The organism is Halopseudomonas sp., from assembly GCF_047631575.1.
In the GTDB taxonomy this organism is placed as follows: domain Bacteria; phylum Pseudomonadota; class Gammaproteobacteria; order Pseudomonadales; family Pseudomonadaceae; genus Halopseudomonas.
Window position 1 is genome coordinate 688,991 of sequence record NZ_JBLIAB010000001.1, and the last position, 57,671, is coordinate 746,661.

Genomic DNA, 57,671 nt, shown 5'->3' on the forward strand with positions numbered 1-57,671 from the left:
TCACCCAGACCGATCGAGTCATGAGTAAACACATACAGCACCCGAACCTTCATCAGCGCCGACATGCGCACTGCATTTCGGGCGTATTCCATAAACATCAGGAAGGTCGCGCCATAAGGGATAAGACCGCCATGCAGCGCAACGCCGTTCATGATCGCGCTCATGCCGAACTCGCGCACACCGTAATACAGGTAATTGCCGGAGGCATCATCCTTCGTCACCCCCTTGCAGCCTTTCCACAAGGTTAGGTTTGAGCCGGCCAGATCAGCCGAGCCACCGAGTAATTCCGGCAACAAAGGACCGAATGCATTAAGTGAGTTCTGACTGGCTTTACGGCTGGCGATCGACTCACCCTTGGTAGCCACGTCGCGAATGAATGCAGAAGCCTTCTCGGAGAAGTCAGCGGGGAGATCACCGGCCATGCGACGCAAGAACTCTGTAGCCAGCTCAGGAAACTCAATCTGATAAGCTGCGAAACGCTGATTCCACTGTTGCTCCATCTGACTACCAGCCTGGCGTGCGTCCCACTCGGCGTAAATATTGTCCGGAATCTCGAAAGGTCCGTGTTTCCAGCCCAGCTGCTCCCGGGTCAGAGCAATTTCGTCAACACCTAACGCAGCACCGTGGGATTCTTCCTTACCTTGCTTGTTCGGCGAGCCAAAACCGATGATGGTCTTGCAGCAAATCAGAGTCGGTTTATCACTGTTGCGGGCTGTATCGATCGCCATCTTGATCTCATCCGCATCGTGGCCGTCGACGTTACGAATGACCAACCAACCGTAGGATTCAAAACGCTTGGGCGTATCGTCAGTAAACCAGCCCTGTACATCACCGTCGATTGAAATGCCGTTGTCATCATAAAAGCCGACCAACTTATTCAGTCCCAAGGTACCGGCCAGCGAGCAGACCTCGTGAGAGATACCTTCCATCAGGCAACCATCGCCCATGAATACATAGGTATGATGATCAACCACATCATGGCCGGGCCGGTTGAACTGTGCTGCCATGATCTTCTCGGCCAGCGCGAAACCGACTGCATTCGCCAGGCCTTGGCCTAGCGGACCGGTCGTGGTCTCCACGCCTGGTGTATAGCCGTATTCAGGGTGGCCTGGTGTCTTGCTGTGCAGTTGGCGAAAATTCTTCAGTTCGTCAATCGACAGGTCGTAGCCGGTCAGATGCAACAGCGAATAGATCAGCATAGAGCCGTGCCCGTTGGATAGTACAAAACGATCACGGTCGGCCCATTGGGTGTTGAGCGGGTTGTGCTTCATATAGTCACGCCACAATACTTCGGCGATATCGGCCATGCCCATTGGCGCACCGGGATGGCCGCTATTGGCTTTCTGCACCGCATCCATGCTGAGGGCACGGATGGCATTGGCTCGGTCACGACGGCTGGGCATGGGTAACTCCTGTGAGACAGACAGTTTGACTGGCCGACGGATAATCTTCGACCAGTTGCAAGGGCGGGCATTTTCGCGCAAACGACGCCAACGGGCAATGAAAACCCCCGTTAGTGATCCACCCGGGTGCCATTCAGTTGCCACCTGCACTCTAGAATCCTATATCAAATTATTTTGATATAGGTATTGCGCGCGCCCTCCTGCCCGCCTACACTGCTGTCATGACACAGAACGCGCAGCTCGCATCCACCTTGCCCAGCCTCACCGACCCATTGGCCGCACTATGCAAGGCCGCTGGCGATTCATTACGCCTGGACATCCTGCGTGCGTTGCGCAACGACTCTTTTGGCGTATTGGAATTGGCGCAAATTTTCGCTATGCGTCAATCAGGCATGAGCCATCATCTGAAGGTGCTGGCTAATGCGGGGCTAGTTCGCACCCGGCGCGAAGGGAATTCAATTTTTTACCGGCGCAGTCTGCCTGATGCTACGAAACGTTGGTCAGGTGTGCATGAGCAGCTGCTCAACGGCCTAGACGAACTGCCACTGGGTACCGATCTGCAACAGGCAATCAATGTTATCCACAGCCAGCGCGCGGACATGTCTCGCCAATTTTTTGCTCGTTTCGCTGATGGTACGTCAGCCCAGCAAGACCTTATTGCGCATTTCGGACTGTATCGAGAGCCATTGCTGGGACTGATTGACGGCTTACGTCTACCCGCTCACCAGCAGGCCATCGAAGTAGGGCCAGGGGAAGGCGGGTTCCTGCCGGACCTGGCTGCACGCTTCGATCGAGTAATAGGACTCGACAACGCAGCCTCTATGCTCGACCGAGCGCGTCAGCAATGCGCAGACGCCGGGCTGGACAACGTCGAGTGCCTGCTTGCTGACGCCCTGGCCGCCCAGCCAACACTGCCGCTGGCTGATTGCGTTGTATCTAATATGGTCCTGCATCACATGCCGGCCCCAGCGGAAGCACTGAAGCGCTTCACTCAGCTACTCAAGCCCGGCGGCAGTCTAATTCTGACCGAACTGTGCAGCCACGATCAAAGCTGGGTGCGCGACACCTGCGGCGACCTCTGGCTGGGTTTCGATCAGGACGACCTGAACCGTTGGGCTATTGACGCAGGTCTGGTACCGGGCGGCAGTCTGTATATCGGACTGCGCAACGGTTTCCAGATACAACTGCAACACTATTTCACACCCGAATTGTCAACAAGAGGTACGGCACCATGAGCGACTACTCGTTATTCACCTCCGAATCGGTCTCCGAAGGCCATCCGGATAAGCTGGCAGATCAGATTTCCGATGCCGTGCTTGACGCTATCATCAGCGAAGACAAGCACGCACGCGTCGCCTGCGAAACCATGGTGAAAACCGGCGTTGCCATTGTCGGCGGCGAAGTCACTACCAGCGCCTGGGTCGATCTGGAAGACCTGGTTCGCAACGTAATCAAGGATGTTGGCTATACCTCTTCTGAGGTGGGCTACGACGGTGATACCTGTGGCGTGATCAACATCATCGGTAAACAGTCGCCCGACATCGCCCAAGGCGTAGACCGCCAGAAACCCGAAGATCAGGGTGCCGGCGACCAGGGATTGATGTTCGGCTATGCCAGCAACGAAACCGATGTATTGATGCCTGCGCCGGTTACCTTTGCCCACCGCCTAGTCGAACGTCAGGCAGAGATCCGCAAAAACGGCACCCTCTCCTGGCTGCGTCCGGACGCGAAGTCCCAGGTTACCTGCCGCTACGACAACGGTAAGGTCGTGGGTATTGATGCGATTGTCCTCTCCACCCAGCACAATCCAGAAATCAGCCTGAGCGACCTGCGCGAAGCGGTGATGGAGAATATCATCCGCCATGTCATTCCGGCCGAACTGCTGCATGCTGACACCCAATACCATATCAACCCGACCGGCAAGTTCGTCATCGGCGGTCCAGTGGGCGATTGCGGCCTGACCGGCCGCAAGATCATTGTCGATACATATGGTGGCATGGCACGGCACGGCGGCGGCGCATTCTCAGGCAAGGACCCGTCCAAGGTTGACCGCAGCGCAGCCTACGCTGGGCGTTACGTGGCCAAGAATATTGTCGCGGCAGGACTCGCCGAGCGATGCGAAATACAGGTGTCCTACGCCATTGGCGTAGCCCAACCGACGTCGATGTCGATCAATACTTTTGGTACCGGTAAGATCAGCGACGACAAGATCATACAACTGGTGCGTGAACACTTCGATCTGCGTCCATATGCCATCACGCGCATGCTCGACCTGCTGCACCCGATGTATCGAGCGACTGCGGCCTATGGTCACTTTGGCCGCACCCCGGAGGAAATCACAGTGAAAGGCGATACTTTCACTACCTTCCCCTGGGAGAAGACTGACCGTGCTGAAGCTTTGAAGGCCGACGCCGGACTGTAAACCTATTCTGACCCCATCCGAGGGGCGCTGCAGCGACCGGGCGTATCTACGCCACAGTGTCGTCAGGCTCGGATGTTGTCACTAAACACCTAACCGCGCCCATTCGCTAACGACGAATGGAGTAATCGCATGAGTGCTGTCATGAAACATAAAGAAGTAGCCGACTACAAAGTAGCGGATATATCACTGGCCGACTGGGGCCGCCGTGAAATCATCATCGCCGAGTCTGAAATGCCGGCATTGATGGCAATGCGCCGTAAATACAATGTCGAGCAGCCTCTCAAGGGCGCGAAGGTTCTCGGCTGCATCCATATGACCATCCAGACCGCAGTGCTGATCGAAACCCTCACCTCCCTGGGAGCTGAAGTACGCTGGTCTTCATGTAATATTTTCTCGACGCAGGACCAAGCCGCCGCAGCCCTTGCTGTTAAGGGTGTTGCGGTATTCGCCTGGAAGGGCGAAACAGATGAAGAGTACGAGTGGTGTATCGAGCAGACTATTCTCAAGGATGGCAAGCCTTGGGATGCAAACATGATTCTGGACGATGGCGGCGATCTGACCCAGATCCTGCATGAGAAATACCCACAGGTGCTTGAGCGCGTCCATGGCGTGACTGAAGAAACCACCACCGGTGTGCATCGTCTGCAGGAAATGCTGAGAGACGGCACGCTGAAAATTCCGGCGATCAACGTCAATGACTCGGTCACCAAGAGCAAGAACGACAACAAATATGGTTGCCGTCACAGTCTCAACGATGCCATTAAGCGCGCCACTGACCATTTGATGTCTGGCAAACAAGCCCTGGTTGTCGGCTACGGCGATGTAGGTAAAGGTTCCGCTGCGTCCCTGCGCCAAGAAGGCATGATCGTCAAGGTGACCGAGTGTGACCCGATCTGCGCGATGCAGGCCTGTATGGACGGTTATGAAGTCGTGTCGCCTTACCTGAATGGCATCAACGACGGCACCGAAGCCAGTGTGGACGCCGCACTGCTGGGCAAGATCGACGTCATCGTAACCACTACCGGCAACGCCAACGTATGCGACGCAGGCATGCTCAAAGCACTTAAGAAACGTGCGATTGTTTGCAACATTGGTCACTTTGACAATGAGATCGACACCGCCTTCATGCGTAAGCACTGGGGCTGGGAAGAGGTCAAGCCGCAGGTACACAAGATCCACCGCACCGGCAAGGATATCGACGTACAGAACGATGATTATTTGATCCTGCTGGCCGAAGGTCGTCTGGTCAATCTGGGCAACGCCACCGGACACCCAAGCCGGATCATGGACGGCTCTTTTGCCAACCAGGTGCTGGCACAGATTCATCTGTATAACGAAAAATTCGCCGATCTGCCTGCTACAGAAAAGGCCAAAAACATTACCTTGATGGTTCTGCCGAAGAAGCTCGACGAAGAAGTTGCACTGGAAATGGTCAAGGGCTTCGGTGGCGTCATCACCCAGCTGACTAAAATCCAAGCCGATTATATCGGCGTTGAAGTCGAAGGCCCCTTCAAGCCCGACAGCTACCGCTACTAAACAACGACAGCCGGTGTGCCCCCGCGGCACGCCGTCTGGCGTTAGTAGCTCCCAAGGAACTGCAATGACCGAACACACTAATCACGTCAGCTTTGAATTCTTCCCGACCAAGACCGACGCAGGGCATGAAAAGCTGATTGCTGCCGCCCACGTGCTGGCAGAGCAAAACCCCGAATTCTTTTCCGTCACTTACGGTGCCGGGGGTTCAACCCGGGATCGTACGCGCAATACCGTGCTGCAACTCGATCAGGAGGTAAAGGTGCCTGCCGCACCTCATCTATCCTGTGTGGGCGACAGCAAGGAAGATCTGCGCAGCCTGCTCGGCGAATACCGCGAAGCGGGCATCAAGCGCATAGTTGCCCTGCGAGGCGACCTGCCCTCAGGCATGGGCCAAGCGTCAGGCGAATTGCGTTATGCCAACGAATTGGTCGAATTTATACGCAAGGAGACCGGCGATCACTTCCATATCGAAGTAGCTGCCTACCCCGAAGCGCATCCCCAGGCCAGACACTTTGACGCCGACCTCGACAACTTCGTGCGCAAAGCCAACGCCGGCGCAGACAGCGCAATCACCCAATACTTTTTCAATGCCGACTGCTATTTCCATTTCGTCGAACGTGCCCGCAAGGCTGGAGTGGAAATACCCATAGTTCCGGGCATCATGCCGATAACCAACTACAGCAAGCTCGCCCGGTTCTCGGATGCCTGTGGCGCAGAAATCCCGCGCTGGATTCGCAAGCAACTCGAATCCTACGGTGATGATAGCGAGAGCATCGCCGCTTTCGGAACCGACGTGATCACTCAGTTATGCCAACGGCTGATTGACGGCGGCGCACCAAGCCTGCATTTTTATACACTGAACCAGGCGGAGCCAAGTCTTGCAGTGTGGCGGAACTTGCACGGCGGCTGAGCTGATTTTTATTTTTGCACACACCGGTTGCCTAAATATGAAGCTAAAAACAGTCTTGCTGCTATCTTCACTATTGCTGGGCAGCTGGGTCAATGCGGAACCTCTGCGCATTGTCAGTGAAGAGTGGCCTCCCTTTATTTACGCTGAAAACGGGCATATCAAAGGCGCCGACAAGGACGTGACCGAATACCTGCTCAGCCAACTTGGCTATCAGGTGGAATGGAGCCTGATGCCCTGGCGTCGAGTGTTACGTGAAGCGGAGGACGGCAGTGCAGACGCGATCTTGGATATCGCGCCTCACCCAATTCACCTGAAAACGTATCTATTTACCGACGAGCCCCTTTCCAGCCACGAAACCATGTTGTTTTACGCTATGGATCGACCGCTTGCTTACAGGAACATCGATGACCTGAGTGGTTTGGTCGTTGGTGTGTCTCCTGGGTACCTTTATAACAACCACCGGTTCGTTACCTCTGATACCTTTCGGCGCGAGCCAGCCCCAACTTTTGAGGCCAACCTGCAAAAGCTGGTGCGCGGCCGAGTGGACTTGGTTGCCTTGAGCCGCCCAGTCGGTGTTTATACCAGCAGGGCACTGGGCATCGACCATCGTGTCAGCTATCACCCCATACCCCTAAGTCACAGCGAGTTCTATCTGGTATTTAACCGTACATCGACCTGGGAAGAACCAGCGCGTGCTTTTTCAAAGGCACTAAAGGCCTTCAAAAAAACTGATGCGTACAGCCATATCCTGCGTCAGTATCATCTGGAAAGCGTCGATGGCAAGCTCACTCTCGCTACCCCTGATTAACCTATCAGGGGTACGGTGAGCGCCGCAGGCGCATGCAGTCGTGCCGACCCGATAAGCCTCACTGGTGTACCTACCTGCGGCGTCAGTGTCGTGGCTACTGGGCTGAATATACTGCCCGGCAGGTTTTAGCTGCGGTTTTGTCGAATTTCTGTTAGGCTATCACTCCTTCATTTTCTACATCATCGGCCGCACGGACATATTTGCTCCGCAAACGGCCATCACAGGGTTATCTGAATGTCCTTTGCTACTCTCGGCTTGTCCGACGTGCTTGTGCGCGCCGTTGCTGCCACTGGTTACACCTCCCCTACCCCCGTCCAGGCCCAGGCCATCCCCGCAGTTCTCGAAGGCCGCGACCTCATGGTTGCAGCCCAGACCGGCACCGGCAAAACCGCAGGGTTTGCGTTACCGATCATTGAAAAGCTGTATCCGGCTGGCAAACCAGACGCCAACCAGCGCCGCGCACCAAAGCAAGTCCGCGTACTGGTCCTGACGCCCACCCGCGAACTCGCGGCCCAGGTACATGAAAGCTTTCGTACTTACGGAGGCGAGCTACCGATCAAGACTGCCTGTGTATTCGGCGGCGTCGGCGCTAATCCACAGATGAAAGCGATTGCACCCGGCCTCGATATTCTTGTAGCTTGCCCGGGCCGACTTCTTGACCTGGTCGGCCAGCGCGCCGTGGACCTGTCAAAAGTTGAAATTCTAGTACTTGACGAAGCAGACCGCATGCTCGACATGGGCTTTGTCCATGACGTGAAAAAAGTCATTGCCAAGCTGCCATCCCAGCGGCAGAGCCTGCTTTTTTCGGCGACATTCTCCAAGGATATTACTGATCTGGCGAACAAGCTGTTGAACAACCCTGCACGCATCCAGGTCACTCCGCCGAACACCACTGTCGAGCGTATCGAACAGACCGTGTACCGCGTGCCGGCTGGCCACAAACGTGCGCTGGTCGCCCACCTGATTACCATGGGCGCATGGGAACAGGTATTGATTTTCACTCGCACCAAGCATGGCGCCAATCGCCTCGCCGAGTATCTCGACAAGAACGGTCTTCCGGCCGCAGCGATTCATGGCAACAAGAGCCAGAGCGCACGGACCAAAGCGCTGGCCGACTTCAAGGCCAACAAACTACGAATTCTGGTTGCTACCGACATCGCAGCCCGGGGTCTGGATATCGACCAATTGCCCCACGTAGTCAACTTTGAGCTCCCCAATGTATCGGAAGACTATGTGCACCGTATTGGTCGTACCGGTCGTGCGGGTCGCAGCGGGGGTGCTGTATCGCTGGTCAGCCCGGATGAAGAGAAGCTGTTGCGTGACATCGAGCGAATGACCAAGCAGAAAATCGACGAGGGTAGTTTGGCTGGATTCGAGCCGCCTGCCCAAGCCGAGATGAACAGCGACCGCCCCGAACGCGCCCGCGGCGCACCGTCCAACGGCCGTGGCCAACGTCCGGCGGCCGCGCCAGGTCGTGGTCAGGCGCGCAGTGAAAAACCCCGTGGCGACAAAGCTCGCAGCGACAAGCCGCGCGGTGAAAAGCCTCGTACGGATCGGCCACGCACTAATCAGCCGCCCCGCGCAGCACGCCCAAACAACGAGCCACAGGACAGCGTGAGCGAAGAGCGTCGTCATCAGGCACACGGCAACCGCATTGTGCCGAGCACCCCGCAATCCGATGCGCCACGCAAGCCGGCCGGCAACCGTCCACAACGCGAAAAACCGGCTCTGTTCGGTCGATGAGAGCGATGTCGCAGTATAAAAAACGGGCCTGAACGGGCCCGTTTTTGTTCCTAATCAAGTAGCAAAACGGTTTTTCGTTGTGACGATACCGTTGGTCAGCGCCCTGTTAAACAGGCGGCTCGGTAAACAACGCCGACTTTACCTGCTTCTTTCGAGCCGCGTAATGCTTCTTCAATTCAGGCATTTCAACCGATAAAAAATGACCCTCATCATCATTGTGTACCGTCAGCACCTGCTGCTTCTGAATCAGCTTCAATAACCGCGGATCCACTCCAAAGCTGCTCGACAAGCTTGCATCGCTCATAATGGGAACGCGCTTGCGACGCTCGAACCCCGCCGCCTGTTTCTTTCGGTATTTCGCCCAGACAATCAGAATGCAGGCAACCAACAGACCCAGGACCAAATATAAAAGCAAGCTGTTCAGCCCTGAGAGAATTTGTGTGTCCGTATCAATTCGTGGACCCTGCCGCTGATCCGCTATCAGCTCAATGATCCCGTTATATAACAGCCAGGCAAATACCACCCAGGCGATCAGGGTAAGGGTGATGTCAAACAGCCGGGGCAGCCAATGCCTTGGGGTACGGATCAGATTCATGCGTCGCTCCTTGCTATGCCACGATCCGGACTGGTCCAGCGTGCACGCTCTTGCCGCGGCTTGAGCATGACTTTAGGAAAACTCGCCAAGGTGGTGGACAACGTGATCGTCCAGAACACCAATGGATACCATATGATCCAGAATAAGGTACGACCCAGCCGCTCCTCGTAACGCCGCTCAATGACCAGACTTAGGCTGAACTGCATAAGACAAACGCACGCCAGTACCAAACCGGTGAACCCAGGGGGAACAATGCGCACCACCTGAAGATTTTCAGGAAGCACGAAAATCAACCCCAATGCCCACAATACAATAGTAATGGCGAAAGTGAACGCCCATAAGGCGGACAGACAAAACTCGATAAGTAACGGCCACATGTAACGAAAACGCCACTTCCAGATACTGGCAATGTTCTTACGCAGGACCTCTGCTCCGCCCCGCGACCATCGCAGACGCTGCTTCCAAAGGCCGCGCAAGGTTTCAGGCATCAAGATCCAGCACAGTGCGCGAGGCTCGTAGAATATCGACCAATGATCCAACTGTAACTTCCAGCTGATATCGATATCCTCAGTGATCATATCCGGACTCCAATACTTAACCCGATCCAGCGCACTACGACGAAAAGCAGCTACCACGCCAGAAACGGTAAATACCCGGCCATATACGCGCTGAGTGCGCTTTATCAAACCGATGATCGAGGAAAACTCGCCCACCTGAATCCGACCTATCAACGTTGAACGTGTGCGGATACGCGGATTACCGGTCACCGCTCCGACGCGAGGATTTTCGATCAGCGGCGCCACCAGGTAGGCTACAGCATCTTCAGCCAATAGCGCGTCACCATCAATGCATACCAGATATTCGCTGCGAGCGGCCAATGCCCCCATGCGCAGAGCCACCGCCTTGCCCTGATTCTTGGCCAGGTGCACCACGCGCAAAAGCGGGTATTGCCGAGCAAGCTCATTGAGGATGTCGCCCGTGTCATCCGTCGAGCCATCATTAATCGCGACCACTTCAATATTGAGATAGCGTTGAGCCAACGCCGCGGTGGCGGTTTCAGCCACTTGGGGGCCTTCGTTGAAGCAGGGGATCAATATGGATACCAGTGGACTGCCCAGCAGCTCCGGGGCTGGTACATCACCCTCACGCGACCAAGGCCACTTGCGTTCCCAGTGCAGCCAGAAATAGACCCCCCCGGCGATCCACAGTGCCGACATCAACAACGGATAGAAAAATACGAAGTTAAGCAGCAAGGTTCCAGTCAGAACTAGGGCCACTCCCAAAGGACCGAGCAACACCAGCACCAAGACCAGGATGGCCAATGTCCGTTCTCTCATCGCTGGGTACTCCATGCATTTGACAACGCCGGACGTACCAGCTCAAGACGCGGGTTATCGGTATGGAAATCATCCGGGTAATAGCCAAAGTGGCGCACACCCTCCCATTGCAAACGACGCATCCAGCTCACCAACAAATCGCTATCTATCGGACCTTCCTGACCTGCCCGCCAGTCACGCGCCTGAAGCTCGAACAGGGTCTTATCAAGCGCCCCGGGATACTGCTTGACCTCGCGCACCAAGCGCGACAACCAGGCTTGCGAATCTGCCTTGCTGACACCCTCCATCAAGGGCATGGCCATGATCGCGGTCCAGTCGTAATGCTTCAGAAAATCATGCATGTTCTGCGCGAACCAGGCCTCGCTTTGCGGCTCAAGGATTGGCATAGCAAAGATATTTCTCGCTGTTTTTACCTGCGGTCCGCGGATGGCTTTTACCTTGTCGGCCAACTCTAGAGTGAAGTCGATGAGATACTGGCTTTTGAAACGTGTCCAGGCGGCCATCTGCTCAGAGTCGGCGCGCAAAGCGGTCAGATCCGGATTCAGACCGGCGGCAGCATATGCCTGACGCGCTGCGCTGCCGGCATCCTCAAAGTCGGAAAGCAATGCGTCATCGTGGAACAGCAGACCCTTAAAGCTGGAATGCCCGGCCAAGTCCTCATAGATCTCGCCGATCTGTTTGCGCACCGTCGGGTCAAAAGGTGAAAGTCGCTGATACTGCACTGGATTCACTGCCGCATCGACATCTCCAGCGGGATCAATCGCTGTCACGCGCGGCAATGCCGGATCTAGGTCGAAACTCAAGACCGGCATCCAGGCATAGATGTTAACGCCGGCACGCGTGCGCAACTGCCAAGCCGCCCGATTGAACAGGTCAGCACGCATAGGCAGATGGCGGTTGGGGAAATACAGTTCCTTGACAGTGCCATCACCTTTGGGATCGGCATAGGCTTGAAGGAAGACAGTATTGATCCGCAGGTCGGCAATGCGCTGGACCAGCAAGCCCAGGTTAGCCTCCATCTGCACCGGGTCGGCATCAAAGACGTAATCCAGATCCACATGCGCAACGCGCATCGCCGGTTCGTCCTGCATTGCGCTAATAGCGGCGGCAAAGCTCTGGGTCGACGGGTCTTCTCCGATCAGGTGGCGCCCGGTATCACGCAAGCTTTGCACTGTCGCCAAGCCACCTTCCAGCGTTAACGCCATCTGATAGCCGTTCTTGTCCAGTACCTCCAGCGCCATGCCGTTGGCCGCACCGTAGGGCCATACCCAGACTCTTGGGCTGCGGCCGGTGACCTCGCGTATTTTCTGGCTGACCCGCTGAACGTCGGTTTCAAGGCGTGCCCGGTAGGCCTCAGCCGTTTCGTATTGAGCCGTCAGCGGGTCATATAGCCGATTGGCCGCCGCTGGCAACTGGTTACCCTGAGAGTTAGCCAGAGTTCCAAAGTGCAGATTGTCAGTATGGGCGCCTATTTCCACTAAGCCCGAAGCGGCAACCTCGCGAATCTGCGCACGGGTAGCGAAACGCTCCCGGGGAACTGGAACACCACCAAAATCAACCATCCGATCGGCTGGAGTGTCCATCCAAACGCCTACCGGCGAGAATACTGCCGGCCATTGATAGGCCCTCAATAACGGCAGAACCCGCTCGCGGAAACTACTGAAGCCATCATCGAAGCTAAGCAATATGGCTTTTTCCGGAAGAACAGCGCCCCCTTCGCGCGCCTGCAGAATCTGATCGATCGAGACGGCCTGATAGCCGCTCTCGCGCAACCAGGCAAGCTGGTCGAGTAGATTGAGCGTACGAACAGAAAGAAACGTATTATCCGGATCAGCGTCCTGCACATCATGGTAAGCCAGGGCAAGCACATGATTTTCCGGCCATGGCGCCTCCCGACCAGTTTCAGGCCGGTCTTGCGGTGGCGTGAACGGCAGCGGCTGTTGTGCGCAGGCTGAGCCGAGCAACAGGGTCAATAACAGGAATATTCGCCTGAGCAATATCATCACAGCCCCTCGAATCGGAAGTTGATATCGAAGACAAGTCTGTATTCTTGCTCGCGCTCCCCATCATAGGGTCTGCTCAAAGCAGACAACAGAAAGCCGCTGTCGAACACGTCATTCATACGTAGCCGCTGCCCATAGCCGATCAGACCCATACCACCGCCACCAAAGTCGCGCTGGTCGTAGTAACCCAACCCGAACTGCAGGTCCTGGCTCCAGACTGACTCGTAGCGGCGATGCAGAACGTGCGACAGATTCAGCGTAGAGAACACGCTGACATCCGATTCCGGATTGAAGTAGGGGCCTTCCCCACCCTGACTGTTGCGGCTAGTCGACAGCTCCAGCCCGGCATCCACCTTCATACGCGGGGCAGTAAACAGTCGCTGATTACCATTAAGCACAAGGCTTAGCCGGTCGTTACCGTCACTGAAGAGCACGGGCAGGATCGACAGGCTGATTTCACGACGCTCGCTTTCTCGCCAGCGGGCGTAAGCGGACAGGCTGTCGGCATCGACATTACTGTTGAGTGCGCGAAGCGGTGTTGAGCCGGAGAGCAGTTCGGCAGACCAGCCGTACTGCCAGATATCGTTGACGTCATGAACGCCGGCCAATCGAGCGCCTGCGCGGCGGCCAAAACCGTACTCATGACTGGAGACTTCTGCCTCCAAGGTATGGTTGCGAATACGACGCTCAAGTCCGGCGCGCAACCAATCATGCCGGGCATCGCCTTCCAGGAACTCACCCCGGCCAGTACCTGCGCCCGCAAAAGCCCGCCAATCCTCCTTGAACGGTGAAGTATATAAGGCCGTTTCCAGGCCAAAGTCACCGCTACCGGACGCGCTGTCGTCAGAACTTCTACCGCGGTAGCCGGCGATGCGTAACTCGGCCATGTGATGTACATCACGCAGCCGATCCACACGTTGCGCGCGGAGATTTTCTGGAAAGCGTTCGACCAGGTCATCCGCCAGCAGGTCAACCTGACGCCACTCCTGCAGTGCCAAGGCATTGGTCGCCTGTGACGCCTCGACTTCTGCCATTCTGGGCGCAGTGCTCTCAGCTATTTTCAACTGCTGTTCAGCGCGCCGTGGCCAACCCCGCGCCGTGTAGACGCTGGCACGACTGGTGCGCAACGACACGTTGCCAGGAGCCGCATCGGACAGCCCCTCGAAAGCCTGCTGAGCTGCCTGCAGGTTGTCACGGTAAAGCGCGTTATTGCCGACCAGGGCCTGGCTGTCGAGCCAGTTATTGTTTGCTCGTCCCTGGGGCAAACCCAAAGGATAGATGCGCGCCGGCAGGGCCTCAGCCAGCTGCTTGCTGAGCTGGTCCGCCTCTTCCAGCTGCTCACTTTCTATCAGTGCATAGTATAGGCTCTGGTGATCACTCACCCAGTCTTGGTCCTTGTCATTTCTGCCAGCAATCACCTGACGGTAAAGCTCCACAGCCGGTTCAGGCTGGCGCAGATAGAGCATCGCGCTGGCAGCCCAGCGCAATGCGTAAGGCGGCAAGGCGACCTGCATATCTTTAAGCGCATAGAACTCATCGACGACGTCTTGCATATACACGCGATCATGCAGCGCACCCATGCGGTCCACGCGCACGCGCAAGAGATCAGCCTTCGCCTCAGGTAACGCTTTCCATTCCAGGATCATCGCGTCGGCCTCGGCCAGCGCCCGATCGGCAATCACAAAGCGCTCGGCTTCAGAGCGGCTGGAGGTATCTGCCAGACGCACGCGCTCGGCCAGGGCATCTGCGCGCATGGTACGCAGCTCCTCTTCACCCAGCAGCTCCGGATGCTGCTCAGCGATGCCCAATGCCAGCACTGGCAGGCCCGCCCGCTGCAGGGCAAACAGATATTCACGTAGCACGTCGCGACGACTTGGAGCCCATTGCCATGCCCGGTCATACTCTGCCAGCGAGGCGTGCTGCTGCCAGTCACGCATCAATGCGTAACCCAGCGCAAGACGCGCTTCCAACTGCCTGGGAGCCTGATCGGTCCAGGCCCGGGCACGTTTGATGGCGGCTGGCGCCTGCCCCATATCAGCCATCGTCATCAGCTGCGCCTGCAGCAGGTCCGACCGCATTGGTGCCAGAGAGCGAGCGAGCAGGAAGCCGTTAAGGGCTTCATCCCATTCACCTCGATTGCGCCGAATGCGCGCCATTGCCGCGACAGCATCAGTATTTTTTTCAAAAACGGCGGGATTGGCTTGATAAAGCCGCAACACGTCTTCATCTTCACCAGCCCAGCTGGCAATCAGTAGAAGATCGATTTGTTGTTTCGGGGTCAACGCAGGTAGCTGACGCAGATAATCGAGCGCAGGCTGGTGTTCGCCAAGGCGTGCTTGCTCAATCAGATCGCTATAGGACTGACCGGCTAATGCAAGGCAGGAAAAGAAATACAAGCCGAAGGAAAACCAGCAAGCAACAATTCTCTTCCCCACTAAGTTACTGAGCAAATCAATTACTCACCTCTCTCGCGCAGATATCATTAAAAACCAGTCACAGGAACAGTGATGGCTTATTGGTATTGTTAAAATCTTACTATGATATTAGAGAGTGTCCAGCCAAAATCGTGGAAAATTGACACGCGACTACAAATGCGGCACATAAAGAGATTTATTTGGCGGCCCATAACAAGCAGGTCACCGCCCAAGGTGACCCATTTGTCTGATCAAGAGACTACTTACGCGCCAGATACAGCGCTGCCTACTCTTCCAGCAACAAAGCCCTGGCCTGACCCAGCACCTCGACAGACTCCGAATGCTTGCCAGCCTCGTGCAGTGCCTGCCCTTCTTCACGCAGGCTGCGCACTTGTTCCAGAACTACAGGGTCGCTCGGCGGATTATTCTCAAGCTGCGCATCAATCTTGGCCATATCAGCCGGACAGTGCATCGCAAACAGCGGTGTGCTGATCACAGCCGCGGCCAAAAACAGGGTTAAACGTCGCATATCCAGTACCTCTTGTGCTATGGGATTGGTGATGGAGCAACAGAAGTATAGACATTCCAACTGGAATGTCCGGTCATTGTCTTGCCTGGTTACACATAGAAGCGGCTTTTATTTGCCATGCACTGTTTAGCGATTGTTGGTTGGATATGGCCGGGCAGTCTATAGTCTGAGTAATGGCTTGCCCCAAGGAGACCGACCTATGAAACGCAGCCGCTGTTTGGCTGTGCTCGCCGCGCTCTCGACCCTCGCCACGGCACAGGCAGAGACACTGTCTCCGAAGCCAGAGCCGGGCTTGTGGCAGCACCAGTCGACCACGCTTATCAATGGTCAGGATGCGCTCCTGGCCATCGCCGGCAGTTGCGCCGGAAGCGAAGGATACGCCGGCGAGATGCAGGGCGAATTGACGATAGTCAGCCGCCGTGAAATGCGCTCCAGCTTCACCGGTACCGGTGCCATGAGAATGGATTCCTGGCAGAGGCCGCCCGCGATACCGGAGCTAGCTAAAAATCAGCCCGTCGCTATCGAATACAATTCGGTATCCACTTGGTTGTCCAAAAACTGCGCGGACCTGGAACCCCTCCCATAAAAATCGGACCGGAACGCAGGGCCACGCTTTACCCTTACAAGGAGCTTTTATCCATGCTGAAACATTGCATTCTAAGCGTTGATTATTCCGACGGCTGGGAAAAGACGCTCGACCATCTGCCGGCCGCCGTCAGACTGCTAGGCCTGAGGCAATTGACCCTGGTGCATGTGATCGAAACGCATCGTCGCCAGCATATCGAGGACAGTGAAGGAGCCATCGAGGGGCGGCTGAAAAAGCTCGCCGAACAATTGGCCTCGGAGTTGAATCTGGAAGTAGATTATCGCTTGCGCCATGGCTTTGCCGCGTCGGAACTGCTGGATGCGGCGCGCAAAGTCAAAGCCGATCTGGTGATAGCGCTCAACCGCAGCCACTCTTCAGGACGCGAACTCTTTCGCGGCAATGTCGCTCTGAATCTGGCACGAATGACCCGTATCCCATTATTGATTCTGCCTATGGACAGCAAGGTGGCCGAACCCGACGGAACCGTCATGCTAGCCACCGACGGTTCCACTTCCTGCCAGAACGCCGAAACATGCTTCCGATCCTTCATGGATAGGGGCGGCCAAGGCCTGGTGGCCTGGGTGGATGAGGGCAAAACTTATCCCACCGATAGGCTCGATGGGCTTGGTGATGAATACAGCAGCGTGTCTGTGCAACGGCTGAAAGGCTCGCCGGGCAAGGAAATCGTGCAGGCCGCACAACAGGAGGAGGTGACGTTGCTCATAATCGGCAAGCGTGGCGCCACACCCATCAGCGAATTGCCGCTGGGCAGCGTTGCCGAATACGTGGCCCGTGAAAGTCACAACCCGGTGATTCTGATTCCCTGATTACCAACCCGTATCGCCGGCGATCTCAAACGCTGAGACCAAGCCAGTCGTACAAGACCTCTGCGGCGTGCTGATCGAGCAGCGGTGGTGCAGAGCGGTAGCGCACCGGCGTGCGGGAAAGCTTTATCGGGTTGGCTACCAGATCGACCTTACCACTAAGCGGGTGATCCATGCTGACCCTCAAGCCTCGGGCGCGTACTTGCGGATCGTCGAACACCTCGGCCAGATTGTTGATCGGCCCACACGGAACGCCGGCCGCGCCGAGATCCGCTACCCATTGCGCCGTAGTACGAAAGACCGTCACCTGACGAATCAATGGTATGAGTACCTCGCGGTGACCAACGCGCTGCACATTGGTCGCAAAACGCGGATCGTCTGACCATTCCGGGTGCCCGGCGACAGCACAAAAACGAGCAAACTGCCCGTCATTACCTATAGTCAGGATAAAGTCACCATCGGCGCTGGGAAAGTCCTGGTAGGGGACAATATTGGGGTGGGAGTTACCCATGCGGCCGGGCGTCTTTCCAGTGGTCAGGTAATTTAAAGCCTGATTAGCCAAGCAAGCCACCTGCACATCCAGAAGCGCCAGATCGATGTGCTGCCCCTTCCCGCTGCGTTCACGCTCCGCTAATGCAGCCAAAACTGCGTTGCTCGCGTACAGACCGGTGAGAATATCGGTTACCGCTACGCCCACCTTGACCGGTCCGCCACCCGCCTCGTCATCAGCCTTGCCGGTTACACTCATAAGCCCGCCAACCGCCTGAATCATGAAGTCGTAACCGGCCCGAGCTGCATAGGGCCCGTCCTGACCAAAACCGGTTATCGAGCAATAAATCAGCCGCGGGTTGATCGCAGCCAGGCTTGCATAGTCCAATCCGTAAACAGCAAGACCGCCCACCTTGAAATTTTCTATCAGTACATCAGCGCCAGCGACCAGTTGCCGGACCGTCTCTTGGCCCTGCGACTGGGTGAAATCCACTGCCAGCGAGCGCTTGTTACGATTTGCCGACAAGTAATAAGCCGCCTCCGACGTATCTTGCCCATTCTGATCCTGCAAATAAGGCGGCCCCCAGGCACGGGTATCGTCACCGCAGCCCGGGCGCTCTATCTTGACTACATCCGCGCCAAGGTCCGCGAGCATCTGCCCAGCCCAGGGACCCGCCAGCACGCGGGAAAGATCCAGTACTTTCAACCCAGCCAATGCGTCGGCCATTTCCGAGACTCCCGATTGAGCTCCCAAACGAAACGGGGCCGGCGGTCAGTTACCTGTCCACCAGCCCCGTCGTCGTTCATGATGCAATATTATTGCTTAGAAGAACGCCTGCAAGCCCGTTTGGGCACGACCCAGAATCAATGCGTGTACATCGTGTGTGCCTTCATAGGTGTTGACGACCTCAAGGTTAACCACGTGACGGATCACACCGTATTCATCGGAGATGCCGTTGCCACCGAGCATGTCACGCGCAACGCGAGCGATATCCAGTGACTTGCCACAAGAGTTACGCTTCATCATCGAGGTAATTTCTACCGCAGCAGTCCCCTCGTCCTTCATGCGACCCAGACGCAAGCAACCCTGCAGAGCCATAGTGATCTCGGTCTGCATATCAGCCAGCTTCTTCTGAATCAACTGAGTCTGCGCCAGCGGACGGCCAAACTGCTTGCGGTCGAGTGTGTACTGGCGGGCGGTGTGCCAGCAGAATTCGGCAGCGCCGAGTGCGCCCCACGAAATACCGTAGCGAGCGGAGTTGAGGCATGTGAACGGGCCTTTCAGACCCGTTACCCCAGGAAGCATATTTTCTTCTGGGACAAATACATCTTCCATGACTATCTGACCAGTGATTGAGGTACGCAGGCCAACCTTACCTTTGATCGCCGGAGCGCTAAGACCCTTCCAACCTTTTTCCAGAATGAAGCCGCGGATAACATCATCCTCGGTCTTGCCCCAGACCACGAACACATCCGCGATAGGACTATTGGTAATCCACATCTTTGCGCCGTTCAGCTTGTAGCCGCCATCGACTTTCTTAGCACGGGTAACCATCGAGCCTGGATCGGATCCGTGGTCGGGCTCGGTCAGACCAAAACAGCCGATGAACTCACCGCTGGCCAACTTGGGCAGATACTTTTGCTTCTGCTCTTCGCTACCAAACTCATTGATCGGCACCATTACCAGTGAGGACTGGACACTCATCATCGACCGGTAGCCGGAATCGACACGCTCTACTTCGCGTGCAATCAGTCCATAACAGACGTAGTTAAGGCCGCTGCCGCCGTATTCCTCGGGAATCGTTGCGCCAAGCAAACCGAGATCGCCCATCTCGCGAAAGATCGCTGCGTCAGTCTGCTCATGGCGGAAAGACTCAAGCACGCGCGGCATCAGCTTTTCGTTGCAGTATGCAGCGGCCGTATCACGCACCATGCGCTCTTCTTCAGTAAGCTGCTGCTCGAGCAGAAGGGGATCGACCCAGTTGAACTGTGCTTTGGATTCGGCCATGTGAACTCCGTGATAATGATAGAACAGGAACGCCAGCGGGCGTATTTAATGGACTAAGATTAGACCTGTGCAGCGCTTACAGCAAACGCGTTTTTCTCAGCCGTGTGTGCTATTTTGGAATTCCGTAAAAAGGAGAGCTTTGCTTTGCGTCGCAAAATACCACCTACACAGGCCTTAGTCTGTTTCGAGTCCTCGGCCCGCCATGAAAGCTTTACTAAAGCAGCCGAAGAACTCTCATTGACCCAAAGCGCAGTATGTCGCCAGATAGCCAATCTGGAAGGGTTCCTGGATGTGCAGTTGTTTCGGCGCACTCGACGCGGTGTCAAACTGACCGAGGCTGGTCTGACGTACAGCCGCCAAATAAGCAGCCGGCTTGATGCGGTGGAACGAGATACGCTCTCAGTCATGGGCAATCAGGGCACGGCTACCTTGGAGTTGGCCGCTGTCCCGACGTTCAGCACCCAATGGCTGCTACCACGTCTCGGCGATTTTTTACGTAAACATCCCCACGTTTCCGTCAACCTGACCAATCGCACACGACCCTTCCTCTTCGCAGACACGGAGTTCGATGCAGCAATCTATTTTGGTGATGGTGACTGGTCGGGCACCGAAGCACACTTTCTGATGAAGGAATCACCAATACCCGTTTGCAGTGCACAATTGATTGCTCCGCAAACGCAATTGACGCCCGAACAGATTGCCCAGTTACCGCTGCTGCAGCAAACAACCCGACCCTATGCCTGGCGGCACTGGTTTGGTTCTCTGGACATGCGCGTAGAGCATGATCTGAATGGAACCCGACTGGAGCTGTTTTCGATGCTTGCCAAGGCGGCAACACATGGCATGGGAGTTGCGCTGATTCCACCCTTTCTAATTCGCGACGAACTGGACAGTGGCAGCCTGATTACCCCGTGCATGCACAGCTTCGACAGCGATCACGCCTACCACTTGGTGATTCCTGAACGAAAAGCCGAGTCTGCCACTCTGCAAGCATTTCGAGACTGGATAGTGGAAGAAGCGGCCCGATACCGATCCGCCTGAACATCATATGAATACAGGCACTGCAAACCCGTCTTACTGGCGAACGCCTTCAACGCTCAGGATCAGCTCCACTTCCTGAGAAGCGGGTCCCAGATCCTTGGTGATGTCAAAGTCCTTCAGTTTTAACGTGGTACTGCCTTCGAACCCGGCACGGTAACCACCCCATGGATCCTGCCCCTCACCAATAAAGCGCGCTGCAAGCACGACAGGGAGTGTCACGCCATTAAGAGTCAAATCGCCTGTAATATCTGCGGTCTCATCACCGGTCATCTGCACTCCGGTCGACTTGAATGTCGCTTGCGGGTGCTTCTCAACACTCAGGAAGTCGTCACTGCGCAAATGCTTGTCCCGCTCGGCATGATTGGAATCAACGCTAGCCGTGTTGATCACAACATTCACTGAACTCGCTTCGGGCTTGTCAGCATCCCAGGTGAAGGAACCATCAAAATCATTGAACCCGCCATACAGCCAACTGTAACCCAGGTGGCTGATCTTGAAGTTGACGAAAGCATGCTGGCCTTCCTTGTCGATTGCATACTCAGCCGCTTGCAATCCACCGCTCAGGGCGACTAGCCCGGTCAGCGCCATACTGGCAATTATTTTTTTCATGCGTCTCTCTCCCCAGTTGTGCGCGACTGCATGCCAAGCATGCGCCGCAAAGTATTATCGTGATCCAGAAAGTGATGTTTAAGGGCACCCTGCGCATGCAAAGCGACCAACCCAAGCAAGCTGACACCCAGCCAATAGTGAACAAAACCGGCACGATCAGCCTGGGAAGGGAGTCCAGTAATTAATGCAGGGACTTCGAACCAGCCAAAAACGCTGACACCCTGCCCTTTAGCAGTGGATATCAGATAGCCGCTGAAGACGATGATGAGCAATAGAATATAGAGTGCGCCATGAACCACGCTGGCTAAAGTACGTTCCCAGCGTTTGTAGTGAGGCAGTGGAGCCGGCCTGGGATTGATCCAGCGCCATAGCAGGCGAAGAGTGATCAGTGCTGCAAGAGTGAAGCCTATGCTCTTGTGCCAGAACGGCGCACTGCGATACCAGCTGCTGTAGTAATCCAGACCGGTCATCCACAGGCCAAGAGTGGCAGTTCCAATGACGCCGAGCGCAATGATCCAATGCAAGCTGATAGCCATCAGCCCGTAGGTCACTTTCGTATTTCTAACACGCATCATGCTAGCCCTGTATTAACATGAAATGATTCTCACATCGAACCAGGCAAACTGAAAGCGTAATGATTAGCTAGAAGTTATCAAAAAAATAGATGCATTCGCCACTGAGGCAGATAGTCAGAAGAATAGCCGCTTCAGCTCGCTGCCCGGATTAGCCGCTCGCATAAACGCTTCACCAACAAGAAAACCGTAAACCTCATGAGCGAGCATAAGCTCGACATCCGCGCGACTGAGAATCCCGCTTTCGGTAATTAGTAAGCGGTCGGCCGGGACTTGCGGCAACAATTCCAGCGTGGTGTCGAGGGTTACCTCGAAGGTATGCAGGTTACGATTGTTGATGCCGATCAGCGGAGTATCCAGCTTGAGTGCTCGCGTCAGCTCTTCGCCGTCATGAACTTCCACCAGCACATCCAGTCGCTGCTCCCGTGCCACCGCAGCGAGATCCGCGAGCTGAGCATCGCCCAGCGCAGAGGCGATCAGCAGAATACAATCAGCACCCATCGCTCGCGCCTCGACCACCTGATAAGGGTCGACCAGAAAATCCTTACGGATAATCGGCAGATTGCAGGCCGCTCTGGCCTGGCGCAAGTAATCGTCACTGCCCTGAAAGAAATCGATATCAGTCAACACGGAAAGGCAGACTGCGCCGCCCTTTTCGAAGCTGGCTGCGATCTCGGCTGGAACGAAATGTTCGCGCAGAACACCCTTGCTCGGAGATGCTTTTTTGATTTCAGCAATCACCGCTGGGCGTCGAGCTGCAGCAGCGCGTTTGATAGCAGCGGCAAAACCACGTGGCGCGTCGGCGCTAGCGGCAATCAGTTGCAACTCCGCCAGCGGGATAAGCGCCTTTCGTTCGGCTACTTCCTCGTGCTTACGGGCAATGATGTTCTGCAGAATCGTCGGTACGCTCATAGCGCTGCTTCCTCGCGAAAAATCTCGGTAAAGGCGATGAGCTCGCTAAGCTTTTCTCGGGCAAGTCCGGAATGCAATGCATCAGACGCCAGCTGAACACCCTCCAGGAAAGTCGCAGCCTGATCACAGGCGTATAAGGCCGCGCCAGCATTAAGGATGATCATGTCGGCTGCTTTTTCGCCGGCTTCGGTCTTGCGCTTGCCCAGCGCATCGTTGATCAACACCAGTGATCCCGCAGCGTCGTCTACGCTCAGACCAATCAGACTGCGGCTGGCGATTCCAAGATCTTCGGGGCTGATATCGTATTCCAGTATCTCGCCGTTCTTGAGTTCTGCGACATGGGTTGGCGCCGCGAGACTCACTTCATCCAAACCATCATGGGCACTCACCACCAGCACATGCTCGCTGCCCAGACGCTTGAGCACTTCGGCCATTGGCCGGCACAACCGTTGCGTAAACACACCTATTACCTGGTGACGCACGCCGGCTGGATTAGTCATGGGCCCAAGCATGTTGAACAGGGTACGCAGACCCAGCTCCTTGCGCGGACCCACCGCATGCTTCATGGCACTGTGATGCGCTGGGGCAAACATAAAGCCAACGCCCACGGCATCGACGCAGCGCCCGACCTGTTCGGGTGTGAGATTCAGATTGACGCCCGCGATCTCCAGCAGATCAGCACTACCGCTCTTGCCCGATACCGCGCGATTCCCATGCTTGGCGACCTTGGCGCCCGCCGCTGCCACTACCAGAGCCGCCGCAGTGGAGACATTGAAAATATTAGCGCCGTCGCCTCCGGTGCCGCAGGTATCGACCACCCGATCACCCGGAACCGATACGCCGGATGCCAGCTCGCGCATGACCATTGCCGCCCCGGTAATTTCATCAATACTCTCGCCCTTCATGCGCAGACCCACCAGGAAAGCACCGATTTGTGCATCGGTGCATGCCCCGGTCATGATATCGCGCATAACATCGCGCATCTCATCAGTGCTCAGGTCAATATGATCAACAACCTGGGCCAATGCTGTTTTGATATCCATACATACTCCCTGATTCGTTCAGCCGCGCTGGCCGCCCTGCTGCTGGAGAAAGTTATCGAGCAGCTCGTGACCCTGTTCGGTCAGTATCGACTCGGGATGAAACTGGACGCCCTCAATTACATAATCGCGATGACGCAATCCCATGATTTCATCGACCGAGCCGTCTTCATGCTGAGTCCAGGCGGTCACTTCAAGACAGTCCGGCAGATGTTCACTTCGCACCACGAGCGAGTGATAACGGGTAACCACCAGCGGATTGGCTAAGCCGGCAAACACCCCTTGAGACGCATGAAATACCGGACTGGTCTTGCCATGCATGACGTGGCGCGCACGTACCACCTCACCACCGAAAGCCTGCCCAATCGCCTGGTGACCCAAGCAGACACCCAGAATAGGCAGTTTGCCGGCAAAATACCTGAGCACTTCAACGGAGACGCCCGCCTCATTAGGCGTACAAGGACCCGGGGAGATAACGATGCGCTCCGGCTCCAGTGCTTCAATCTGCGCGATCGTCATTTCGTCGTTGCGGATTACTTTGACGTCCGCACCGAGCTCCCCAAGATACTGCACTACGTTGTAAGTAAAGGAGTCGTAATTATCGATCATCAGTAACATGTCTTGCTCCTCACTCTACCGACTGTTCGGCCAGTGCCACGGCTCGGAACATGGCGCGACGCTTGTTTATTGTCTCTTCCCATTCCAGCGCCGGCACCGAATCTGCAACAATACCGCCGCCGGCCTGTACATGCAGCTCTCCGTTCTTGATCACTGCAGTGCGAATCGCAATAGCCGTATCCATATTACCGTTCCACGCCCAGTAGCCAACCGCGCCACCGTAGACGCCCCGCTTGACTGGCTCCAGCTCGTCGATGATTTCCATCGCGCGTATTTTCGGCGCGCCAGACAGGGTGCCCGCTGGCAAGATCGCACGTAATGCGTCCATGGCATTCAAGTCATCCAGCAACTGGCCTTTCACATTTGAAACGATGTGCATAACGTTGGAATAACGCTCGATCACCATTTTCTCGGTGACCTTGACCTGCCCTATCTTAGCCACCCGACCCACGTCGTTGCGGCCCAGATCGATCAACATAAGGTGCTCTGCGATCTCCTTGGCGTCAGAGAGCAGATCGCGCTCCAGTGCCAAATCGTCTTCTTCAGTGACGCCTCGTGGGCGAGTTCCGGCAATCGGCCTGACGGTGACTTCACCGTCTTCAACCCGCACCAGGACTTCCGGCGAGCTACCCACCACATGGAAATCGCCAAAATTGAAGAAGTACATGTAGGGCGTCGGATTCTGGCTGCGCAATGCACGGTACAGGTCGATCGGTTCAGCAGTGAAGTCGATGCTCATCCGCTGGGAAGGCACCACCTGCATGCAATCGCCGGCCAGGATGTATTCTTTGACGGTATCGACGGCGCGCTCGTAATCCTCACGGGTGAAGCTGGCGCGGTAGTCCATGTCCCGATCCGGTGGATTCTCCAGGGACAACGGACGGCGTTGCGCCAGCGGCTGACGCAACCTGTCGAGCAGCTCTTCAAGGCGCGCATTGGCCTGTTCGAATGCATTTTCCAGGGCCGGATCAGCCAGCACAATCGCGTGCAGCTTGCCTGCAAGGTTATCGAACACCACAACCTCATCGGACACCATCAACAGAATGTCAGGGTTATTCAGCGGATCGGGATTTGGGCAATGCGCCAGACGTGGCTCTACATAACGCACACAGTCATAGGCGAAGTAGCCTACCAGCCCCCCATTGAAGCGCGGCAGACCGGGAATAGTTGGAACCTTGTAACGGGCCTTGAAGTCTTCGACAAAGGCCAGCGGATCTTCGCACTCGTAGCGCTCAACCTCGATGTCGTCGACCAGCACTCGCGCGCTGTGGCCATATACGCGCAATACGGTACGTGCGGGCAATCCGAGAATAGAATATCGCCCCCATTTTTCGCCGCCCTGAACTGATTCGAGCAAATAGGAATAGGGAGCGTCAGCCAGCTTCAGATAAGTAGAAAGCGGTGTATCCAGGTCGGCCAGCACTTCACGTACTACCGGTACGCGATTGAAGCCCTGGCGGGCCAGGCGTTGGAATTCGTCTTGGGTCATGATCAGCCTCATGGGGCAGGTAATTGTCGCACAAACGGAAAAGGCCCACGCCGAGCGCGGGCAGGCAGAATCAGGTGCGCCAACGCCAGCGGGCGAGCGCCTTGATCACTCTCATCAGTTTGCGATTGCTGACAAACACGGCTGATTCGTCTCGAAAAGGCTTAAGGTCAGGGCGGAAAGACTATAGGAGCGCGTCCAGCGAATCAACCAGCAAATCCGGGTTTTGCGCGGCAATCGGCTCGCCGTGATTGTAGCCGTAACTGACGGCTACCACCTTTATTGCCGCAGCCCGAGCGGCTAGCACATCATTGCGCGAGTCACCGACAAACAAGGTATTGTGAGCCTCTACGCCAGCCCGCTGCATAATCCAGTACAACGCCATCGGATCTGGCTTCTGTGCTGGTAACGTATCGCCACCCACCAGCCAGCTGAAATACTTACTCAGACCTTTCTCCGCCAGTAATGGTGCAACAAAACGCTCCGGCTTGTTGGTCGCCACAGCCATCAGAACACCCTCCTGCTGTAACCAGTCGAGCAGAGGCCTCGCGCCAGGATACACCCGGGTCAGCGGATGCTCACCTGAGTAGGCCTGGAGAAAATACTGATGCGCCTCATCCGCCTCGATATTGTCCACGCCCGAGTGATCCAAACTGCCGGCCAAGGCCCGGCGCACGAGCACCTGCGAGCCATTGCCGACCCAGTCCTTCACACATTCAGCGCCGGCCGCCGCCCTACCGCAATGCACGAGCATAATATCGACCGCAGCCGCCAGATCCGGCACCGAATCAAGCAGCGTGCCATCCAGATCGAAGATCACCAACGCCGGCAATTGCCCTGCATAGAGCGTGCGCAGCAAATTCATTTTAACGCTTTACCTGGGCCAACTCGGCACGCATCTGATCAATCACAACCTTGTAATCTGGCTGGCTGAATATCGCAGAACCAGCAACGAAGGTGTCTGCACCCGCTTCGGCTACCTGACGAATATTCTGTAGATTAACGCCACCATCGACTTCCAACCGAATATCCCGCCCACTTGCTTCGATCAACGCCCGCGCTTCACGCAGCTTGTCCAGCGTGCCGGGGATAAACTTCTGTCCGCCGAAACCCGGATTCACACTCATCAACAGCACCATATCGACCTTGTCCATGACGTACTTGAGGCTGTCCAGCGAGGTGGCGGGATTGAAGACCAGACCGGCTTTGGCACCGCCCTCACGGATCAGTTGCAGCGAGCGGTCAATGTGCTCACTGGCTTCAGGGTGGAAGGTAATAAACGACGCACCGGCATCAATAAAATCACCAATAATACGATCGACCGGCTTGACCATCAGATGCACATCAATTGGCGCTGTAATGCCGTATTTGCGCAGCGCGCTGCATACCATCGGACCGATCGTCAGATTCGGAACATAGTGATTATCCATCACATCGAAATGCACGATATCGGCTCCGGCGGCCAGAACCTGGCCGACCTCTTCACCCAGTCGGGCAAAGTCGGCGGCGAGAATTGAAGGGGCAATCGCATAATCAAACATGACGAACCTCGGCTGTAAACGGATGACCTAGTCTAACCCAGCAAGTGCTTGCCGCGCTGCTATACTGCCCGCCTACTCTCCCAGGTTACCGTCATATGCGCCGCTCTCGACTTTTCTTGTATCTGTGCCTTGGCCTGGCCGCGCAGCTAGCCACCGTGCAAGCCCAGGACTCGCAAGAGCCGACTGAAAACGTCGAAGCAGCCGCCGGAGAAGTAGCTCAAGTAACCAGCCCGACGCGCTCGGAGCGTCAAGAACAAGCCCTGCGCACGCTCACGCCCATAGCCGAGCAGCGTCAGCTGGACGTCGGCGACGATACTTTTCTGGGTCTGTTTCTGGCTGCGGCGCAGCCGCGTCCACGGGGAGGCATTTTACTGATTGCCGATCGCAACGAACATGCAGACTGGCCGGAGCTGGCCGGCCCGGCACGCCGCAAGCTCAGCACGCTAGGCTGGCATACCCTCTCGATCAGCCTGCCAAACGCACCAACCGGAGCTTCTAACCTGGAGGAGTCAGTGCGTATTGAGCTGGCGACCCAGAGAGAGGCACTAGCCACCAGGCGGATCAATGCCGCTGCGCAGGCATTGGCTGCCGAGGGTAGCGAGGTACTGGTGATACTCGGCCGAGGTGAAGGTGCTTTTTGGGCGCTCCATGCAACTTCCAGCACCGCCGAACCGTCCGTCGATGCTGACGCGCTGATCCTGTACCAGACCCGGCCACCCTTAGGAGTCGACAGTAGCGATACCAGAATCGAGGAACTCCTGGCGCAATGGAAAAAGCCTGTGTACGAGATATTTAATGGCCAGCACAAAGCCAATAAAAATCGTGCCCGTAAGCATGAGCTGGATGCTCGCCGACAGGGCAATACACAATATCAACAGCTTATGCTACCCCACCAGGACCAGTCGGCTTTGGGCCAACAAATGCTCGTCAAGCGGTTGCAGGGGTGGCTGAATAAAGCGGTCGCGCAACAGCCTTAACGAAATCCGCGGTAACGACGCAGGCGCTCATAGGCTTCCTGAATCTGATGTATCCGCTCGCCTGCATTGTCCACGGCCTGATGGCCGCTACCGCGAGCAATGAGCTTGTCAGGATGGTGACGACTCAACTGTCTTCGGTACGCCCGTTTGATCTCCTCGGGGCTGGCATCGATATCCACCTCAAGCAGCCGGCCAGCGGCCTTCAAACTGTCGCGGCTGGTGACAGGCGCTTGGCGCGACTGTCGCTCACTGCGTTGGCGCTGATACCGCTGGTGCATTCGCTGCTGCTCGGCACTGCCGAAACCCACCTTGCTAGCCCACTGATCGAGCAACTCCCGTTCGCGCTGGCCCAAGGCGCCATCTGCCAGCGCCATCCGCCAGCAGCAATCAAGCAACTCAGCCGTTCGGGCCGGTTCACGGCGCAGAAGTTTGCGTACCATTGGCGTCAATCGATCACCCGCATCCTTGCCCTGGTTGAACCAGCCCATTGCCTGCAATCGACCCGATTCATCCATTCGGTAATGCTGCATCAGGTCCCTAGCCAGTTGCAGGTGCTCAGGCAACACCCGTCCCTCGCTCTTGGCTAAACGGCCCAGACACAGAAAAAGAATGTGCTCGAAAGTCGCGCGCTCCGAGCCAAAGGTCTGACGCAGGCGCTCAGGCAACTCAGCCCAACGCTTGAGACGCCAGTGACGGTCCAGCGCGTGACCGAGCACCGCACCCAGAATGGCGCCCGGCACATCGCCGATCCAGGCGCCGATAATCGCACCGATGATAGTGACAGGCCACAGCATGCCGGTCAGCCTCGCCCAGCCAGGCGCTCGGCCTCGACCAAGCGTTCCGGTGTACCCACGTCCAGCCAGATACCGGAGAAATACTCACCACTGACCAGACCCCGGTCGGCTGCAGCGCGGAGGAGCGGCGCCAGGGCGAACGCGCCGGCTTCATATCCGGCAAAGAGCTGAGGACTGAGCACCGCGATACCCGAATAGGTCAGAGTGGACGCACCTTCCAGGGGATTGCTTACCTGCACCCCTTCAAGGTGAAAGTCGCCCACGGCTTTGTGTATTGGATTATCGACCAGCACCAGGTGAGCGTGCTTGCCGGGTGGCAAGCACAAACCGGTAAAATCGAATGCAGTCCAGATGTCGCCATTTACCAGCACGAAGGGCTCGCCACCAAGCAATGACAGGGCCCGCTGAACACCACCACCGGTTTCCAGCGGCTCGCTCTCGGCGGACCATTGAATGCGCACACCCAACGGCGTGCCGTCACCCAGGGCAGCCACCAATTGCTCGCCAAGCCAGGCATGATTGACGACCAGATCGGTCAAGCCGGCGCGGGCCAGTGCTTGCATATGCCATTGAATCAGCGGTTTGCCCGCCACAGGAATAAGCGGTTTCGGCGTATGCAGCGTCAGTGGCCGCATACGTTCACCCTTGCCCGCCGCCAGGATCATCGCCTTCATGACGGCCTCCCCAGACTGGCCAGCAAACGCTGCAGCGGAGCCAGACGTATATCCCGAGCACAGGCTTCTTGCAGATAGCCGATAAAACGTGGCGCGTCGGCGAGATAGTGCGGCTTGCCGTCCCGATGGCATATCCGCGCAAAAATCCCAAGCACTTTGAGATGCCGCTGCACACCCATCAGCCGAGACTGACCCAGGAAAGCCGGGTAATCTGCCGGTACGCCCAGGCCCGCCTTCCGCGCGCGAAGCCAGTAGATATGTAGCCAGGCTTCACGCTGCACCAGCGGCAAGTTAAAGAATGCATCGGCAAAGAGTGAGGTAATGTCATAGCTGATCGGACCGTAGAGTGCATCCTGAAAATCCAGCACGCCAGGCTCGCCCGGTCCAGTCATCAGATTGCGCGGCATATAATCGCGATGCACGAACACTCTCTCTTCGGTCAGAATGCTATCCAGCAGCAGCCGGCAGAGCGCCTCCCAGTCTTCCCGTTCGGGCGCAGTCAGTTCACGGCCCGTTTCACGCGCCACATACCAGTCTGGAAACAACTGCAGCTCGCGGCGCAGGACCGCCTCGTCGTACTCGGACAAGACACCGGGCCGACTGCTAGATTGCCAGCGCACCAGCGTGCTCACCGCGGTATCGAACATCCTGTCAAGCTCAGCGTCAGCGACGCCGGCCTGAATGGTCTGCAGGTAGGTACTGGCACCCATGTCATCAAGCAACAGGAACCCCTGATCCAGATCCGCAGCTAGGATGCTGGGCGTCCGCACACCCGCCTTATCCAGCAGACTGGCTATCTCAACAAAGGGCCGAGAGTCCTCCTTTTCCGGCGGCGCATCCATAATAATCAGACTGCGCACGCCATCCCGCCAGCGGAAGTATCGCCTAAAACTGGCATCCGCACTCGCTGGTTCCAGCAGGCCTTCACCCACCTCACCCCAGCCCTGTGCCTGGTATGCCTGAGCCAATACCGAAGGCAACCAGGCTTGAAGCAACACCCATCTTGAATCCATCATTTCATCCCATACCGACCGAAGCTGGCTCTGGCGTCATACAATGCTTTATTATCCCTCATCTTGCTGGATACACGCAGCATGCATATTGCATTCATCTCGCACAAGCTGTTGCGCGCTACAACCGACTGGAAGCCTGGATAACTACAACATGGCAAACCGAATTCCTCCGTATCGTCCCGCTTTCCCACTGCTGCTGGTCAGCGGCCTCCTGTTTGCCCAGCCGCTGACCAGCCTGGCCAGCACCCAGGTAGACTGCAGCCCGAGTGCCGACGGGGGCAGCTGGAGCTGCGAACCCGTTTCTGCACCGGCCAACCTGCCACCACGACCGGCCAGACCCGCTGCCACCCTAGTGGCGCCGAAACAGGAACGCCTTTCGGATGCGCCGGAGTCAAGGGCGGCAAACCCGCGATCCGGGGACGCTATTGTGGCGGCACCCGGAGAGCTCGCATTACGCGCCACTGCGCTGCCGATAACCGAGATGGACTGGGTGTCGCGTGATCAGCTAAGCGACGCTCAACGCGCCCAGATTGCTCCATACTGCAGCGGAATGTACGTAGAACCTCCACGGGCAGGCCGCGATGATGCAACCCCATTCGATCAGCTGCCGGTTTACGCCAGCGCCGATTCCAGTCGTTTCGAACAGGGTACTCAGACGGGCACGCTAGAGGGCGATGTGCTCCTGAGTCAGGGCCGCCTGCAGGCGCAATCCAATCGAGCCAGCTTCGACCAACCGAACAATCAGATTCTTCTTGATGGCAACGTGCGCCTGCGCGATCAGGGCGTACTGGTTACCGGCGAGAAAGCCAGCATGCAGATCGACAGCGGCGAGGCCCGAATCGATCAGGTAAGTTATGTAGTGCACGATGCCAGCGCGCGTGGCACCGCGAGCAAATTGATACGCCGCGATGACGCCGTAATCGTACTCACCGAAGGCACCTATACCACCTGTGAGCCCGGAGAGAACACCTGGGCACTGCACAGCGACGACATTGAACTGGACCGCGAGAAAGGCTGGGGTGAAGCTAAGCACGTGACGCTGAGAGTCAAGGACGTCCCCGTGTTTTACACACCCTACCTCTATTTCCCGCTGGACGACCGGCGACAGACCGGCTTGCTCGCCCCCAGCATAAGCAATTCGACGGACAATGGCACCGAACTGGTCACCCCTTACTATTTCAACCTGGCGCCCAATTACGACGCCACTTTGTATCCACGCCTGATGTCGCGCCGTGGCTTGCAAATGGAAGGCGACCTGCGCTACATGCGTCCCGACGAGCTCACGGTGTTCAGCGCCAGCGTCCTCGACGATCGCGAGTACGACGAAAATCGCTGGCTTTACGGCCTGAACCACAAAGGCGGTCTGGCCAGCAGGATCGTCACTGAAGTCGACTACACCAACATCAGTGATCCGTTCTTTTTTCAGGACCTAAACAGCTCCCTCGATACGCGAAGTGGCACCTTCGTAAATCAGCGCGCGGCTATAACCTATCGCGGCAACAGCTGGAGCTTAAGTGGCACTCTACATGCCTATGAGCTGGCCACTATCGCATCGCTCACCCCCTACCAGCGTCTGCCGCAGCTGAGATTGGACGGCAGCAACTATCTGGCAGATTCAGGGTTCAAACTCGATTATCGTGCAGAGTATGCTTATTTCGATCGTGACTTGGAGAGAGGCACGATCACCGGCGATGACGGTCTCTCCTTTGCCGAGCCCGACGAAAACTTGGTAGGGCTGCAGCGCGCCACTGGGCACCGCATCAGCCTGAGCCCGGAAATCAGTTACCCATGGCGTAACAGCTGGGCATTTGTCACGCCAGCGGCCCGCATTCAATCGGTCTATTATGATCTAGACTTTGACGCTCGTGCCGCCGACCCCTTTGATTACGACAACGCCAACACCAATCCGTCGAGTACCATCCCTGTCGCCAGCCTGGACGCTGGATTGTACTTTGACCGCAACACCAACTGGTTCGGCAAAAGCATGCGTCAGACTCTTGAGCCTCGAGCTTACTATCTCTACGCGCCCAATGAGAATCAGAGCGATCAGCCGCTATTTGATACCAACGGCAACACCTTCAGCTATAACTCGCTGTTCCGTGATGACCGCTTCAGCGGTAATGACCGTACAGCGGATGCAGACCAACTGGCTATCGGTGTTACCAGCCGAACGCTCGAAGCCAACGGCCTTGAGCGCGCCCGTGCGAGCCTGGGTCAGGTCTTTTATTTTGCCGATCGTCGTGTTCAACTACTCGATAATCAAGGCACGTCGGCAGCAGATGAAACAGACTCCTCCTCCGCATACGCTGCAGAAGCCATGTACCGCATCAATCAAGCATGGCGAGTACGCGGCAACGTGCTCTGGGATCCGGACAACAGTACCAACGGTGCCGGCAGCCTGATCGCCAATTACCAGCCCGGGGGAGGCCAGATATTCAATGCGGGGTATCGATACCGTAACCGCATCAACACCTTTGACTCCCTTACCGGAAACTTCCTGAGCGACCTGGATCAACGCATCGATCAATCCGACATGTCATTCATGTGGCCGTTGAATCCGCAATGGAGCGTAATTGGACGCTGGCAACATGATTTTGCCGACGACAGGACACTGGAAGCCTTTGGCGGTCTTGAATACGACAGCTGTTGTTGGAAGGTGCGTTTCATTAATCGCTACTGGCTTGATTACAACGAACGCGAGTCGGTCGCCCGTGACACCGCAAATACCGGCATATTCCTGCAGATCGTACTCAAGGGACTGGGCAGCGTCACAGGCAACCGTGTTGAAAGTCTTCTTGATGAAGGCATCCCTGGTTACAGAGAGCGTGATAACAATGGTTTCTAAGTTATATCCAGCAATCCTGGGCTTGTGCGCGAGTCTCGTGTTGAGCAGCGCAGTCAATGCCGAGGTCGTTCCACTTGATCGCGTGGCAGCCATCGTCGATAACGACGTGGTGATGGTCAGTCAGGTGACTGAGCGCATGAACGCAGTTCGCGTCCAACTAGAGGAAGGTGGCGCCCAGTTGCCTCCAGAAGCTGTGCTGCGTGAACAGGTTATCGATCGACTGGTACTGGAAAGTATCCAACTGCAGATGGGCGAGCGCGCCGGCATTCGAATCGACGACGCCAGCTTGAATCAAACCATGCAGCAGCTGGCCCAGCGTAATAACGTCTCACTTGAGGAGTTTCGCGCAGCGCTGGAACGCGATGGCATCAGCTACGACCAGGCGCGAGATCAGATTCGCCGCGAGATGATCATCAACAGAGTACGTCAACGCCGCGTGGCCGAACGCATTCAGATCAGCGATCAGGAAGTCCGTAACTTCCTTAACTCAGAGGCCGGCCAGCTGCAAACGGCGCCCGAATATCGGCTGGCCATGATTGTCTTACCGGTACCCGAGAGTGCGGGCGATCTGGAAATTCTCAGCATTGCTAAAACCGCCAGCGAGATCTATCAAGAGCTGCGCGATGGCGCTGACTTCACCCAGCTCGCAGTCAGCCGCGCCAACGGCGACACAGCACTGGAAGGTGGTGAGCTGGGTTGGCGCAAGGCCAGTGAAATTCCCGGCCCGTTTGCCGCTGCCGTATCGCAGCTGAAGACCGGTGAAGTTACCCAGCCGATACGCTCACCAATGGGCTTCCATATTCTGCAGCTGCAAGATCAGCGTGGCGCCCAAGAGCAGATGGTGAATCAGTTCAGTGTGCGCCACATTCTGGTATCGCCCAGCGAAATCCGCAGTCCAGAAGAAACCGCGCGACTCTCCCAGCGCTTGTATGAGCGTATTCAGGGGGGGGAATCATTTGCCTCACTGGCCCGTGGCTTTTCCGAAGACCCCGGCTCGGCTCTCAATGGCGGCTCCCTCGACTGGGTGACACCCGAATCAATGGTAGTCGAGTTCCGCGAGGTCATGACCAGCATTGAGCCAGGACAGGTTTCCCGTCCGTTTGAGTCCCAGTTCGGCTGGCATATCCTGCAGGTAGAAGGTAAACGCAGCGTTGACATGACCGATGACATGCGCAAGCAACAGGCGGTCAATCTGCTGCAGAATCGCCGGTATGAAGCGGAACTACAGACCTGGCTGCTGGAAATCCGCGACGAAGCCTACGTCGAGGTCCTCATATAGTGACTTGCCGAGCGATCGCCCTGACCGCTGGCGAGCCAGCGGGTATCGGCCCCGAACTTTGTCTGATGCTGGCCCAAGAAGCCTGCATCCATGAGCGTGTAGTGATTGCCGACCCCGAGATGATGGCAGCGCGGGCGCACCTACTCGGTTTGGATATTGAGCTCGTACCCTTTGATCCGCTTGCCCCGCCCCGCCCTCAGGCGGCAGGACAGCTGAGCATATTGCCCACCAGAATGGCTGAAGTATCTCAACCCGGCGCACTCAACCCGGCCAATGCAGCCTATGTACTGCGCACACTCGAGCTGGCGGGACGTGGTTGTCTGGATGGCCGCTTTGCTGCCGTAGTAACTGCGCCCGTGCACAAGGGCGTAATCAACGACGCCGGCGTCACTTTTTCAGGCCACACTGAATTCTTCGCCGAACTAACGGGCAGCAGTCAGGTAGTCATGATGCTCGCCTGTGCGGGCCTGCGCGTCGCTCTGGCTACCACCCATCTGCCACTGCGCGCGGTAGCGGATGCCATCGACCAGCCTTTACTCGAACGGGTGTTGCATATCCTGCATGCTGATTTGCAAACCAAGTTTGGCATCAAGGCTCCGCGAATACTGGTGTGTGGGCTCAACCCGCACGCTGGCGAGGGCGGGCATATGGGCCGAGAGGAAATAGACATCATCATTCCCGTGCTGGAGCGCTTACGCGCCCAGGGCATGCATTTGGAAGGGCCTTTGCCGGCAGACACCCTGTTTACCCCCAAGCACCTAGCCGATGCCGATGCAGTACTTGCCATGTATCACGATCAAGGCCTGCCAGTGCTCAAGCACATGGGCTTCGGCAACGCGGTAAATATTACCCTAGGCATGCCCATTATTCGCACCTCGGTTGACCATGGTACCGCTCTGGACCTTGCTGGCAGCGGCACTGCCGACGCCAGCAGCCTGAAAGTGGCCATGGCGACCGCCATCAGCATGATCGACGCAAGAGGCCGTACATGAGCGACTTTGCACCCCATCGCGCACGTAAGCGTTTTGGTCAGAACTTCCTGCACGATCCTGGCGTGATTAACAATATTCTCCGCGCCGTCGCCCCTCGCGAGGGGCAACATCTGGTAGAGATTGGGCCTGGTCAGGGCGCGATCACTGAAGGCCTGCTGGGCAGCGGTGCTAAACTCGACGTGGTCGAGCTGGACCACGACCTGCATCCCTTGCTACTTGCCCGCTTTGGCGCGAATCCCACCTTCCAGCTACACAAAGGTGACGCGCTGAAGTTTGATTTCAGTCAACTGGCTCAGCCAGGTGAGAAACTCAGGATAGTGGGTAATCTGCCCTACAATATCTCGACACCCCTGATGTTCCACCTGCTCAAACAGGCCGACTGCATTGCCGACATGCACTTTATGTTGCAAAAAGAAGTGGTCCAGCGGCTGGCAGCCGGCGCGGGCATGAATCATTACGGACGCCTGGGCATCATGGTGCAGTATCACTGTCGCGTTGAGCATCTATTTGATGTGGGCCCCGGCGCGTTCAAGCCGGCACCCAAGGTGGACTCCGCCATTGTCCGACTGACGCCCCATGCCCAGCTACCGCATCCAGCAGATGATCCAGCCATGCTTGAGCTAGTGGTACGGGAAGCATTCAACCAGCGGCGCAAGACCCTGCGTAATACCCTCAAGCCGCTACTGAGCGAGGGATGCATTGCAGCCGAAGGCCTTGACCCGACCTTACGCCCGGAGCAGGTCGATCTGGCCGGCTTTGTGCGTCTAGCCAATCGCCTGACACGCCAGGCCAGCGAAGCCGACAACTTATGAACAACGCCTCGATCTACTCCATCGCAATAGCAGTAGACACGCGCTATCTCAGCGAGCAGTCCGATCCGGATGCTGGACGTTACGCCTTCGCCTACACTATTCGTATTCGCAACAGTGGGGATATTGCGGCACAACTGCTGGACCGATACTGGAAGATTATCGATGGCAACGGAAAAGTACAGGAGGTCAAGGGCCCTGGCGTTATTGGCGAACAGCCCCTGATCGAGCCTGGCGCAACCTACACTTACAGCAGCGGCTGCTTGCTGGAGACACCCGTGGGCACGATGGAGGGTAGCTATGGTATGCGCGCTTCGGACGGCCATAGTTTTCAGGCGCCTATCATCCTGTTCAGGCTGGCCAAGCCCAACGCGTTGAACTGACATAATCTCCGTAAGATACAGGCCAAAGAGATGACAACCTACGCTGTCGGCGACCTACAGGGTTGCCTAGCACCACTCAAGTCTCTGCTCGAGACCGTTGGTTTCAATCCATCGCGCGACACCCTTTGGTCGGTGGGCGATCTGGTTAATCGAGGCCCTGATTCACTCCAGACGCTTCGCTTTATCGATAGTCTGGGTGGCGCGTGTATCGCCGTATTGGGCAATCACGACCTGCATCTTCTGGCAGCTGCTCAGGACGCTACCCGGCTGCGCAAATCCGACACACTGCTGTCTATTCTGAAGGCGGACGATCGGGTACAGCTACTTGGAAATTTGCGCCAACGCCCGCTGGCACACCTGGATATCGCCCATGGGTTTTTCATGAGCCACGCCGGCATTCCACCCATCTGGAGCGTTGCACAAGCATTGGGATATGCGGCAGAAGTCGAGGATGTATTACGTTCGGAGACTCTTTCGGGCGAGTTTTTTGATCATATGTATGGCAATCAACCTGACCGTTGGTCGGACTCACTGACCGGGATCGAACGCCTGCGCACCATTACCAATTACCTCACACGAATGCGCTTTTGCAAGGCCGATGGCACTCTCGATCTGAAATCCAAAGATGGCCAGGATACCGCACCAAAGGGCTTCGCTCCCTGGTTCAGATACCCCCGGCGCAACGCCGAAATCCAGGTTATATTCGGTCACTGGGCGGCGCTGGAGGGCAAGAGCGACGCCGACGGTGTGCATGCTCTGGATAGCGGTTGCGTATGGGGCAATTGCATGACGTTAATGAACATCGAGACCGGTGAGCGACACCACTGTGAATGCGGAGACTGAATAATGAGCGAATTCGAACGTATCGGCCTGGAGCCCGCCCGGCAATTACTTGAGCAGGGTGCAGCGGTAGTAGACATCCGCGACCCGCACAGCTTTGCCGGCGGGCACATTACCGGCGCGTTGCATCTGGATAACAACAGTCTGCCCGACTTCGTGACTGCGGCTGATCGCGAGCAAGCACTGATCGTCTGCTGCTACCATGGCAATTCCAGCCAACAGGCAGCTGCCTATTTTGCCGATCTAGGCTTCGCCCGAGTTTATAGCCTGGATGGAGGATATGCTCTCTGGCAACAGCAATACCCGGACAAGATCGCCCAACCCACCCCACAGACCTGATATTCAGAGGCCCTTACAATTTCTTCCAATTGCCGATGCCAGCGACGAGCAAACCAACTATTGTGTGAAATAGGCAATCATTAATGCAAAATCGGTCTGCCGGCTTCCGTAAAAACGGGAGCCTGCCGGATCCTACCTGGCATCCACTCCGTCAGGTAGCCGATTCGACAGACTCCCCGACCATGCCTTGATGAATTATGGCGTCGACCGCTACAAGCGTCCTTATCCGATCTCAGCAGAAGAGGAGCGCCAGCATGAGCGTGAAGAGCATCTGCAGCGCGAAGTCGTGCGCATTGTGCGCAAGGCGGCGCAGTACTTCTACCCGCAACGGCAGACTCAGGTCATGAATGAAGGCTGGGCGAGCATCTGGCAGCCCAATACAACCTGGGCAATCGTGAGCCCGGCATACAAGTATGGGAAGTTGATCGTCGTGGAGATCAATCGCTGACCCTGCGGCATCAGCGACACAATGGCAGACCTCTAGGCGAAACCACCGAAGAGATGCTCCGTCACCTGCATCGGCTGTGGGGCTTCGATATTCACCTGCACAGTCTGGACGCTGACGAACGGGTGGATGAATTGCACATCACACCGCGCGCCGATAGCATAGGCGACCAGTTGCCACGCTTCGATCTGAATATTCCACCGATCTAAGCTCCGGCACTGCACCCGATCAACCACAGTATGCGGCTGCCATGAAATCGCCTTATCAAACCTATCTGGTCGGAGGAGCAGTACGCGATCAACTGCTCGGCCACCCGTTCAGCGATTACGACTGGGTCGTTGTCGGGGCTACGCCGCAGACCATGCTCGATGCCGGATTTCGTCCTGTCGGCCAGGACTTCCCGGTCTTTCTGCACCCTGAAACCGGGGAAGAATATGCACTGGCTCGTACCGAGCGTAAAAGCGGCCAGGGATATGGCGGCTTTACCTTCCATACCAGCCCTGACGTTACGCTAGAACAGGACCTCATCCGCCGCGACCTGACAGTCAATGCGATGGCAATGGACACCGACTGCCAACTGATAGACCCCTATGGCGGTCAGCGAGACCTTGCTGCCCGCATACTGCGTCATGTATCACCCGCCTTTGTTGAAGACCCGATGCGTGTCCTGCGCGTCGCCCGTTATGCAGCGCGCTACCATCGGCTGGGCTTCAGCGTCGCAGCGCAAACCATGACATTGATGCGCGAACTGGCTGACAGCGGCGAGCTGCAGGCGCTGACGGCAGAGCGCAGCTGGAAAGAAATCAGTCGTGCACTCATGGAACCCAATCCCGAGATTTTCATTCGAGTACTGCGTGATTGCGGGGCGCTAGCAAAGCTTATGCCCGAAGTCGATCGTCTGTTTGGTGTACCTCAGCCCAAAGCGCACCACCCGGAAGTGGATACCGGAGAGCACCTTCTGTTGGTACTGCAAGCCGCGGCCCGAATGCAACTACCCTTGACTGCCCGATGGGCCTGCCTGCTACACGACCTAGGTAAAGGCCTTACCGATCCTGCACACTGGCCCAAGCATCATGGCCATGAAACCAAGGGGCTCGCCGCAGTTAAAGCCGTCAATCAGCGCTGCAAGGCACCACGCGACTGCCAGGAACTGGCCCTACTGACCTGCGAATACCGTACCCATTGTCACCGGGCGCTGGAGCTCAAGCCCGGCACCCTGCAAAAGCTGTTCAAGACGTTTGATATCTACCGCCGCCCGGAGCGTTTCGAGCAGTTTCTCGACACCTGCGAGGCCGATGCCCGCGGTCGTTCAGGCCTGGAAAACGAGCCCTACCCGCAAGCAGTCTATTTGCGCGCCGCCGCGCAGGCGGCACGCAGCGTCGGGGTCGGATCGCTGCTAGCTTTGGGACTGGAAGGGGCCGATCTGGGAAAAGCACTGGAGCGTGAACGGGAAAAGGCTATTGCCGACTACAAGACCGCTTATAACCCTCACTAGGTAAAGCCCCCAACTACCCGCCCGACCTCGATCGCAATAGAGGCGCCTCGAGTAACGCCGGCGAGGTAAGAGCACAACCCTTCCATTGAAAAGGCACCGGCCACAACTGCTGGTCGCCCTGCCAGTCAGCCCAGAGCTCAGCATGGCTTTGGTTAGTGCCTGGCAGTACAGCGTTGGGCGCAAGCAAGGCTAATGGCCACAGCACAAACGCATTACGCACTACTTCCGGCCGCGGCAGCATCTGGCCGGCGTGCTCACCGGTCAGATTACCGTAACTGAGGATATCGATATCCAGCGTAATCCGTCCGGGAGACGGTGAATCCCGGCGACCGCAGGCGGCCTCGATTGCTTTCAGGGCGGCATTCAAGTCAACCAGAGATAAATGCGTGTTGGCGCCGACGACCATGTTGTAAAATCGCCGTCCAAGCACGCCAACCGATTCGCTTTCGAATACGGCAGAAAGGTCAAGCGGACCTAGAAGCATCTGCAGCGCTTCCAGACCTCGCAGTAGATGCAAGTCCCGGTCAGTGTTGCTGCCAATACCCAGAAAGATCGCGCTCATAGACTGCGCGCTCCCCGTTCAATGAGCACACCTACGCCACCAGCCGCCTCACTGACAGCACCAGGCTTGGTCACTCGTAGGCGCAACCAGGGCACCGCAAACTCGCTCATGATTAAAGCAGCCACATGTTCGGCCAAAGCTTCAACAAGCATAAACTGACTGGAGGCGACATAATCCAGCACCGTGCGGCTCACCGCGGCGTAATCCAGAGTCGCACTCAGATCATCCCCGGCCGCCGCCGCACGTATGTCCCAACCCATCTCAAGGTCGAGCACCAGCGGCTGGAAAATGCTGCGTTCCCAGTCATAGACGCCAATAACAGCCTCGACCGCCAATCCCCGGATAAATACCTGATCCACACGAAACTCCACTGTCGACTACAATCGGATTTTGCCCACGGCGCAGGCCATGTCTATCGAATTTTTTTTATTACTGTGCGCAGCTTACCTGATTGGGTCGATATCGTTTGCCGTCGTGCTTAGCAAGCAAGGCAAATTGCCCGACCCACGCAGCTTCGGCTCTGGCAACCCCGGTGCAAGCAACATGCTGCGCCTGGGCGGCCGTTCACTTGCATTGACGACCCTGCTCGGCGACCTGGGCAAGGGTGCGCTGGCAGTCTGGATCGCCGGCTTCTGGAATCCTGATCCGGCAGCATTAGGCTGGATCGGCTTGGCTGCCGTATGCGGTCATATACTGCCGGCATACCATCGTCTGCAGGGCGGCAAGGGTGTCGCAACCGCTGCCGGCGTGCTTCTGATGTTGTCATGGCCGATGGCGCTGATCGCCGTTCTACTTTGGCTGAGCGTCTTTGCCTGGCGCCGTATAGCCTCACTAGCGTCAATGGCCGCCTGCACGGGCCTGCTGCCATGGTTTGCCTGGCAGCGGCCGGAATTATTGATACCCTGTGGCCTTATGATCGCGCTTATTCTGCTACGTCACCGAGTCAATATCGGCCGGTTACTGGATGGGAGCGAAAACCATTTTAAGCGGTGAGCGGCGGCAACTCTTCCATCGGCCAGCGTGCACGGGCTTCAATGCCAGCCTGATCATGCTGTCCAGCCATCAGCCTCTGACACCCTGCATAGGCGATCATCGCGCCGTTATCCGTACAGAAGGCCGGCCGCGCATAGAACAGCTCGCCCTTGAGTCCACTGGCCATTTTTTCTAGGGATTGGCGCAACTGACGGTTGGCGCTAACGCCCCCGGCAATGACCAAGCGCTTTAATCCAGTGGCCTTGAGCGCGCGGCGACACTTGATTGTCAGGGTGTCCACTACTGCCTGCTCGAATGCCAGCGCCACATCACAACGGGTCTGCTCACTGTCATCGGCGTTAGCGACACATTGCTGCCAAGTAATAAGCGTTGCTGTCTTAAGGCCACTGAAACTGAAATCCAGGCCCGGCCGATCGGTCATCGGCCGCGGCAGAGTAAAGCGTCCCGGAACGCCAGATGCTGCCAGCCTGGCTATCTCCGGTCCGCCGGGATAAGGCAGCCCCATGAGCTTGGCTGTCTTGTCAAAGGCTTCGCCTGCAGCATCGTCCAAAGACTCGCCAAGCATCTCATATTGACCGATGCCGTCCACACGCACCAATTGTGTATGACCGCCAGATACCAGCAGGGCAACAAATGGAAACGCCGGAGGGTTCTCCTCCAGCATAGGCGCTAGCAGGTGGCCTTCCATATGATGCACACCCAGCGCAGGTACGCCCCAGGCGAATGCCAGTGCGCGGGCGCAGGCACCACCCACCAGCAGTGCGCCCACCAGCCCTGGCCCCGCGGTATAGACCACTCCATCAACGTCACCCTCGGCCACACCGGCGCTGGCAAACACTTCCCGTATCAGCGGAATCAGGCGTTTGACATGATCGCGCGACGCCAGCTCAGGCACTACACCGCCATACACACGGTGTAAATCGATCTGACTGAACAGCGCGTCAGCCAACAAGCCTCGCTCGCTGTCATACAAGGCGATGCCGGTTTCATCACAGGAGGTTTCGATACCTAGAACACGCATAGGACCTTTGCTGTTAATTAGCGGTTGGATTGGCAACGTATGATAATCTTCTGGCCGCTTACGGGCCAGTTTTTCCGGGACCTAATCGGTCCTGAGCTATGTTCATCCAATCTTGTTTTGCATTTCCCATTTATTGGGGTTAACATCCGCTCCCCTTGAAATGCAATCGCTTCTGGCCACGGCCGGGGGCATGACTCACAGTAAAACTTTGAGAAAAGGTACGAAATGCCTGCCGTCAAATTAAAAGAGAACGAACCCTTCGACGTCGCTTTGCGCCGTTTCAAGCGCTCATGCGAGAAAGCGGGTGTGCTAGCCGAAGTCCGCCGCCGCGAGTTCTACGAGAAGCCTACTACTGAGCGAAAGCGTAAAGCTGCCGCTGCAGTCAAGCGTCACGCGAAGAAATTGCAACGCGAACAGCGTCGTCACGTACGCCTGTACTAAGATTCAGATGATCCCCCAACGGATCCAGACAGGCTCGGAACGTCGCCGCGTGAGCGGTTTGATTTAGGCGGATCGAAATAATCTGAGTTACGCAATTGTCCGGCCTTCCGAATTACAGGGAAGTGGCTGGATTTTTGCGTTGTGTTGCAAGACGCACTCATTTAGTGCTCTAGCTGACGCGGGCGCTGGCTGTCTGGCATACGCCAGAACTGCTGACCCGACGACTTCGCAAGGCAGTTCTGATGGCCGGAATGATTCCCCAAGGCTTCATTGATGACCTCCTCGGCCGGACTGACATCCTTGAGGTAGTCGGCTCGCGCCTGAAATTAAAGAAGACCGGGAAAAACTTCTCCGCCCTCTGCCCTTTCCATAACGAAAAATCTCCCTCATTCAGCGTGAGCCCTGACAAGCAGTTTTATTATTGCTTTGGCTGCGGCGCGGGCGGCAATGCGCTGAGCTTCGTGATGGATTTTGAGCGCCTGGACTTTCCTCAAGCTGTAGAAGAGCTTGCCCGTCAAGCGGGCGTTGACGTACCCAGGGAGGAGTCGCGCCCTGGCTCAAGGGAGGTGCGTCAGCCGCGCCAGGACAGCCCGCTCTATGCCATTCTGGACCAAGCTGCGGCGTTTTATCGGCAGCAATTACGCCATCACCCGAAGCGGGAGATTGCAATCAGCTACCTGAAAAAGCGCGGGCTGACCGGCCAGATTGCCAAACTGTATGATGTGGGTTTTGCCCCGCCCGGCTGGGATAACCTGATGGGGCATCTGACCACCGACTCCACCGAGGTCAAAGCCCTGATCGAAGCGGGTCTGGTGGTGGAAAATCCCGACAGCGGCAAGCGTTACGACCGATTTCGTGACCGGATCATTTTCCCGATTCGCGACAGCCGGGGCCGCACTCTCGGATTTGGCGGACGGGTGCTGGGAGACGACAAACCCAAGTACCTGAACAGCCCAGAGACCCCCGTCTATCACAAGGGCCGCGAACTCTATGGACTTTACGAAGCGCGCCAGCAGAATAGACAACTGAACGACGTTCTGGTGGTAGAGGGTTACATGGATGTGATCGCCCTGGCCCAACATGGCGTTACAAATGCGGTTGCCACGCTGGGTACTACCACCAGTGAAGATCACCTCAAACGGCTGTTTCGCATCGTCAACTCGATCGTATTCTGTTTCGACGGAGACCGCGCAGGCGTCCAGGCGGCTTGGCGCGCGCTGAATGCCTGCTTGCCAGTAATGGAAGACGGGCGCCATGTACGTTTCATGTTTCTGCCCGAGGGGCAGGACCCCGACTCGCTTATACGCAGCGAGGGCCAGGACGCATTCCGCGCACGCATGGTGCAACAAGCACAGCCACTGACCGATTATCTGTTCCGCCACCTGGCCGAAGAAGCCAGCCCGGACAGCCTGGAAGGTAAGGCGCACCTGGCGACGCTTGCACTACCCTTGATCGAACAGATCCCGGGGAGCATGCTGCGCCGCCTGTTGCGTCAACAGCTGGAAAAATTGACCGGCATGGATCTGGAGAGCGTACCCAAGCAGGCCGCATCCGTCGACAATGACGAGTATATGCCCGACAACATGATGGGCGAGCGCGATGACAGCGAATACTACATCCCGGAATACGCCCCACCATCACGCCAGCCGTCGCCAAGACAGAGCGCAACCGGGCCTCGCAACCAGCGCAAACGCAGCGCAGAGCGCAGCGGCGTGGAAAGCCCTCTGCTGAATGCCGCTCGCACACTACTGCACCACCCCCAACTTGCTGGACTGGTAAAAGAAGCCAACGAGTTCGCGAACGAAGAGAGCGAACAGGCGCAATTATTGGTGGCGTTAATTGATGCCCTGCAGAAAACACCTACACTCAGTACTGTTCAACTGCTGGCGCGCTGGCACGGCACCGAGATGGGCAGCCAGCTCGGCCAACTCGCTGAGAAGGAATGGCTGCTTAATATTCCCAGTGCAAACCTTGAACAACAGTTTTTCGACACCATTAACAGTCTAGTGTCACAACAAACAGATAGACGCATTCAGAAACTCCTCGACCAATCGGCGCAAATACCGCTCACGACCGAGGAAAAGCAGGAACTGCGCGAGCTACTGACGCGGAGCTCCACGCACATCGACGACAAGTAAGCCGGGTCCTCAACTGGCTTTGCAGCTAGTAATCAGGGTATAATCCGCAGCTTGTTTTTAGTACACCACGGCATCCACAAGGGTTGTTATGTCCGGAAAAGCGCAACAGCAATCCCGTCTCAAAGAGCTCATCGCCCGCGGTCGCGAGCAGGGCTACCTGACTTATGCGGAAGTCAACGACCACCTACCGGAAGATATTTCTGATCCGGAGCAGGTTGAAGACATCATTCGCATGATCAATGACATGGGAATCAACGTATTCGAGACCGCACCCGATGCCGATGCCCTGCTTCTTGCAGACAACGACGCCGATGAATCCGCAGCTGAAGAAGCCGCAGCCGCTCTGGCCGCTGTCGAAAGCGACATAGGCCGGACCACTGACCCAGTGCGCATGTATATGCGTGAAATGGGTACAGTGGAGCTGCTGACCCGCGAAGGCGAAATCGAAATCGCCAAGCGCATCGAGGAGGGCATCCGTGAAGTCATGTCGGCGATCTCGATGTTCCCTGGCACCGTAGACGGCATTCTTGCCGACTACCATCGCGTCGTTGAAGAAAGTGGTCGGCTGACTGAGATTTTCAGCGGCTACATTGACCCTGACGACGACGGACTGTCCGGCGGAGCACCTGCAGCCGAACCAACGCCGGCACCTGCTGCCAAAGCAGAAAAAGGCGAAAAGGACGACGAAGAGGAAGAGGATGACGACACCGCCGAAGAAGAAGGCGATGGCGGTCCGGATCCCGAGGTCGCTCGGCTTCGCTTCACAGCGATTGCAGATCAACTGGCGAAGACCAAAAAAGCACTGAAGAAGCATGGCCGCGGTAGTAAGCAGGCAACTGCCGAGCTACATGAGCTGGCCTTGCTGTTCATGCCTATCAAACTGATACCCAAGCAATACGAGGCGCTAGTTCAACGCGTCCGTGGCGCACAGGATCAGATTCGCACCCAGGAACGCGCCATCATGCAGCTATGCGTTCGCGACGTACGCATGCCGCGGGCCGACTTTTTGCGTGACTTCCCGGGTAACGAAATCAATCTTGAGTGGATCGACCAACTGCTGGCTGACAAGCCGCGTTACGCCGAAGCACTTGAAGATCGCAAGTCCGATATTATCCGCGCGCAAAAGAAACTCGCCGGCCTGGCTCAAGATGCTGACCTGACCATGTCTGAGGTCAAGGACATCAATCGTCGCATGTCGATTGGTGAAGCCCGAGCCCGCCGCGCCAAAAAAGAAATGGTTGAAGCCAACCTACGTCTGGTTATCTCGATCGCGAAAAAGTACACCAACCGGGGCCTACAGTTCCTCGACCTGATTCAGGAAGGCAACATCGGCCTGATGAAAGCAGTCGACAAGTTCGAATACCGTCGTGGTTACAAGTTCTCGACTTATGCAACCTGGTGGATTCGGCAGGCTATCACCCGCTCGATCGCCGACCAGGCACGCACCATCCGTATTCCGGTGCACATGATCGAGACGATCAACAAGCTCAATCGTATCTCCCGCCAGATGCTACAGGAGATGGGGCGCGAGCCGACGCCGGAAGAGCTGGGCGAGCGTATGGAGATGCCCGAGGACAAGATCCGCAAGGTCCTTAAAATCGCCAAGGAACCGATCTCCATGGAGACGCCCATCGGTGACGACGAGGACTCGCATCTCGGCGACTTCATCGAGGACTCGACCATGGAATCGCCGATCGACATGGCGACCGTGGAGAGCCTCAAGGAAGCCACACGGGACGTACTCTCCGGACTCACCGCACGGGAAGCCAAGGTTCTGCGCATGCGCTTTGGTATCGACATGAATACCGACCATACGCTGGAAGAGGTGGGCAAACAGTTCGACGTGACCCGTGAGCGGATCCGTCAGATCGAGGCCAAGGCGCTGCGCAAGCTGCGGCACCCTACTCGCAGCGATCATTTGCGTAGTTTCCTGGACGAGTAACCTCGCTCCGTAGCAACGAAACGCCCGGCCTGTGCCGGGCGTTTTCGTTTCAAGTCACCAAAGCTATGGTCAGAGGCGGCACCAATCCGTATAATCCGCCACGTTCCCTATAGTGGGCCCATAGCTCAGTTGGTCAGAGCAGGCGACTCATAATCGCTTGGTCGTAGGTTCAAGTCCTACTGGGCCCACCATTTTTTTATATTCAAGATCCGCATGTTCTTGAATCCATAGATAGGTCGATCCGGCCACACTATGGTAACAATTGCGGCCTCAGCTGCAGAGCCCTTCGTCACCTCAGAACATGTACCGCAGGCAACAGAGCTAGCGGAAACAAACGCGTGCGCGTCCAGCCTGCTTTGCCTGATACAGCTGGTCGTCGGCTTCAGCTATCAAGGTCTGCGGCTCAGCATCATTCGTTGGTACCATCGCCGCCACGCCTAGTGAGATCGTCACAGCCTGACCTGCTTGCGAGTCCAGATGTTCCATGCCAAGCGCCTCGATGGCATTATCCAGGGAGTCGTTAATACCTTTGAAATTGTCCAGATCGAGAAACAACATTGCAACTCGACCCTGGCCTCGACGTGCCCCCTGCAGCGCCTGTTCAGTTCGATCCTGCAGCAGTGCACGATTAGGCAAACCCGTTAGCGCATCATGATTGGCAAGCCTTTTAGCTTCAACACGCAAAGCTAGATGTACCTTGATATGCGCTTTGGCCAAGACAAGATTCAGCGGCTTACGTTTAAAGTCGATGCCACCATATTCGAGCGCCCGCAGCTGATATTCCGTCTGAGCATGTGAGGTCACGAAAATGACCGCTGCGTCGCACAATTCCGGATCTGCTTTTAGCGCCTTGCATACGGCAAAACCGTTCATGCCGCGCATCTCGATGTCGAGGAGCACAAGGTCCGGCTTGCATTGTCGCGCAACTATCAGGGCCGAGAGGCCGTCACTGGCCGTGTACACATCACCCAGATCACGTACTGCCTCACCTAGAACAAGCGCATCGGTGCGCTTGATCCTCGACGACAAGGATAACCGGATCCAAGTTTATCCCTTTAGTTTGCATATACAGCTCCAGATAATCGCGTCGTACTTCCTGTTGCACATAGGCTAGCTCACTCTCGGCCCAACCGCCTGGCCCAAACCTCTGCCAGAGCATTACGTGCTCTATTAGGACGTGCTAAATAGTCTTGCCTCTCCATTGCATGGCGTCGTCCTTCCTGTTGTAAAATGAGCGCCTTAAAAGATACCTGGCAGCGCATTGTTAAAACTAAAGTGCCAACTTTACTCTAGTATAGATACGCGTTGTCACCGCCAAAAATAAGAGCGTTGTGCGCACAATAAGGAACTGCCAGTGACGGGCAACGAACTTTCATTCCTCAATAGCGGCGGCGAGATGGGCGCGCGAATGCGTGCACATGACTGGGCAGCAACCTCTCTTGGCTCCCCGGATAACTGGCCGCAATCGCTGCGCACTGCTATCTCAATGTGTCTGAACTCTCCCGTGCTCGGAACGATTCTCTGGGGTCCCGAGCTGATCATGCTCTACAACGACGCCTATATAGCGGCCATGCCAGATCGTCATCCGCAAGCACTAGGCTGCTCGGTCGCGGCAGTCTGGGGTGATACGTGGAAAAACATTGAAGCTCCATTTTATAGGGCAATGGCGACGGGAGAAGGTTTTGCCGAAGATCGGGTCGAATTACCGATGATCCGCCATGGCCACCCGGAAACAACCTATTGGGACATCACCGCCTGTCCTATTCGGGGTGAAGACGGCGGCGTTGCTGGCCTGTACAACCAGGGTTTCGAAATCACTTCGCAGATTATTGCCGAGCGTGAACGTGCCACCGCCGAGTTAAAGCTCAATCGGTTTAACGAACAACTGGCACAAGAAGTGACCATTCGTACCGGAGAACGCGACCTGATGTGGGATACCGCTCCGGACCTGATGCTGATTATCGATTTTGATGGGATATTAAAACGCGTCAATCCAGCCTGGACCGAGCTGCTGGGATATTCCCAGCAAGATCTGGTCGGCCACCACGTAAACCAGTTCGTGATCAGCGAAGATCATCCCAGTACGGTAAGCGTCTACAAACAAGCGGCGCGGGGCGAGCAATCCAAAATTATCAATCGTGCAATTCACACGGACGGCTCAGTGCGCTGGATCTCTTGGCTAGCGGCGCCCGCCGGCAATCTCACCTATGCTGCCAGGCGCGACATTACGCTGGAAAAGGAGCGCGAGTCAGAGTTGGAGCGAGCCCAGGCACAACTGAGACAGTCGCAGAAAATGGAAGCCGTTGGCCAGCTGACCGGCGGGCTGGCCCATGACTTCAACAACCTGTTAATGGCCATATCAGCGAGCCTCGATCTGATTCGCCTGCGCATCGACCAGCACCGCCCTCAGGATACCGATAAGTACATCGATGCCGCGCAGGGAGCAACCAAACGAGCCGCATCACTCACCCACCGCTTGCTCGCTTTTTCCCGCAGACAGACCCTGGCCCCGCATCCGACTGACGCCAACAAGTTGATCGAAGGCATGCTCGATTTAATCCGTCGCACGGCGGGGCCAGGAGTATCCGTGGAGTGTTCAGGCGATCAGCAACCCTGGATTGCACTGGTCGATCCGTCACAGCTGGAAAACGCTTTGCTTAATCTGTGCATCAATGCCGGGGATGCGATGCCCAGCGGTGGCCGTATTCACATCGAGATTCACAACCACAACGTCGACAGCCAAACCGCAGCACAACTTGAACTTCCCGCGGGCGAGTACTTGCGGCTGCGTGTCAGCGACACGGGAAGCGGCATGTCTCCCGACACTATCGCCAGAGCGTTCGATCCATTCTTCACCACTAAACCCCTCGGCATGGGAACAGGACTCGGTCTATCGATGATTTACGGATTCGCACGGCAGTCAGGCGGACTGGCTCGTCTCGTCTCGACCGTTGGGGTGGGTACTGAGGTGTCGATCTATCTTCCGCGGCACCATGGCGCCACCAACGAAGGCATCTCATCGGACATACAGACATTACCTGAAGCCGTTGCAGGGAAAACGGTACTGATTGTCGACGACGAACCCGCGTTGCGGATACTGATGACCGATGTTCTACAGGATCTTGGCTACCAGACGATTGAAGCGGCAAACGGTCCAGAGGCTCTCGATGCATTGCATTCGGGTGTTAAAATCGATTTATTGATGACGGACGTAGGCCTACCCGGGGGCCTGAATGGTCGGCAACTGGCTGACGCCGTGCGGGTAACGCTTCCCGATTTGCCGGTACTTTTCATAACTGGGTATGCCGAACAGGTTTTATTTGACGACTCCGAGGTCAAAGCCCGTATGGCCGTCCTGACCAAGCCCTTTGCAGTAGCCGCACTGGCATCTCGTATCAGGGAATTGCTACGCACTTAAGCTGCCTGAATACGGCGTCGGTCTCTACGCTCGATACATTTCAATGCAAATAACAACAGGCTGCCGAGCAGCATAGCCGCAGCGGCGCACCAAAGCCCAACCGTATAGCCGCCAAAATGAGTCGCCAGTACTCCTGTGAGGGCCGGCCCAATAATCTGAGCCATGCCATAAGCCAGGGTCATACGCCCCATCATGCGGGCTGGGCGGGTTGGGTAGTAACGTCCAGCCATAGTTAATACTAGGCTGACCATGCCAATAAAAGTGGCTCCAAATAGCCAGGCGCCCGTCAGCGCGGCCCACAAACTATGATGCAGTACAGGCAAAAGAATACCCACTACCTGCAGCAACGCAGCCATGATCAGCGCATTCAGCTCACCGCGGCGCCGGGCGACCAGATCCCAGATGATGCATGCTGGCGCAGCTCCAATACCGAGTAATAAAAAAGCCAGGTTGCCACGCCCACTCAATCCCGGTAATTGATCGACGATAACCACGATAAAGGTCGCGCTGACCACGTAGCCGACACCCGCGCAAAAATAGGCGGCCATGAATATTCGCAGGTACAGGCGACTGGGCGGACTATCCAGCATTGCCGCGCCGGAGGTCGTTTTGCCACTCGTATCCGGCGATGGCAGCCAGGCCAGTGCCGGAATGGCCAGCAGCGCTGCCAGGAGGCTGAGCGCTAACCATTGGCCGCGCCAGTCAATCCAATGATCAAACAGACCGATAAGCGCGGCGCATAAGGCGATACCCAAACCAATGCCGGAAAAATGAATACCCAATTCACTACGCTGACCATGGCGCATCAACCAGTTAAGAATCAAAGCGCTGCCCAGTAACATACCTGCAGCACTGCTCAAGCCCGCGACGAAGCGCGATACAGCCCAGACCCACAAGTCAGTGCTGATAGCCATAGCCACAGTACTGAGCACGGCGACCACAATACCCCATCGGTACAAGCAGTCCTTGTGGCGCAGATCGCTGATGACCGAAGCCAGCACCGCGCCACACAGGTACCCGGCATAATTGATTGCCGCCAACCAGCCGGCTTCGGCCACACCAAGTCCGGCCTGCGACTGCATCTGTGGAAGCAGCGGGGTGTAGGCAAAGCGTGCGACACCGAGGGTCAGCATAAGGCTGAAAATGCCGGCGCAGAGGATTTTAAATCGTTGGCCAGTATGCGTCATGTCGTGAGTATGCATGGGCAAAAGTGCGACTGCCAGCACCACAATAGCGTGCAGGCTGCTAGAGAATTAACATCTTTTGCCGAGGTACTGCGAATACTGGTCGCCGATGGCAGTTATCAGCAGATTGTCCAGCGTTATGCCACTTCTTAGCTGTTTCTCACATGGCTAATAAGCACATTTTGTGTCATAAGTTTCAAAGATTAAAATACAAACCAGTACTCCAGCGCCCAGACGCTGTATTGGACTTACTGTGACTCCAAAGACTTTTCAACCCTCTGTAGGCTCACATTTTGATGGCATGACTGTCCGTCATATTATTATCTCGGCTGCGCCCTTCTGGCTGTTTGAAGTCGAACGCGACGGCCGTCCCTTGCTGGTCAGCTTGCTGGCCAGCACTTCAGCGTTAAAGTGTGATCTCGATCACTTCAGCAAAGTCCGCGATATTGCTGTCGAACAACTGGCTGAACTTCGACTGCAAGATCTTGCGACTGGAAGTGTCGACGGTATGCCTTATTTGGTAGTTGATAGCTTCGGAGCTTTCCCCCTGTTGGAAAAGCACGATGGCGGCTCCTTTTGCCCTGTCACTCTAGGAGTCAGTGACTGGCTATCAGCAGCACTGGAGATCCAGTCTTGTCTGGAGTCAATCCATCAGGCGGGCTGGCTCCATCGCAATCTCTCGCCAGCATCAGTATTGATGCCGCCAAAGAGCAACAAATGTGTGCTCTGGGGCCTGCATCTAGCCTGCCGGGTGTCTACTGAAGGTACAGGCCAGCCGCTCGACTTCAATGGCCTGGAGGGCACCGTTGACGTTGACTACATGGCACCGGAGTGCAGCGGGCGAACCGCCATCAATCCTGATTATCGGTCTGACTTTTACAGTTTGGGCGCCACATTGTTCGCGCTGCTGACCGGTCACCCCCCCTTTGAAGGCACCAGTTCGGCCGAGCTCATTTACGCGCATCTAACCCAATCAGTCCCTGATCTGCGTCAATGGGTACCGGAGTTACCTTTGTTGGCGATTGGCGTTGTTGAACGTCTTCTGGCAAAAGACCCGGCGGACAGGTACCAGAGCCATGCTGCACTGCGCCGCGACCTCAGTCACCTGCTGCAATACCTGCATGACCCGGTGCAACGGGACAGCCTGATATTGGCAGCTGGTGATGTATCCGAGCTATTTTCAATACCCGACACACTCTATGGCCGGCACGAGGTATTGGCATCTGTTGAACAGGCATTCCGGGCAGTGGCGGCAGGCGGATCGGTCACCGTCATGCTTGGTGGACCCTCAGGGTCGGGTAAAAGTGCTATCTACGATGCACTGGTGCGAACAATGCATGCGGGTAACGGCCGATTTTGCCTGGGCAAGTTCGGCCAATCTGGCCAGGTTCAGCCTTGTTACGGGTTTTTTGATGCTTTAAAAAAGCCGCTGCGGGAAATGCTGCGCAAAGAACCCGCTGACAAGCTGACCTGGTCTCAAAAGCTCGCCTTTGCGATTGCACCTAATGCCGCGTTATTGATCAGTGTGCTACCGGAATTGGGCGAGCTGTTGGGCCCTGTGTCAGCGGTTGCGGACCTTGGGCCGGCAGAAACCGAAAACCGTTTGCTTTACACGCTACAGCAGCTGATTACGGTGCTGGCGGAAGAGGCAAACCCATTGGTGCTGTTCATCGATGATCTGCAATGGTCAGACCAGACATCAAGACGTCTTTTCCGCAATATTGCGCTGAGCAATACCTGTGGAAAGCTGTTGTTGATCGGCACCTGGCGCAACGATGAGATTGATAAAAACCACCCCTTTCAAGACGTGCTGAACGACCTCTCGACCAATGGCGAGACGATAATATGGCAGTCCTTATCCACCCTGGGTCGGTCCGAAGTAAATGCGATGCTGGCCGATGTATTACACATACCGCCAACGGAACCGGCGCTTATCTTGCTGACCGCGATATGCCTTCAGAAAACGGGCGGCAATCCACTGTTTTTACGTCGATTTCTTACGCACCTATATCAGCTTGGCCTGCTCTATTTTGATCGTAAAGCCGGACGCTGGACCTGGTCTGAATACGATATTGCTGGACAACAGGCCGATGAAACTCTGGTTAGCCTGATGCTGCGGCAACTGCAGTTACTGCCGTCGGAGTGTCGCGCCATGTTGGCAGAATCGGCATGCCTGGGCGCCGAATTTGACTTGATGAGACTGGCCTACCTGAAAGAGCTTGAGCCGGAAGTGATCCGTTCAACACTCGCACCTGCACTGGATAATTTATTAATAGTATCGCTGAAACAGGATGAAAAAGACGTCTTTCGTTTTGCTCACGATCGTATCCAGGAGGCCGCTAGCTTGCTTCTGGACGAAAACGCAGTCACACGATTGAATGTGCGCATAGGTAGAAAACTGCTCGAAGAAAACAGTGCTGGCAGGGGCAACGCATGGCTCGAGATACTGGGACATTTCAACCGCGGACGCGCACTGATCACAACGGACGTGGAGCGGAGCTGGCTCGCTGAGCGGAACGAAACCATTGCCAGCGAAGCTCTGAACAGCGGTGGGTTTGATGTGGCAGCAGACCTCTACGCAATCGCTCTTGAGTTGCGGGGCGGCGACTATTGGAACGAGAGCACAGCGACTGCCTGCAATTTGAGTGTCAGCGCCGCCAGGGCCTTATCCCTGTCTGGCCGTCGAAGCGCCATGCAAACCATCGTGGAAGCCGCTTTACCACGATGCAGCGACGCTTTGCAAAAAGCCAGGCTTCTCGATGTTCAGGTAGAGTCTTTTTATGCCACAGGTGAGCTCGGGCAGACGCTGGATATAGGTCTTGAAGCATTGCAAGTACTAGGGCTGACTCCTCCGGATATAAGCACCCCGGCAGAGTTGATTGTACTGGTTGCGCAATTAGCAGATCACATCCGTGACATCGGCATCTCACACCTGGAATCCGCACCCGTACTGGATGATCCTGTAACGCTCTGCCAGCTAACCATCATCGCCAGGATGACCGCTGCAGCCTACATCGCACGGCCTGCATTGTTGCCGTTGCTGACGATACTACAGGTCCGACAAATGATGGCCTTTGGACATGCCCCGATAGCCATGTCCGCATGGTCTGTACTGGGGTTGCTGGTCGCTGAACTATTGGGTGACTACCCCTTCGGTTACAAGCTGGGCCGCATGTCAGTGGACATGCTTCATCGTCACGGCTGGACGACCGTATACGCCCATGCCGGATTTTCCTTCAACGCTTTTTTGCATCACTGGATGAAGCCCGCGAAAGAAGGCTTACCATCGCTGCTCGATGTGTTTGATAACGGCGTGGCTTGCGGTAATTTCCGTCACGCCGGTCTTGCGCTCTATGTGCAGGCTTACCATCGAATTTTGTGTGGTGAAAGCCTCGGGGAACTGGATTCGTTATTTGACGTTCAGCTCCGCGAACTGAAGCAGATCCGCCAACCCGTGGCGCAGGATTATCTCACCGTTGCCCAGGCAGCGATATTTTCCCTGCGAGCGGGCGATAATGACGCGAGCCAAGCACCCGGTATTTCAGTTGATAGCCTTTCGGTAGATGCCCTTTCCGTAGACACCATGCGGACTCGCTATGAAGCCCGCAGCGATCAGACCGGACTGTTCTTTCTGGACGCCTTCGAGTGCATCAAGGCGGGCTTGCTGTTAAAGCCGCAAGACAGCTTGCAGGCGGGCGAGCGAGCGCTTGCCCGGGGTGCAGCAGCCAGAGGCATGTATATGATGCCCTTCTGTCTCTGGTTCACCGCTGTCTCAGCCTGCCAGTTGAAAACCGGGACGCATCAGGCACTGATTGACGAAGCCTCATTGAAGCTTGCACGTTGGGGTGAGCACAACCGGGACATCCTTCTACTTTCACAGTTGCTTGAAACCTGGCGCACCTTTGCCAGTGGCCAATCTGTTGACCTGGATGCCCAACTGGAATCGCTGGCTGGCGCCAGACCAGACATGCCCAATCCGTTGCTGGAAGGACTACTGTGCCTCAGCCGCGCGCAGTTACTTGAGGCCATGGGCAAGGCCTCAGCGGTGCCATTCAGGGATGCCCGGCTTGCCTTTATGACCTGGGGCGCAGATGCCGTTGTCGAGTGTCTGGACGCATCATCGATGGGCCTGCGCCTGCAAGAGGAACGAGATATTGCTCCCCGCTCCGGGTCAAATACCGGTGATATTGACCTGCACAGCCTGATGAAGTCTGTCCAGCTGATCACCGGGGAGATCAGGCTTGAGCGCTTGCTGGCCACCTTGCTGAATGTGTTGTCCGAGAACGCCGGGGCAACTCGCGCAATGATAATACTGCGTCAGGAGGATCAATGGCTGTTGCGCGCGGATACCCAAAAGCCAGACCTTCTTATCAATGGCAACGCGATTTTGCTTGATTCAGCGCGGGATCAGGTGCCGGTAGATCTGGTGAAAACAATTATACGTGATGGCCGCAGCCTAGTCCTGGCAGACCTGAGCCCGGATTCAGCCTGGGGCAGGCTCCCGTATTACCGGGAGAGAGGCCTGCGCTCTTCCCTTTCCGTACCGCTAATTCGAGGCGGTGATTTGCTCGGCGTGGTGCTACTGGAGAACGATAAACTCAACGGCGCCTTCCCCCCAGCCCGTATTGGATTCATCGAGCTGCTGGCAGGGAACATCGTCAACGCTATCGACAACGCCCGACTCTACGAAAAAATGGAACGCCTCACCGGTCAGTTGGAGAAACGTGTTCAGAGCCGAACCCGCGAACTGAAGGACAGTGAAAACCGCCTGCTCTCCATTCTTAAAAATATGCCGGTACCGGTCTCGGTCACCCGGCATCGTGACGCCCATTTGCTATATGTAAACTCACTGGCGTGCAACATGATGCACGCCAGTGAAGAAGACCTGATCGGCTATCCGGCTCCATCGTTTTACTACGACCGCCCGGAGCGTGAAGCACTATTCGCCAGGTACCGTAAAGAAGGCGTGGTGCATAATCAGGAAGTACGATTGAAAGCACTCAAGGGTGATGTGCGGTGGGTTGTTATGTCCATTGTCCCTATCACCTTTGATGATGAGCCCGCGGAATTGTCCAGCATGCTGGACATTACCGATCGGAAAACGATGGAAGAAAACCTGCGGATTTCTGCCAATACCGATGCCATGACGGGCCTGGGTAACCGTCGCTGGCTAATGACTAACGGTAGCAATGAAATCACCCGGGCCAACCGTTATAAACGTCCCTTGGCAGTGGTGATGTTCGATATTGATTATTTCAAACAGATTAACGACAGGTTCGGTCATGGTGCCGGTGACACCGCCATTATCTCGGTCTAGCCACCATGCGTCAGAATGATCTGATTGCCCGCCTGGGAGGTGAAGAGTTCATCATCCTGCTACCGGAAACGACCCTTTCCGAAGCAGTTATGTTGGCAGAACGCCTGCGTGAAAAGATAAAAACTCTGCGCTTGCCGGAGCTAGACACAGGCCGCTTCACCTTTACCGCCAGCTTTGGTGTCAGCTGCATCGTAAAGGGCGACGACCTCGAGTCAATGCTGGCTCGGGTCGATCGGCTGCTCTACAAGGCCAAAAACGACGGCCGCGACAGGGTGGAATGTGCCTCCCCGAACGAGCAGCTAACCTAGCTGCCGGCTACGACCGGTCCTTCACCTGACTTATCA

At 56.5% G+C, this 57,671-nt stretch carries 48 protein-coding genes, 1 tRNA gene, 3 pseudogenes and 1 riboswitch (2 of these 53 running past the window's edge); of the genes and pseudogenes, 27 read left to right on the forward strand and 25 right to left on the reverse strand.

Annotated elements, in window-relative coordinates:
* Positions 1-1,403 carry the 5' portion of a transketolase gene (gene tkt, locus ACJAXR_RS03245; protein WP_415056793.1) on the reverse strand. Its footprint begins 595 nt before the window's first position, so the window shows 1,403 of its 1,998 coding nt (coding positions 1-1,403); the start codon lies at positions 1,401-1,403; its stop codon lies beyond the left edge, outside the window.
* A gap of 221 nt (positions 1,404-1,624) precedes the next feature.
* Between tkt and ACJAXR_RS03250 the strand changes: the two genes are divergently transcribed.
* The 6 genes and pseudogenes from ACJAXR_RS03250 to ACJAXR_RS03275 all read left to right on the forward strand — a co-directional run.
* Positions 1,625-2,638, forward strand: coding sequence for an ArsR/SmtB family transcription factor (locus ACJAXR_RS03250; RefSeq protein ID WP_415056794.1), 1,014 nt, complete (start codon positions 1,625-1,627; stop codon positions 2,636-2,638).
* The gene (metK, locus tag ACJAXR_RS03255; protein WP_415056795.1) at positions 2,635-3,825 is read left to right on the forward strand and encodes a methionine adenosyltransferase; all 1,191 of its coding nucleotides are present in this window, start codon (positions 2,635-2,637) and stop codon (positions 3,823-3,825) included. The genes ACJAXR_RS03250 and metK overlap by 4 nt, the downstream gene beginning before the upstream one ends.
* Before the next feature lie 13 nt (positions 3,826-3,838).
* Positions 3,839-3,933, forward strand: a riboswitch (S-adenosyl-L-homocysteine riboswitch).
* A gap of 21 nt (positions 3,934-3,954) precedes the next feature.
* Entirely contained in the window at positions 3,955-5,361 is a 1,407-nt protein-coding gene (gene ahcY, locus ACJAXR_RS03260) for an adenosylhomocysteinase (protein ID WP_415056796.1), read from the forward strand.
* Positions 5,362-5,425: 64 nt separating this feature from the next.
* The gene (gene metF / locus ACJAXR_RS03265) at positions 5,426-6,271 is read left to right on the forward strand and encodes a methylenetetrahydrofolate reductase [NAD(P)H] (RefSeq protein ID WP_415056797.1); all 846 of its coding nucleotides are present in this window, start codon (positions 5,426-5,428) and stop codon (positions 6,269-6,271) included.
* 37 nt (positions 6,272-6,308) lie between these two features.
* Positions 6,309-7,079, forward strand: a complete 771-nt coding sequence (locus ACJAXR_RS03270) for a substrate-binding periplasmic protein (protein WP_415056798.1) — start codon at positions 6,309-6,311, stop codon at positions 7,077-7,079.
* A gap of 234 nt (positions 7,080-7,313) precedes the next feature.
* A pseudogene (locus tag ACJAXR_RS03275) lies at positions 7,314-8,771 on the forward strand (DEAD/DEAH box helicase); the annotation flags it as partial.
* 157 nt (positions 8,772-8,928) lie between these two features.
* Here ACJAXR_RS03275 and pgaD read toward each other — a convergent pair.
* The 5 genes from pgaD to ACJAXR_RS03300 all read right to left on the reverse strand — a co-directional run bounded on the left by pgaD (position 8,929) and on the right by ACJAXR_RS03300 (position 15,700).
* Positions 8,929-9,417, reverse strand: a complete 489-nt coding sequence (pgaD, locus tag ACJAXR_RS03280) for a poly-beta-1,6-N-acetyl-D-glucosamine biosynthesis protein PgaD (protein WP_415056799.1) — start codon at positions 9,415-9,417, stop codon at positions 8,929-8,931.
* Complete coding sequence (gene pgaC / locus ACJAXR_RS03285; protein WP_415056800.1) at positions 9,414-10,754, reverse strand: poly-beta-1,6-N-acetyl-D-glucosamine synthase; 1,341 nt, start codon at positions 10,752-10,754, stop codon at positions 9,414-9,416. The genes pgaD and pgaC overlap by 4 nt, the downstream gene beginning before the upstream one ends.
* Positions 10,751-12,757 carry a poly-beta-1,6-N-acetyl-D-glucosamine N-deacetylase PgaB gene (gene pgaB / locus ACJAXR_RS03290; RefSeq protein ID WP_415056801.1) on the reverse strand — a complete coding sequence of 669 codons (2,007 nt, stop codon included), beginning with the start codon at positions 12,755-12,757 and terminating at the stop codon, positions 10,751-10,753. Before pgaB ends, pgaC begins: the two co-directional genes overlap by 4 nt.
* Positions 12,757-15,192, reverse strand: coding sequence for a poly-beta-1,6 N-acetyl-D-glucosamine export porin PgaA (gene pgaA, locus ACJAXR_RS03295; RefSeq protein WP_415056977.1), 2,436 nt, complete (start codon positions 15,190-15,192; stop codon positions 12,757-12,759). The genes pgaB and pgaA overlap by 1 nt, the downstream gene beginning before the upstream one ends.
* 265 nt (positions 15,193-15,457) lie before the next feature.
* Entirely contained in the window at positions 15,458-15,700 is a 243-nt protein-coding gene (locus ACJAXR_RS03300) for a hypothetical protein (RefSeq protein WP_415056802.1), read from the reverse strand.
* Between the two features lie 199 nt (positions 15,701-15,899).
* Between ACJAXR_RS03300 and ACJAXR_RS03305 the strand changes: the two genes are divergently transcribed.
* Both ACJAXR_RS03305 and ACJAXR_RS03310 read left to right on the forward strand, forming a co-directional pair.
* Positions 15,900-16,286 (forward strand): hypothetical protein, encoded by a 387-nt coding sequence (locus tag ACJAXR_RS03305; RefSeq protein WP_415056803.1) that lies wholly within the window; start codon positions 15,900-15,902, stop codon positions 16,284-16,286.
* A 53-nt stretch (positions 16,287-16,339) separates the two neighbouring features.
* A complete protein-coding gene (locus ACJAXR_RS03310) occupies positions 16,340-17,113 on the forward strand; it encodes a universal stress protein (protein WP_415056804.1) in 774 nt (257 codons plus the stop codon).
* A 25-nt stretch (positions 17,114-17,138) separates the two neighbouring features.
* Here the strand turns inward: ACJAXR_RS03310 and ACJAXR_RS03315 are convergent, their stop codons facing one another.
* Both ACJAXR_RS03315 and ACJAXR_RS03320 read right to left on the reverse strand, forming a co-directional pair.
* Complete coding sequence (locus ACJAXR_RS03315) at positions 17,139-18,326, reverse strand: CaiB/BaiF CoA transferase family protein (protein ID WP_415056805.1); 1,188 nt, start codon at positions 18,324-18,326, stop codon at positions 17,139-17,141.
* A gap of 96 nt (positions 18,327-18,422) precedes the next feature.
* On the reverse strand, positions 18,423-19,607 hold the full coding sequence (locus tag ACJAXR_RS03320; protein ID WP_415056806.1) for an acyl-CoA dehydrogenase: 1,185 nt from the start codon (positions 19,605-19,607) through the stop codon (positions 18,423-18,425).
* 144 nt (positions 19,608-19,751) lie between these two features.
* Between ACJAXR_RS03320 and ACJAXR_RS03325 the strand changes: the two genes are divergently transcribed.
* Positions 19,752-20,648, forward strand: coding sequence for a LysR family transcriptional regulator (locus ACJAXR_RS03325; RefSeq protein ID WP_415056807.1), 897 nt, complete (start codon positions 19,752-19,754; stop codon positions 20,646-20,648).
* Between the two features lie 33 nt (positions 20,649-20,681).
* On the opposite strand, the gene ACJAXR_RS03330 is transcribed toward ACJAXR_RS03325, so the two are convergent.
* The 8 genes and pseudogenes from ACJAXR_RS03330 to rpe all read right to left on the reverse strand — a co-directional run bounded on the left by ACJAXR_RS03330 (position 20,682) and on the right by rpe (position 27,426).
* Positions 20,682-21,257: a YceI family protein gene (locus ACJAXR_RS03330; RefSeq protein WP_415056808.1), complete on the reverse strand. Its 576-nt coding sequence runs from the start codon at positions 21,255-21,257 to the stop codon at positions 20,682-20,684.
* Positions 21,254-21,829 carry a cytochrome b gene (locus ACJAXR_RS03335; protein ID WP_415056978.1) on the reverse strand — a complete coding sequence of 192 codons (576 nt, stop codon included), beginning with the start codon at positions 21,827-21,829 and terminating at the stop codon, positions 21,254-21,256. Before ACJAXR_RS03335 ends, ACJAXR_RS03330 begins: the two co-directional genes overlap by 4 nt.
* A gap of 117 nt (positions 21,830-21,946) precedes the next feature.
* On the reverse strand, positions 21,947-22,741 hold the full coding sequence (trpC, locus tag ACJAXR_RS03340; RefSeq protein WP_415056809.1) for an indole-3-glycerol phosphate synthase TrpC: 795 nt from the start codon (positions 22,739-22,741) through the stop codon (positions 21,947-21,949).
* Positions 22,738-23,784, reverse strand: a complete 1,047-nt coding sequence (gene trpD, locus ACJAXR_RS03345) for an anthranilate phosphoribosyltransferase (RefSeq protein ID WP_415056810.1) — start codon at positions 23,782-23,784, stop codon at positions 22,738-22,740. The genes trpC and trpD overlap by 4 nt, the downstream gene beginning before the upstream one ends.
* A gap of 18 nt (positions 23,785-23,802) precedes the next feature.
* On the reverse strand, positions 23,803-24,399 hold the full coding sequence (locus ACJAXR_RS03350) for an aminodeoxychorismate/anthranilate synthase component II (RefSeq protein ID WP_415056811.1): 597 nt from the start codon (positions 24,397-24,399) through the stop codon (positions 23,803-23,805).
* 10 nt (positions 24,400-24,409) lie between these two features.
* Positions 24,410-25,888 carry an anthranilate synthase component I gene (gene trpE, locus ACJAXR_RS03355; protein WP_415056812.1) on the reverse strand — a complete coding sequence of 493 codons (1,479 nt, stop codon included), beginning with the start codon at positions 25,886-25,888 and terminating at the stop codon, positions 24,410-24,412.
* A 70-nt stretch (positions 25,889-25,958) separates the two neighbouring features.
* Positions 25,959-26,750 (reverse strand): annotated as a pseudogene (locus ACJAXR_RS03360) (phosphoglycolate phosphatase).
* A 1-nt stretch (position 26,751) separates the two neighbouring features.
* Positions 26,752-27,426 (reverse strand): ribulose-phosphate 3-epimerase, encoded by a 675-nt coding sequence (gene rpe / locus ACJAXR_RS03365; RefSeq protein WP_415056813.1) that lies wholly within the window; start codon positions 27,424-27,426, stop codon positions 26,752-26,754.
* Between the two features lie 95 nt (positions 27,427-27,521).
* Between rpe and ACJAXR_RS03370 the strand changes: the two genes are divergently transcribed.
* Entirely contained in the window at positions 27,522-28,403 is an 882-nt protein-coding gene (locus ACJAXR_RS03370; protein ID WP_415056814.1) for a DUF3530 family protein, read from the forward strand.
* On the opposite strand, the gene djlA is transcribed toward ACJAXR_RS03370, so the two are convergent.
* The 3 genes from djlA to ACJAXR_RS03385 are packed head-to-tail and all read right to left on the reverse strand — an operon-like array spanning position 28,400 to position 30,887.
* Entirely contained in the window at positions 28,400-29,197 is a 798-nt protein-coding gene (gene djlA / locus ACJAXR_RS03375; RefSeq protein WP_415056815.1) for a co-chaperone DjlA, read from the reverse strand. The two genes, ACJAXR_RS03370 and djlA, sit on opposite strands and share 4 nt — an antisense overlap.
* Positions 29,198-29,202: 5 nt before the next feature.
* Positions 29,203-29,871 carry an N-acetylmuramate alpha-1-phosphate uridylyltransferase MurU gene (gene murU / locus ACJAXR_RS03380; RefSeq protein ID WP_415056816.1) on the reverse strand — a complete coding sequence of 223 codons (669 nt, stop codon included), beginning with the start codon at positions 29,869-29,871 and terminating at the stop codon, positions 29,203-29,205.
* Positions 29,868-30,887, reverse strand: a complete 1,020-nt coding sequence (locus ACJAXR_RS03385; protein ID WP_415056817.1) for an aminoglycoside phosphotransferase family protein — start codon at positions 30,885-30,887, stop codon at positions 29,868-29,870. Before ACJAXR_RS03385 ends, murU begins: the two co-directional genes overlap by 4 nt.
* 148 nt (positions 30,888-31,035) lie before the next feature.
* On the opposite strand from ACJAXR_RS03385, the gene ACJAXR_RS03390 reads away from it, so the two are divergent.
* The 9 genes and pseudogenes from ACJAXR_RS03390 (at position 31,036) to ACJAXR_RS03430 (ending at position 40,311) form a co-directional block, all read left to right on the forward strand.
* Entirely contained in the window at positions 31,036-33,729 is a 2,694-nt protein-coding gene (locus ACJAXR_RS03390) for an LPS-assembly protein LptD (RefSeq protein WP_415056818.1), read from the forward strand.
* Positions 33,719-35,008: a peptidylprolyl isomerase gene (locus ACJAXR_RS03395; RefSeq protein WP_415056819.1), complete on the forward strand. Its 1,290-nt coding sequence runs from the start codon at positions 33,719-33,721 to the stop codon at positions 35,006-35,008. Before ACJAXR_RS03390 ends, ACJAXR_RS03395 begins: the two co-directional genes overlap by 11 nt.
* Positions 35,005-36,000 carry a 4-hydroxythreonine-4-phosphate dehydrogenase PdxA gene (pdxA, locus tag ACJAXR_RS03400; protein ID WP_415056979.1) on the forward strand — a complete coding sequence of 332 codons (996 nt, stop codon included), beginning with the start codon at positions 35,005-35,007 and terminating at the stop codon, positions 35,998-36,000. The genes ACJAXR_RS03395 and pdxA overlap by 4 nt, the downstream gene beginning before the upstream one ends.
* The gene (rsmA, locus tag ACJAXR_RS03405; protein WP_415056820.1) at positions 35,997-36,812 is read left to right on the forward strand and encodes a 16S rRNA (adenine(1518)-N(6)/adenine(1519)-N(6))-dimethyltransferase RsmA; all 816 of its coding nucleotides are present in this window, start codon (positions 35,997-35,999) and stop codon (positions 36,810-36,812) included. Before pdxA ends, rsmA begins: the two co-directional genes overlap by 4 nt.
* Positions 36,809-37,192, forward strand: a complete 384-nt coding sequence (gene apaG / locus ACJAXR_RS03410; RefSeq protein WP_415056821.1) for a Co2+/Mg2+ efflux protein ApaG — start codon at positions 36,809-36,811, stop codon at positions 37,190-37,192. The genes rsmA and apaG overlap by 4 nt, the downstream gene beginning before the upstream one ends.
* A gap of 30 nt (positions 37,193-37,222) precedes the next feature.
* Positions 37,223-38,035: a symmetrical bis(5'-nucleosyl)-tetraphosphatase gene (locus ACJAXR_RS03415; RefSeq protein ID WP_415056822.1), complete on the forward strand. Its 813-nt coding sequence runs from the start codon at positions 37,223-37,225 to the stop codon at positions 38,033-38,035.
* A gap of 3 nt (positions 38,036-38,038) precedes the next feature.
* Positions 38,039-38,371 (forward strand): thiosulfate sulfurtransferase GlpE, encoded by a 333-nt coding sequence (glpE, locus tag ACJAXR_RS03420; RefSeq protein ID WP_415056823.1) that lies wholly within the window; start codon positions 38,039-38,041, stop codon positions 38,369-38,371.
* Between the two features lie 181 nt (positions 38,372-38,552).
* Positions 38,553-39,025: pseudogene (locus ACJAXR_RS03425) on the forward strand (SpoVR family protein); the annotation flags it as partial.
* Positions 39,026-39,066: 41 nt separating this feature from the next.
* Positions 39,067-40,311, forward strand: coding sequence for a multifunctional CCA addition/repair protein (locus tag ACJAXR_RS03430; protein ID WP_415056824.1), 1,245 nt, complete (start codon positions 39,067-39,069; stop codon positions 40,309-40,311).
* A 13-nt stretch (positions 40,312-40,324) separates the two neighbouring features.
* On the opposite strand, the gene folK is transcribed toward ACJAXR_RS03430, so the two are convergent.
* Positions 40,325-40,873: a 2-amino-4-hydroxy-6-hydroxymethyldihydropteridine diphosphokinase gene (gene folK, locus ACJAXR_RS03435; protein WP_415056825.1), complete on the reverse strand. Its 549-nt coding sequence runs from the start codon at positions 40,871-40,873 to the stop codon at positions 40,325-40,327.
* A complete protein-coding gene (folB, locus tag ACJAXR_RS03440; RefSeq protein WP_415056826.1) occupies positions 40,870-41,232 on the reverse strand; it encodes a dihydroneopterin aldolase in 363 nt (120 codons plus the stop codon). Before folB ends, folK begins: the two co-directional genes overlap by 4 nt.
* Before the next feature lie 49 nt (positions 41,233-41,281).
* Between folB and plsY the strand changes: the two genes are divergently transcribed.
* On the forward strand, positions 41,282-41,866 hold the full coding sequence (plsY, locus tag ACJAXR_RS03445; RefSeq protein ID WP_415056827.1) for a glycerol-3-phosphate 1-O-acyltransferase PlsY: 585 nt from the start codon (positions 41,282-41,284) through the stop codon (positions 41,864-41,866).
* Here the strand turns inward: plsY and tsaD are convergent.
* Positions 41,856-42,887, reverse strand: coding sequence for a tRNA (adenosine(37)-N6)-threonylcarbamoyltransferase complex transferase subunit TsaD (tsaD, locus tag ACJAXR_RS03450; protein WP_415056828.1), 1,032 nt, complete (start codon positions 42,885-42,887; stop codon positions 41,856-41,858). The genes plsY and tsaD overlap by 11 nt on opposite strands.
* Positions 42,888-43,112: 225 nt before the next feature.
* Between tsaD and rpsU the strand changes: the two genes are divergently transcribed.
* From rpsU to ACJAXR_RS03470, 4 genes are all read left to right on the forward strand, one after another.
* The gene (gene rpsU, locus ACJAXR_RS03455; protein WP_022961595.1) at positions 43,113-43,328 is read left to right on the forward strand and encodes a 30S ribosomal protein S21; all 216 of its coding nucleotides are present in this window, start codon (positions 43,113-43,115) and stop codon (positions 43,326-43,328) included.
* A gap of 242 nt (positions 43,329-43,570) precedes the next feature.
* Complete coding sequence (gene dnaG, locus ACJAXR_RS03460) at positions 43,571-45,466, forward strand: DNA primase (protein ID WP_415056829.1); 1,896 nt, start codon at positions 43,571-43,573, stop codon at positions 45,464-45,466.
* Positions 45,467-45,554: 88 nt separating this feature from the next.
* Positions 45,555-47,408 (forward strand): RNA polymerase sigma factor RpoD, encoded by a 1,854-nt coding sequence (gene rpoD / locus ACJAXR_RS03465; protein ID WP_415056830.1) that lies wholly within the window; start codon positions 45,555-45,557, stop codon positions 47,406-47,408.
* A 114-nt stretch (positions 47,409-47,522) separates the two neighbouring features.
* A tRNA-Ile gene (locus tag ACJAXR_RS03470) sits at positions 47,523-47,599 on the forward strand.
* Positions 47,600-47,729: 130 nt separating this feature from the next.
* Here ACJAXR_RS03470 and ACJAXR_RS03475 read toward each other — a convergent pair.
* The gene (locus ACJAXR_RS03475) at positions 47,730-48,437 is read right to left on the reverse strand and encodes a diguanylate cyclase domain-containing protein (RefSeq protein ID WP_415056831.1); all 708 of its coding nucleotides are present in this window, start codon (positions 48,435-48,437) and stop codon (positions 47,730-47,732) included.
* A gap of 325 nt (positions 48,438-48,762) precedes the next feature.
* On the opposite strand from ACJAXR_RS03475, the gene ACJAXR_RS03480 reads away from it, so the two are divergent.
* Positions 48,763-50,826, forward strand: a complete 2,064-nt coding sequence (locus ACJAXR_RS03480) for an ATP-binding protein (protein ID WP_415056832.1) — start codon at positions 48,763-48,765, stop codon at positions 50,824-50,826.
* Here the strand turns inward: ACJAXR_RS03480 and ACJAXR_RS03485 are convergent.
* Positions 50,823-52,028, reverse strand: coding sequence for a YbfB/YjiJ family MFS transporter (locus ACJAXR_RS03485; protein WP_415056833.1), 1,206 nt, complete (start codon positions 52,026-52,028; stop codon positions 50,823-50,825). The genes ACJAXR_RS03480 and ACJAXR_RS03485 overlap by 4 nt on opposite strands.
* A gap of 283 nt (positions 52,029-52,311) precedes the next feature.
* Between ACJAXR_RS03485 and ACJAXR_RS03490 the strand changes: the two genes are divergently transcribed.
* Positions 52,312-57,327, forward strand: coding sequence for an AAA family ATPase (locus ACJAXR_RS03490; RefSeq protein WP_415056834.1), 5,016 nt, complete (start codon positions 52,312-52,314; stop codon positions 57,325-57,327).
* Between the two features lie 5 nt (positions 57,328-57,332).
* Positions 57,333-57,635, forward strand: coding sequence for a GGDEF domain-containing protein (locus ACJAXR_RS03495; RefSeq protein WP_415056835.1), 303 nt, complete (start codon positions 57,333-57,335; stop codon positions 57,633-57,635).
* 7 nt (positions 57,636-57,642) lie between these two features.
* Here the strand turns inward: ACJAXR_RS03495 and msrB are convergent, their stop codons facing one another.
* On the reverse strand, positions 57,643-57,671 hold the 3' end of the coding sequence (msrB, locus tag ACJAXR_RS03500; protein WP_415056836.1) for a peptide-methionine (R)-S-oxide reductase MsrB. 1,147 nt of this gene lie beyond the right edge of the window; only the last 29 of its 1,176 coding nucleotides appear in the window; the start codon falls outside the window, past its right edge; its stop codon occupies positions 57,643-57,645.

Excerpts from the sequence above, each read along its gene's own strand:
- ACJAXR_RS03390 (WP_415056818.1), top strand. The coding sequence starts at position 31,036 with ATGGCAAACCGAATTCCTCCGTATCGTCCCGCTTTCCCACTGCTGCTG.
- pgaD (WP_415056799.1), bottom strand. The coding sequence starts at position 9,417 with ATGAATCTGATCCGTACCCCAAGGCATTGGCTGCCCCGGCTGTTTGAC.
- ACJAXR_RS03320 (WP_415056806.1), bottom strand. The coding sequence starts at position 19,607 with ATGGCCGAATCCAAAGCACAGTTCAACTGGGTCGATCCCCTTCTGCTC.
- ACJAXR_RS03330 (WP_415056808.1), bottom strand. The coding sequence starts at position 21,257 with ATGAAAAAAATAATTGCCAGTATGGCGCTGACCGGGCTAGTCGCCCTG.
- djlA (WP_415056815.1), bottom strand. The coding sequence starts at position 29,197 with ATGCTGTGGCCTGTCACTATCATCGGTGCGATTATCGGCGCCTGGATC.
- ACJAXR_RS03485 (WP_415056833.1), bottom strand. The coding sequence starts at position 52,028 with ATGCATACTCACGACATGACGCATACTGGCCAACGATTTAAAATCCTC.
- glpE (WP_415056823.1), top strand. The coding sequence starts at position 38,039 with ATGAGCGAATTCGAACGTATCGGCCTGGAGCCCGCCCGGCAATTACTT.
- ACJAXR_RS03385 (WP_415056817.1), bottom strand. The coding sequence starts at position 30,887 with ATGATGGATTCAAGATGGGTGTTGCTTCAAGCCTGGTTGCCTTCGGTA.
- apaG (WP_415056821.1), top strand. The coding sequence starts at position 36,809 with ATGAACAACGCCTCGATCTACTCCATCGCAATAGCAGTAGACACGCGC.
- ACJAXR_RS03300 (WP_415056802.1), bottom strand. The coding sequence starts at position 15,700 with ATGCGACGTTTAACCCTGTTTTTGGCCGCGGCTGTGATCAGCACACCG.
- metK (WP_415056795.1), top strand. The coding sequence starts at position 2,635 with ATGAGCGACTACTCGTTATTCACCTCCGAATCGGTCTCCGAAGGCCAT.
- ACJAXR_RS03270 (WP_415056798.1), top strand. The coding sequence starts at position 6,309 with ATGAAGCTAAAAACAGTCTTGCTGCTATCTTCACTATTGCTGGGCAGC.
- ACJAXR_RS03430 (WP_415056824.1), top strand. The coding sequence starts at position 39,067 with ATGAAATCGCCTTATCAAACCTATCTGGTCGGAGGAGCAGTACGCGAT.
- trpC (WP_415056809.1), bottom strand. The coding sequence starts at position 22,741 with ATGAGCGTACCGACGATTCTGCAGAACATCATTGCCCGTAAGCACGAG.
- plsY (WP_415056827.1), top strand. The coding sequence starts at position 41,282 with ATGTCTATCGAATTTTTTTTATTACTGTGCGCAGCTTACCTGATTGGG.
- tsaD (WP_415056828.1), bottom strand. The coding sequence starts at position 42,887 with ATGCGTGTTCTAGGTATCGAAACCTCCTGTGATGAAACCGGCATCGCC.
- rpsU (WP_022961595.1), top strand. The coding sequence starts at position 43,113 with ATGCCTGCCGTCAAATTAAAAGAGAACGAACCCTTCGACGTCGCTTTG.
- ACJAXR_RS03315 (WP_415056805.1), bottom strand. The coding sequence starts at position 18,326 with ATGGCCGACGCATTGGCTGGGTTGAAAGTACTGGATCTTTCCCGCGTG.
- murU (WP_415056816.1), bottom strand. The coding sequence starts at position 29,871 with ATGAAGGCGATGATCCTGGCGGCGGGCAAGGGTGAACGTATGCGGCCA.
- rpoD (WP_415056830.1), top strand. The coding sequence starts at position 45,555 with ATGTCCGGAAAAGCGCAACAGCAATCCCGTCTCAAAGAGCTCATCGCC.
- folK (WP_415056825.1), bottom strand. The coding sequence starts at position 40,873 with ATGAGCGCGATCTTTCTGGGTATTGGCAGCAACACTGACCGGGACTTG.
- ACJAXR_RS03350 (WP_415056811.1), bottom strand. The coding sequence starts at position 24,399 with ATGTTACTGATGATCGATAATTACGACTCCTTTACTTACAACGTAGTG.
- ACJAXR_RS03250 (WP_415056794.1), top strand. The coding sequence starts at position 1,625 with ATGACACAGAACGCGCAGCTCGCATCCACCTTGCCCAGCCTCACCGAC.
- ACJAXR_RS03370 (WP_415056814.1), top strand. The coding sequence starts at position 27,522 with ATGCGCCGCTCTCGACTTTTCTTGTATCTGTGCCTTGGCCTGGCCGCG.
- ACJAXR_RS03395 (WP_415056819.1), top strand. The coding sequence starts at position 33,719 with ATGGTTTCTAAGTTATATCCAGCAATCCTGGGCTTGTGCGCGAGTCTC.
- pgaC (WP_415056800.1), bottom strand. The coding sequence starts at position 10,754 with ATGAGAGAACGGACATTGGCCATCCTGGTCTTGGTGCTGGTGTTGCTC.
- ACJAXR_RS03490 (WP_415056834.1), top strand. The coding sequence starts at position 52,312 with ATGACTGTCCGTCATATTATTATCTCGGCTGCGCCCTTCTGGCTGTTT.
- rsmA (WP_415056820.1), top strand. The coding sequence starts at position 35,997 with ATGAGCGACTTTGCACCCCATCGCGCACGTAAGCGTTTTGGTCAGAAC.
- dnaG (WP_415056829.1), top strand. The coding sequence starts at position 43,571 with ATGGCCGGAATGATTCCCCAAGGCTTCATTGATGACCTCCTCGGCCGG.
- ACJAXR_RS03305 (WP_415056803.1), top strand. The coding sequence starts at position 15,900 with ATGAAACGCAGCCGCTGTTTGGCTGTGCTCGCCGCGCTCTCGACCCTC.
- ACJAXR_RS03415 (WP_415056822.1), top strand. The coding sequence starts at position 37,223 with ATGACAACCTACGCTGTCGGCGACCTACAGGGTTGCCTAGCACCACTC.
- trpE (WP_415056812.1), bottom strand. The coding sequence starts at position 25,888 with ATGACCCAAGACGAATTCCAACGCCTGGCCCGCCAGGGCTTCAATCGC.
- ahcY (WP_415056796.1), top strand. The coding sequence starts at position 3,955 with ATGAGTGCTGTCATGAAACATAAAGAAGTAGCCGACTACAAAGTAGCG.
- ACJAXR_RS03335 (WP_415056978.1), bottom strand. The coding sequence starts at position 21,829 with ATGCGTGTTAGAAATACGAAAGTGACCTACGGGCTGATGGCTATCAGC.
- metF (WP_415056797.1), top strand. The coding sequence starts at position 5,426 with ATGACCGAACACACTAATCACGTCAGCTTTGAATTCTTCCCGACCAAG.
- rpe (WP_415056813.1), bottom strand. The coding sequence starts at position 27,426 with ATGTTTGATTATGCGATTGCCCCTTCAATTCTCGCCGCCGACTTTGCC.
- ACJAXR_RS03495 (WP_415056835.1), top strand. The coding sequence starts at position 57,333 with ATGCGTCAGAATGATCTGATTGCCCGCCTGGGAGGTGAAGAGTTCATC.
- ACJAXR_RS03310 (WP_415056804.1), top strand. The coding sequence starts at position 16,340 with ATGCTGAAACATTGCATTCTAAGCGTTGATTATTCCGACGGCTGGGAA.
- pgaB (WP_415056801.1), bottom strand. The coding sequence starts at position 12,757 with ATGATATTGCTCAGGCGAATATTCCTGTTATTGACCCTGTTGCTCGGC.
- trpD (WP_415056810.1), bottom strand. The coding sequence starts at position 23,784 with ATGGATATCAAAACAGCATTGGCCCAGGTTGTTGATCATATTGACCTG.